This is a genomic window from Vibrio agarivorans (assembly GCF_030409635.1).
Lineage (GTDB): Bacteria > Pseudomonadota > Gammaproteobacteria > Enterobacterales > Vibrionaceae > Vibrio > Vibrio agarivorans.
Genome location: NZ_JAUFQF010000004.1, coordinates 2,762,634 through 2,820,304, shown reverse-complemented (window position 1 = coordinate 2,820,304; position 57,671 = coordinate 2,762,634). Strand labels below are relative to the sequence as shown.

The 57,671-nt window shown below is 45.2% G+C and carries 52 protein-coding genes and 1 other annotated feature (2 of these 53 cut by a window edge); of the genes, 20 read left to right on the top strand and 32 right to left on the bottom strand.

Annotation, left to right across the window (positions count from 1 at the left end):
• From QWZ05_RS21455 to QWZ05_RS21445, 3 genes are all read right to left on the bottom strand, one after another.
• Positions 1-777: the 5' portion of an O-acetylhomoserine aminocarboxypropyltransferase/cysteine synthase family protein gene (locus QWZ05_RS21455; RefSeq protein WP_264875282.1), read on the bottom strand. It extends 492 nt beyond the left edge of the window; only the first 777 of its 1,269 coding nucleotides appear in the window; it begins with the start codon at positions 775-777; the stop codon falls past the left edge of the window.
• A gap of 198 nt (positions 778-975) precedes the next feature.
• The gene (locus QWZ05_RS21450; protein ID WP_264875283.1) at positions 976-3,219 is read right to left on the bottom strand and encodes a bifunctional metallophosphatase/5'-nucleotidase; all 2,244 of its coding nucleotides are present in this window, start codon (positions 3,217-3,219) and stop codon (positions 976-978) included.
• Positions 3,220-3,623: 404 nt separating this feature from the next.
• Positions 3,624-4,790 (bottom strand): YibE/F family protein, encoded by a 1,167-nt coding sequence (locus tag QWZ05_RS21445; RefSeq protein ID WP_264875284.1) that lies wholly within the window; start codon positions 4,788-4,790, stop codon positions 3,624-3,626.
• A 315-nt stretch (positions 4,791-5,105) separates the two neighbouring features.
• Between QWZ05_RS21445 and QWZ05_RS21440 the strand changes: the two genes are divergently transcribed.
• Complete coding sequence (locus tag QWZ05_RS21440) at positions 5,106-5,624, top strand: putative ATP-dependent zinc protease (RefSeq protein ID WP_264875285.1); 519 nt, start codon at positions 5,106-5,108, stop codon at positions 5,622-5,624.
• Between the two features lie 91 nt (positions 5,625-5,715).
• On the opposite strand, the gene cydC is transcribed toward QWZ05_RS21440, so the two are convergent.
• The 3 genes from cydC to trxB all read right to left on the bottom strand — a co-directional run bounded on the left by cydC (position 5,716) and on the right by trxB (position 10,287).
• Positions 5,716-7,440, bottom strand: a complete 1,725-nt coding sequence (cydC, locus tag QWZ05_RS21435) for a heme ABC transporter ATP-binding protein/permease CydC (RefSeq protein ID WP_264875286.1) — start codon at positions 7,438-7,440, stop codon at positions 5,716-5,718.
• Positions 7,433-9,217, bottom strand: a complete 1,785-nt coding sequence (gene cydD, locus QWZ05_RS21430) for a heme ABC transporter permease/ATP-binding protein CydD (protein WP_290300605.1) — start codon at positions 9,215-9,217, stop codon at positions 7,433-7,435. Before cydD ends, cydC begins: the two co-directional genes overlap by 8 nt.
• 113 nt (positions 9,218-9,330) lie before the next feature.
• On the bottom strand, positions 9,331-10,287 hold the full coding sequence (gene trxB / locus QWZ05_RS21425) for a thioredoxin-disulfide reductase (RefSeq protein WP_290300604.1): 957 nt from the start codon (positions 10,285-10,287) through the stop codon (positions 9,331-9,333).
• 360 nt (positions 10,288-10,647) lie between these two features.
• On the opposite strand from trxB, the gene QWZ05_RS21420 reads away from it, so the two are divergent.
• The 3 genes from QWZ05_RS21420 (at position 10,648) to QWZ05_RS21410 (ending at position 14,157) form a co-directional block, all read left to right on the top strand.
• Positions 10,648-11,289, top strand: coding sequence for a 2OG-Fe dioxygenase family protein (locus QWZ05_RS21420; RefSeq protein ID WP_264875290.1), 642 nt, complete (start codon positions 10,648-10,650; stop codon positions 11,287-11,289).
• Positions 11,289-12,530 carry a cysteine desulfurase-like protein gene (locus QWZ05_RS21415; RefSeq protein WP_290300603.1) on the top strand — a complete coding sequence of 414 codons (1,242 nt, stop codon included), beginning with the start codon at positions 11,289-11,291 and terminating at the stop codon, positions 12,528-12,530. Before QWZ05_RS21420 ends, QWZ05_RS21415 begins: the two co-directional genes overlap by 1 nt.
• 250 nt (positions 12,531-12,780) lie before the next feature.
• Complete coding sequence (locus QWZ05_RS21410) at positions 12,781-14,157, top strand: alpha-amylase family protein (RefSeq protein WP_290300602.1); 1,377 nt, start codon at positions 12,781-12,783, stop codon at positions 14,155-14,157.
• 183 nt (positions 14,158-14,340) lie between these two features.
• Here the strand turns inward: QWZ05_RS21410 and QWZ05_RS21405 are convergent, their stop codons facing one another.
• The 3 genes from QWZ05_RS21405 to QWZ05_RS21395 are packed head-to-tail and all read right to left on the bottom strand — an operon-like array spanning position 14,341 to position 19,534.
• Positions 14,341-17,397, bottom strand: a complete 3,057-nt coding sequence (locus QWZ05_RS21405) for an efflux RND transporter permease subunit (RefSeq protein ID WP_290300599.1) — start codon at positions 17,395-17,397, stop codon at positions 14,341-14,343.
• Entirely contained in the window at positions 17,394-18,443 is a 1,050-nt protein-coding gene (locus QWZ05_RS21400; protein WP_264875294.1) for an efflux RND transporter periplasmic adaptor subunit, read from the bottom strand. Before QWZ05_RS21400 ends, QWZ05_RS21405 begins: the two co-directional genes overlap by 4 nt.
• The gene (locus QWZ05_RS21395) at positions 18,443-19,534 is read right to left on the bottom strand and encodes an efflux RND transporter periplasmic adaptor subunit (protein WP_290300597.1); all 1,092 of its coding nucleotides are present in this window, start codon (positions 19,532-19,534) and stop codon (positions 18,443-18,445) included. The genes QWZ05_RS21400 and QWZ05_RS21395 overlap by 1 nt, the downstream gene beginning before the upstream one ends.
• A 169-nt stretch (positions 19,535-19,703) precedes the next feature.
• Between QWZ05_RS21395 and QWZ05_RS21390 the strand changes: the two genes are divergently transcribed.
• A complete protein-coding gene (locus tag QWZ05_RS21390; protein WP_290300595.1) occupies positions 19,704-20,453 on the top strand; it encodes a TetR/AcrR family transcriptional regulator in 750 nt (249 codons plus the stop codon).
• A gap of 107 nt (positions 20,454-20,560) precedes the next feature.
• Here the strand turns inward: QWZ05_RS21390 and QWZ05_RS21385 are convergent, their stop codons facing one another.
• A complete protein-coding gene (locus QWZ05_RS21385) occupies positions 20,561-21,160 on the bottom strand; it encodes an AraC family transcriptional regulator (RefSeq protein ID WP_290300594.1) in 600 nt (199 codons plus the stop codon).
• A gap of 217 nt (positions 21,161-21,377) precedes the next feature.
• Here QWZ05_RS21385 and QWZ05_RS21380 point away from each other — a divergent pair, with 217 nt between their 5' ends.
• A complete protein-coding gene (locus QWZ05_RS21380) occupies positions 21,378-22,499 on the top strand; it encodes a 1-acyl-sn-glycerol-3-phosphate acyltransferase (RefSeq protein ID WP_264875300.1) in 1,122 nt (373 codons plus the stop codon).
• A 78-nt stretch (positions 22,500-22,577) separates the two neighbouring features.
• On the opposite strand, the gene QWZ05_RS21375 is transcribed toward QWZ05_RS21380, so the two are convergent.
• Both QWZ05_RS21375 and QWZ05_RS21370 read right to left on the bottom strand, forming a co-directional pair.
• Entirely contained in the window at positions 22,578-23,201 is a 624-nt protein-coding gene (locus QWZ05_RS21375; RefSeq protein WP_390216335.1) for a hypothetical protein, read from the bottom strand.
• Between the two features lie 43 nt (positions 23,202-23,244).
• Positions 23,245-23,544: a YfcZ/YiiS family protein gene (locus QWZ05_RS21370; protein WP_264875301.1), complete on the bottom strand. Its 300-nt coding sequence runs from the start codon at positions 23,542-23,544 to the stop codon at positions 23,245-23,247.
• Positions 23,545-23,946: 402 nt separating this feature from the next.
• Between QWZ05_RS21370 and QWZ05_RS21365 the strand changes: the two genes are divergently transcribed.
• Together QWZ05_RS21365 and QWZ05_RS21360 are read left to right on the top strand one after the other, a co-directional pair.
• A complete protein-coding gene (locus tag QWZ05_RS21365) occupies positions 23,947-24,417 on the top strand; it encodes a TetR family transcriptional regulator (RefSeq protein WP_264875302.1) in 471 nt (156 codons plus the stop codon).
• Positions 24,418-24,565: 148 nt separating this feature from the next.
• Entirely contained in the window at positions 24,566-25,546 is a 981-nt protein-coding gene (locus tag QWZ05_RS21360; protein WP_264875303.1) for a CobW family GTP-binding protein, read from the top strand.
• Positions 25,547-25,640: 94 nt separating this feature from the next.
• Here the strand turns inward: QWZ05_RS21360 and ylqF are convergent, their stop codons facing one another.
• From ylqF to QWZ05_RS21335, 5 genes are all read right to left on the bottom strand, one after another.
• Positions 25,641-26,585, bottom strand: a complete 945-nt coding sequence (gene ylqF, locus QWZ05_RS21355; RefSeq protein WP_290300591.1) for a ribosome biogenesis GTPase YlqF — start codon at positions 26,583-26,585, stop codon at positions 25,641-25,643.
• Positions 26,586-26,907: 322 nt separating this feature from the next.
• Positions 26,908-27,420, bottom strand: coding sequence for an RNA polymerase sigma factor (locus QWZ05_RS21350; RefSeq protein ID WP_290300589.1), 513 nt, complete (start codon positions 27,418-27,420; stop codon positions 26,908-26,910).
• 96 nt (positions 27,421-27,516) lie between these two features.
• The gene (locus tag QWZ05_RS21345) at positions 27,517-27,765 is read right to left on the bottom strand and encodes a thioredoxin family protein (RefSeq protein ID WP_264875306.1); all 249 of its coding nucleotides are present in this window, start codon (positions 27,763-27,765) and stop codon (positions 27,517-27,519) included.
• Positions 27,766-27,796: 31 nt separating this feature from the next.
• Positions 27,797-28,783, bottom strand: coding sequence for a permease (locus tag QWZ05_RS21340; protein ID WP_290300586.1), 987 nt, complete (start codon positions 28,781-28,783; stop codon positions 27,797-27,799).
• 498 nt (positions 28,784-29,281) lie between these two features.
• Entirely contained in the window at positions 29,282-29,704 is a 423-nt protein-coding gene (locus tag QWZ05_RS21335; RefSeq protein WP_290300584.1) for a DUF3010 family protein, read from the bottom strand.
• A 795-nt stretch (positions 29,705-30,499) separates the two neighbouring features.
• On the opposite strand from QWZ05_RS21335, the gene cspE reads away from it, so the two are divergent.
• From cspE to QWZ05_RS21320, 3 genes are all read left to right on the top strand, one after another.
• Complete coding sequence (cspE, locus tag QWZ05_RS21330; RefSeq protein WP_252013970.1) at positions 30,500-30,712, top strand: transcription antiterminator/RNA stability regulator CspE; 213 nt, start codon at positions 30,500-30,502, stop codon at positions 30,710-30,712.
• Between the two features lie 379 nt (positions 30,713-31,091).
• Positions 31,092-31,238 (top strand): hypothetical protein, encoded by a 147-nt coding sequence (locus QWZ05_RS21325; protein ID WP_264875311.1) that lies wholly within the window; start codon positions 31,092-31,094, stop codon positions 31,236-31,238.
• 1 nt (position 31,239) lies between these two features.
• On the top strand, positions 31,240-31,440 hold the full coding sequence (locus QWZ05_RS21320) for a hypothetical protein (protein ID WP_264875313.1): 201 nt from the start codon (positions 31,240-31,242) through the stop codon (positions 31,438-31,440).
• Positions 31,441-31,875: 435 nt separating this feature from the next.
• On the opposite strand, the gene QWZ05_RS21315 is transcribed toward QWZ05_RS21320, so the two are convergent.
• The gene (locus QWZ05_RS21315) at positions 31,876-32,079 is read right to left on the bottom strand and encodes a pyrophosphatase (RefSeq protein WP_264875314.1); all 204 of its coding nucleotides are present in this window, start codon (positions 32,077-32,079) and stop codon (positions 31,876-31,878) included.
• A gap of 336 nt (positions 32,080-32,415) precedes the next feature.
• Here QWZ05_RS21315 and QWZ05_RS21310 point away from each other — a divergent pair, with 336 nt between their 5' ends.
• The 4 genes from QWZ05_RS21310 (at position 32,416) to QWZ05_RS21295 (ending at position 35,399) form a co-directional block, all read left to right on the top strand.
• Positions 32,416-33,075 (top strand): glutathione S-transferase, encoded by a 660-nt coding sequence (locus QWZ05_RS21310; protein WP_264875315.1) that lies wholly within the window; start codon positions 32,416-32,418, stop codon positions 33,073-33,075.
• A gap of 224 nt (positions 33,076-33,299) precedes the next feature.
• Positions 33,300-34,190 carry an AraC family transcriptional regulator gene (locus QWZ05_RS21305; protein ID WP_290300577.1) on the top strand — a complete coding sequence of 297 codons (891 nt, stop codon included), beginning with the start codon at positions 33,300-33,302 and terminating at the stop codon, positions 34,188-34,190.
• A gap of 105 nt (positions 34,191-34,295) precedes the next feature.
• On the top strand, positions 34,296-34,997 hold the full coding sequence (locus QWZ05_RS21300; RefSeq protein WP_290300575.1) for a fibrobacter succinogenes major paralogous domain-containing protein: 702 nt from the start codon (positions 34,296-34,298) through the stop codon (positions 34,995-34,997).
• Positions 34,998-35,177: 180 nt separating this feature from the next.
• Entirely contained in the window at positions 35,178-35,399 is a 222-nt protein-coding gene (locus QWZ05_RS21295) for a hypothetical protein (protein ID WP_264875320.1), read from the top strand.
• Between the two features lie 139 nt (positions 35,400-35,538).
• Here the strand turns inward: QWZ05_RS21295 and QWZ05_RS21290 are convergent, their stop codons facing one another.
• The 9 genes from QWZ05_RS21290 to trpL2 all read right to left on the bottom strand — a co-directional run bounded on the left by QWZ05_RS21290 (position 35,539) and on the right by trpL2 (position 44,646).
• A complete protein-coding gene (locus tag QWZ05_RS21290) occupies positions 35,539-36,174 on the bottom strand; it encodes a 3'-5' exonuclease (protein WP_264875322.1) in 636 nt (211 codons plus the stop codon).
• A 151-nt stretch (positions 36,175-36,325) separates the two neighbouring features.
• On the bottom strand, positions 36,326-37,480 hold the full coding sequence (locus QWZ05_RS21285) for a BamA/TamA family outer membrane protein (RefSeq protein ID WP_290300571.1): 1,155 nt from the start codon (positions 37,478-37,480) through the stop codon (positions 36,326-36,328).
• Positions 37,481-37,676: 196 nt separating this feature from the next.
• On the bottom strand, positions 37,677-38,483 hold the full coding sequence (trpA, locus tag QWZ05_RS21280) for a tryptophan synthase subunit alpha (RefSeq protein WP_290300569.1): 807 nt from the start codon (positions 38,481-38,483) through the stop codon (positions 37,677-37,679).
• Positions 38,483-39,673, bottom strand: coding sequence for a tryptophan synthase subunit beta (gene trpB, locus QWZ05_RS21275; RefSeq protein ID WP_264875325.1), 1,191 nt, complete (start codon positions 39,671-39,673; stop codon positions 38,483-38,485). The genes trpA and trpB overlap by 1 nt, the downstream gene beginning before the upstream one ends.
• A 40-nt stretch (positions 39,674-39,713) precedes the next feature.
• On the bottom strand, positions 39,714-41,141 hold the full coding sequence (gene trpCF / locus QWZ05_RS21270) for a bifunctional indole-3-glycerol-phosphate synthase TrpC/phosphoribosylanthranilate isomerase TrpF (protein WP_264875326.1): 1,428 nt from the start codon (positions 41,139-41,141) through the stop codon (positions 39,714-39,716).
• A gap of 1 nt (position 41,142) precedes the next feature.
• Positions 41,143-42,153, bottom strand: a complete 1,011-nt coding sequence (gene trpD, locus QWZ05_RS21265; RefSeq protein WP_290300568.1) for an anthranilate phosphoribosyltransferase — start codon at positions 42,151-42,153, stop codon at positions 41,143-41,145.
• A 25-nt stretch (positions 42,154-42,178) separates the two neighbouring features.
• On the bottom strand, positions 42,179-42,760 hold the full coding sequence (locus QWZ05_RS21260; RefSeq protein WP_264875328.1) for an aminodeoxychorismate/anthranilate synthase component II: 582 nt from the start codon (positions 42,758-42,760) through the stop codon (positions 42,179-42,181).
• Positions 42,761-42,765: 5 nt separating this feature from the next.
• Positions 42,766-44,343: an anthranilate synthase component 1 gene (locus QWZ05_RS21255; RefSeq protein WP_290300564.1), complete on the bottom strand. Its 1,578-nt coding sequence runs from the start codon at positions 44,341-44,343 to the stop codon at positions 42,766-42,768.
• Between the two features lie 128 nt (positions 44,344-44,471).
• Positions 44,472-44,574 (bottom strand) — a sequence feature (Trp leader region).
• Positions 44,521-44,646 carry a tryptophan operon leader peptide gene (gene trpL2, locus QWZ05_RS21250; protein ID WP_264875330.1) on the bottom strand — a complete coding sequence of 42 codons (126 nt, stop codon included), beginning with the start codon at positions 44,644-44,646 and terminating at the stop codon, positions 44,521-44,523. It overlaps the preceding feature by 54 nt.
• Positions 44,647-44,731: 85 nt before the next feature.
• Between trpL2 and rnm the strand changes: the two genes are divergently transcribed.
• The 3 genes from rnm (at position 44,732) to rluB (ending at position 47,374) form a co-directional block, all read left to right on the top strand.
• A complete protein-coding gene (gene rnm / locus QWZ05_RS21245; RefSeq protein ID WP_290300563.1) occupies positions 44,732-45,607 on the top strand; it encodes an RNase RNM in 876 nt (291 codons plus the stop codon).
• The gene (locus QWZ05_RS21240; protein ID WP_264875332.1) at positions 45,604-46,224 is read left to right on the top strand and encodes an L-threonylcarbamoyladenylate synthase; all 621 of its coding nucleotides are present in this window, start codon (positions 45,604-45,606) and stop codon (positions 46,222-46,224) included. The genes rnm and QWZ05_RS21240 overlap by 4 nt, the downstream gene beginning before the upstream one ends.
• A gap of 160 nt (positions 46,225-46,384) precedes the next feature.
• The gene (gene rluB, locus QWZ05_RS21235) at positions 46,385-47,374 is read left to right on the top strand and encodes a 23S rRNA pseudouridine(2605) synthase RluB (protein ID WP_290300562.1); all 990 of its coding nucleotides are present in this window, start codon (positions 46,385-46,387) and stop codon (positions 47,372-47,374) included.
• A 136-nt stretch (positions 47,375-47,510) separates the two neighbouring features.
• Here the strand turns inward: rluB and QWZ05_RS21230 are convergent, their stop codons facing one another.
• From QWZ05_RS21230 to QWZ05_RS21210, 5 genes are all read right to left on the bottom strand, one after another.
• Complete coding sequence (locus tag QWZ05_RS21230) at positions 47,511-49,727, bottom strand: hypothetical protein (RefSeq protein ID WP_290300560.1); 2,217 nt, start codon at positions 49,725-49,727, stop codon at positions 47,511-47,513.
• A gap of 368 nt (positions 49,728-50,095) precedes the next feature.
• A complete protein-coding gene (locus QWZ05_RS21225) occupies positions 50,096-50,287 on the bottom strand; it encodes a hypothetical protein (RefSeq protein ID WP_264875335.1) in 192 nt (63 codons plus the stop codon).
• A gap of 161 nt (positions 50,288-50,448) precedes the next feature.
• Positions 50,449-51,399, bottom strand: a complete 951-nt coding sequence (locus tag QWZ05_RS21220; RefSeq protein WP_290300558.1) for a J domain-containing protein — start codon at positions 51,397-51,399, stop codon at positions 50,449-50,451.
• A gap of 2 nt (positions 51,400-51,401) precedes the next feature.
• Positions 51,402-52,088: a DUF2786 domain-containing protein gene (locus QWZ05_RS21215; protein WP_264875337.1), complete on the bottom strand. Its 687-nt coding sequence runs from the start codon at positions 52,086-52,088 to the stop codon at positions 51,402-51,404.
• Between the two features lie 142 nt (positions 52,089-52,230).
• Positions 52,231-52,911: a DUF3334 family protein gene (locus QWZ05_RS21210; protein ID WP_290300556.1), complete on the bottom strand. Its 681-nt coding sequence runs from the start codon at positions 52,909-52,911 to the stop codon at positions 52,231-52,233.
• A gap of 203 nt (positions 52,912-53,114) precedes the next feature.
• Here QWZ05_RS21210 and ydiJ point away from each other — a divergent pair, with 203 nt between their 5' ends.
• Positions 53,115-56,165, top strand: a complete 3,051-nt coding sequence (ydiJ, locus tag QWZ05_RS21205; protein WP_290300554.1) for a D-2-hydroxyglutarate dehydrogenase YdiJ — start codon at positions 53,115-53,117, stop codon at positions 56,163-56,165.
• 202 nt (positions 56,166-56,367) lie between these two features.
• Positions 56,368-57,671: the 5' portion of a S1 family peptidase gene (locus QWZ05_RS21200; protein ID WP_290300552.1), read on the top strand. 307 nt of this gene lie beyond the right edge of the window; the window shows 1,304 of its 1,611 coding nt (coding positions 1-1,304); the start codon lies at positions 56,368-56,370; its stop codon lies off the right edge, out of view.

Below are 57,671 nucleotides of genomic sequence, written 5' to 3'. Positions count from 1 at the left end.
TCGACCAATAAAGGCTGCTTCGCCAAACGCTTCGGCATATATCACCCCATGATAGGAAGGCTCTGGAATGTTGAATACCGGGAAGCGCTCTTTATGGTCGGCCCAAGGGAACTTACCAGAATCAATGATGATCCCCCCAAGTGTCGTACCGTGGCCACCGACATACTTTGTCAGTGAGTGAACCACAATATCCGCGCCAAATTCGATAGGCTTACACAGTGCGGGCGTGGCGACCGTGTTATCGACAATCACCGGAACACCGAGCGCATGGGCTTGCTTGGCAATTTTCTCTATATCAACAATGTTACCCGCAGGGTTGCCGATACTCTCGCAATAAACTGCCTTGGTATTATCATCAATAAGCTCTGCTAGGCTCTCTGGTTTGTCATCTTTCGCAAAGCGCACTTCAATGCCTTGGTTAGGCAGCATGTGGGCAAATAGTGTATAGGTTCCACCATAGAGTTGAGGTGTCGATACGATATTGTCGCCTGCTTGCGCAAGGGTCAAAATCGCATAGTTTATCGCTGCGCTACCTGCACTCACTACAAGACCCGCGATCCCTCCTTCCAGCGCCGCCATCCGCTTCTCTAACACATCATTGGTTGGATTCATGATGCGAGTATAGATGTTTCCCGGTACTTCCAAATTGAACAAATCAGCGCCATGCTGAGCATTATCAAATTCGTACGCAACCGTTTGATAGATTGGGGTAGCGACCGATTTTGTTGTTGGGTCTGTTTCGTACCCGAAATGGATGGAGAGGGTTTCGTCTTTCATTGGTCTTCCTTGAGCAAACTATAGGTCAGAAAGCCATAATGCCTTTTTGTAGATGTAAGTGCTTTGGTTTATGTCACAGAGAATGGGTAAGGATCACTGTTGTTTGTGACGAATAGCTGTAGATGTAATGTTTGAAGGAAATAAAAAAGCCTCTCGTGTTGAGAGGCTTGGTAAAAGTACTACTTAGCTATTCAGTTATTACGGCTGGTTAGCGTAAATACAACCTTGGTATAGCTCATCATCTTCAGCCGAACCAAACAGTGGGTTCGTGAAGTAAGTTGAACTATCGTTAATGTTCACCGATTTGTGAATTGATGCACGAGCACCAGCTTCAGCACGTAGGACACAGATTTGTTTGTTCTGAAGCTCACCCCATAGTGTTTGGCCTTCACCTTCACGAGTATCAATCATTGAACCTTGTTCAGTAATTGTGCCGTCCGCTGCAACGATACCGTATTGCTTGATATACCAGTTTTGGTAGTCAAACTCTTTGCGGTCTAATGTACCGTTTATTTCAACATATTCTGTTAGCATGTCACGAACTGCATAAACAGGTTCGTTAGTTGATTGCCATAGGTTGTCGTCTTCGGTGATCCAACCTTTAGCTAACATAGTTGTACCGTAACGGTAGTCGTTCACTGCAAGAGTGTAAGTCGCGTCATTATCAAAATCAGTGCCTGCGATTTCAGTGATTTCAATACGTTCACCGTCAGTAATCTTGTTACCTTCGCTGTCTTCAACGCGGCCTTGTTTGCTTAGATCAACTACGTACTTGATTGAGCCACCAAAGATATCATAGTTGAACGCTGGCATGTCAGGGTTGAACGATACAGTGATGTCACCTTCAACGTACTGATTAAAGTAGCTGTATGACCATTCCATGTAATCTTTTAGCTGAGAGCCTTTAATTGATACAGCAACAAGCTCGTTGTCGTACATGTAAAGGTTTGCACTGTCTTTCTTCTTGTACTCTTGACCGTCAAAGAGGTTCGAGGCATCAGAGAAGATTGCCGCGGCAGAGACATCAACTTGAATACCTTCTGGACCTTTATCTTCGATATTCATGATTTGAATGTCGTTGATGAGGGCTGATAGTGGAGCGTCAGCTAGTTTCGCGTTGTGAATAGTCGTGTAAAGACGAAGGCCATCATTGTTTAACACTTGCTCTTCGCCAGTAGCTTCGTCGGCACCGCCGTTTGCAGAGTTCGTAAAGTTACCTTCAACTTTACCAATCAATTCATTTGCGTCAGCTACAGATTTGTCATGAACCCACTGCATTTCGTTTTGTAGTGCAGCATCTTCTTCAACTTCATCTACTTTAATATTTGCGAGTGTAGTGTCGACAATCTGCCATTGACCGTCTTCATCACGCTCTAGCTCGATTTCCGCTTTAGCAAGAGCCCAGCCCCAGTTGCCTGGTTCGATGACTTTTACTTTGGTTTTACGATTTTCTGAGTTGTAAACTTCAGAAATGTCCTTGTCTTCAATCTCTGCTTCACCATCTACAGAAATTTCTAACATAGGTTGCGTGTAATCCGAGTCTTTATCTACTTGTTCGATAAAGCGCGCGTGTTCATGTCCCATGAAGATGACGTCAAATTTGTCAGCTAATTTAGAGGCAATCTTGTGAACACCATCGCCATTCTCTTTACGACCATAGTGAAGAGCACCAATTACAACATCTGGATTGTGTTTTTCAATGACTTCGTCAACCGCGTTGCTTACCGAAGTGAACTCGTCTTTAAAGTCGAGGTCTCGGAAGTTTTCCGGCGATGCTGCTTGCCATACTTTAACCCAAGATGGTGTTAGACCAACGATTGCGACTTTTGCACCGTTGAAGTCGTAGACTTGGTAAGGTGGAAGGAAAGGAACTTCCTTTCCTTTTGTGTTACAAGCTGCAGAATTCTGATCCCAGATGATATTCGACGATATGATTGAGCCATCAAAGCCTTCAAGGCTGCGGAATAGAAAATCACGCTCAAAATCGAATTCATGGTTACCTGGAACCCAAAGGTCGTAGTTCATGAAGTTCATGGTTTCTACAACAGGGTGAGTAGGCTCTTGGTTGAATAATTCAGCAGAGTTACCTTGAACGGTATCACCAAGGTCGATCATCAACATGTTTTCTGACTTTGCGCGCTCTTCGTTTAGTAGAGTCGCAATCTTCGTGAAACCTGCATTTTTATCAACACCATCTAGAGCGTAGTCGTAAGCAAAAATACGACCGTGCATATCACCAGTTGCACCAATGGTGATTGTTTGCTCTTGAAGGTAGTGTTTTTTGTTATCCATAACGATAACTTCATCTACCTTTGAATAAGTCTTACACGCTTCAATTGGAAGCCCACCTGATGGTGGTGGAGTATCATCATTGCTGCTATTACAACCAGCAACTACCAAGGCGGCAGCTACAAGCGAAAGTGGTTTAGAAAATTTATACATTGTATTTAGCGTCTGCTTTAGTAAAAGTCGGCGCTGACTATACTGATACAAAGCTAGTGTAAAACCTCTATTTAACAAACTTTGTAACTGGGTGTTTATTTTGTAATTACAGACACATTTAACGATTGCGTAATCGATTGCTTGTGATTTTTTTGTTCTTTAAATTACATATAGATAACGTGCTAATCGTTTGCCTAAACGGTTGCATTGCGACTTTATGTGATCTAACTCACTTATCATTGCAATTGCTTATGCATTGCAACTGTCTTGTTGTGATGTGTATTTATTTACATATAAGTCCTTGTTTTATTGGGTGGGAGAGAATTTTGGAGTCTTGGAAAGGTTCAAAATAACAAAAACCCGCCAATTGGCGGGTTTTTGAAGGAATAGTAGGTTTGTATGTATCAGCGTCGGTAAATATAGCTGGCGATAGCGACTGAAAAAGGTATCGTAAGTATCAGACCAATACTACCAGCTAACCCGTGGATCATGGCTAGAGAAATGGCAGGAATATTCATAAACTGCATGGCTGGCATCTGGAAGCCCCAGACCATCATGATGGTGGTCAATCCGCTACCTACAAATGCAAGTACCAAGGTATTGGTCATAGTACCTAGAATATCTCGACCAATTCTAATGGTTGCCAGCAATCGTTCACGTTCACTTTGGGCGGGGTTAGCCTCTCTAAGTTCATGGTATGAAGACACCATTGAAATTGCGACATCCATGACTGCTCCCAAGGCTGAAATCATAATAGCGACAAACAGGAGCCAACGTATTTGAATTTGTCCTGTCCCCCCAAGATAAAGCAGATCTTCACCTTTTTCTAAGTACAGCCCATTGAGTTGAGCCATTTCTCCGAAAAACTGAGCGGCTATACCGGCAGCAACAACACCGGATAATGTACCTAGCATGGCTGACAGTGACTTTTTATTCCAACCAGCGACAAGAAGAAAGTTGACGATGATCTTTAACGACATCAAAACCAGTGTGACGACGACGGGATTTAGGCCAGCGAAAATAGCAGGAATCAATACGCCAATAAGTAGTGCACCCGTAAAGTAAAGAGAGACGACAGAATTAAAGCCTTGAAAGCCGGCCAAGAGTAAAATCAACCCAACGATGATACCCAGCATCCAATAAACAGCTCCGGATCGGTCATGGTTAAATGGCCAATAAATTGTTCCAGATGCTCTTTCACGGATCAGCATAATGAATGAGTCACCTTCCTCAAGGTAGACGTTATGTAGTCGGCTTATGCTATTCTCGACTTCAACTTGGTGCCCTTGTTGATCGCCTTCTGTAATGGTTGCTACCACTCTCTGTCTACCGGTAACGACACTTGGAACCATTGGGTCAGGGCGAACCTCTTCCGCTAAAATTTTAATAGCTTCTGCTTTAACGAAGGTCTGTTGGTTATATACACCAGGGCGGAAGCTCTCGCTGACAACAGGTGACAAGTAGAGAATAAGAGTTGCGATGACAATGATAAAAGTGGGGAACAGGTAGCGTTTCAAGTGCATTTTAATATAAGACGGTAGCAGATAAACAGGGGGGGATATATTAGTCATACAAAAATTTAGTGCAAGTAGTGACCAGCAATAAAGCCTTTTTCAGTGAGATAGAAAACGGTTTTTGTAATGCAATAGAGAGCGTTTGGTTATGGATGACTGTAGCTACAAAATAGTACAAATATGTAAGTAAATATAAAGCAAGGGTAGTCGGTGTTTGGGTGTAACTAGTTGCTATATTTAAACTATTTACGAAAGCCTTTCACCAACAAACACCGTCAACATATGCGAATACAACTAGTAACAAATTCTCCCATTGACCCATTTTTTGTCTTACAGGTATCGTAGATAGACACGAGCCATGGAGGGATAAAAATGAAAAAATGGACCTTAGCTGTCATGCCGTTACTATTTTCATCAATGAGTTTTGCGACACAAGCAGAGAGCTGCGCTGTCGATGAGATGGTCGTAATTGGTGAAAAAGAGTTTATCTACATCGATGATTTAGAGACACACTACCGGGCAAGAATCGATACAGGGGCAACGCGAACTTCTTTGCATGCCATGAATATTGAAATCGTCGATGGCGTGGAAGATCTTGAAGCCAATATTGGTAAGCGAGTCCGTTTTATTTCGGCTAACGAGCACGGCGATAAGCACCAGCACCAAGCGGATATTGTGGCGGTGCGTACAATAAAAAACTCGTTAGGTACTGAGGTACGCTACAGCATTGACATGACCTTAAGTCGGGAAGGTGAGTCAAAAACCGTTCAGGTGAACTTGCGTGACCGTGGTCGAATGGACGATAAACTGCTGATTGGCCGTGACTGGTTACGCTGTCGATACTTAGTGGATGTGAATCAAAACCCAACTAAATCGTATGCCAGTGAATAGCGCGTCTTACGTTCTATATAACGAATAAAAGAAAGGCGATGAAACGAAAGGTTTCATCGCCTTTTTTCATGCTTGGTCGCCACCTATTCGACTAACTTAGAGATTGGCTTAGCTGATAATAGCGGCCTTTGGTCGCCAACAACGCTTCGTGCGCACCGTGCTCAATTATCTCACCTTGTTCCATCAGAATAATTTTATCCATCTTGTCTAAATGGCTTAAACGGTGAGTGACAAACAATACGGTTTTATCTGCAAATTGCTTTTGCATCAGTGCCATAATTTGCTGTTCAGTCTGTTTATCAAGACCTTCTGTCGGTTCATCAAGGAGCACGATAGGGGATGACTTTCTCAGTACTGCGCGTGCAATGCTGATTCGGCGTTTCTCACCACCGGAAAGTTGTCTACCGCCATCTCCTAGCCAGTCATCTAAGCCTTTATCATCCAATAGCTTATCTAATCCAACTTGCGCTAAGGCATGGCACAACGCAGTGTCGTTCGCGTCAGGGTTCGCCATCAGCAAATTATCACGTAAAGTGCCGTTGAGAATATCGACACGCTGGCTTACCACAGTCATGGCTTCGCGCAGTTGAGCTTCATTCCAATCACGTAGAGTACGTTTGCCAATAGATACCGAGCCTGATTGTGGGTCAAAACTGCGAGTAAGCATCTGCAATAGGGTTGATTTACCAGAGCCGGTTTTACCGACAACCGCAATTTTTTCACCTTGTTTGATTGAGCAAGAGACATTGCTTAGTGCAAGCGTGGTTTGGTCATAACTGAACGCGACATTATCGAGTTCGATGTCGAGTGGCTCATTGGTGTCATTAGCTTGTTCGCTGAACTGGATACTTGGTGGAGCAAGAATGACATCATTCAAGCGACGAGCCGAAGTCAACGTTTGACCTAGATACTGGAAGGCACCGGCGATTGGCATCAACAGTTCGAAACTCGCCAGCGTAGCAAAGGCCATCATGGCGACCATGGGATCCGGTGCGTTGCCACCAATACCATCGGCGGAGATCCAGAGGATCAGTGCAAGTGCCCAGCCGTTGCACAGTAACATTAACGCTTGCGCTAATCCGGTCAAGTGAGCGTTGTAGCGTTGGTTAGCAAGAAAGCGCCATTGAGCCTCTTCAATGGCGGTGCGATAACGTTTTTCCGCGCCAAAGAGCGTGAGTTCGCTATAGCCCTGCAACCAATCGAGAGTAGTGATACGCAGATTGGCTTTTTCTTGTGTTAATGATGCGCCGTTATGCTTGCCGAGGCGATAGAAAAGCATCGGCCACAGGATGAGCATTGTCAGCAAAATTGTACCCAAGGTTAAACCAACGGTGACATCAAACCAGCATAAGAAGGCGGTGAGAAGGCCAATGCCGAAAATGCCAACAACCATCGGACTGATAAGTCGCAAATAGACATGATCCATCGCGTCTACATCGGAAACCAAGCGGTTCAATACATCGGCATCACGAAAATCACTCGCTTTACCGGGAAATAGGGGAGCAAGTTTTTCAAAGAAGAACAGACGTAAGTCAGTAAGGAGCTTGAATGTGGCATCGTGGCTAACCACACGCTCGCCCCATCGACCAGCGGTTCTTCCCATTGCAAAGCCACGAACGAATGCCCCAGGGAGCATATAGTTAAAGGTTTCACGGGCGATGGTTAAGCCGGCAACGGCCGCCGCTGATAAGAACCAACCAGATAGAGTAAGCAGGCCGATAGAAGCGGCAGTGGTAAGCAGCGCTAGAATCATGCCCAGCGTTAAGCCGAACCAGTGCTTGCGGTACAGAGCGAGATAAGGTTTAAGTTCACGCATCGAGATTCTCCTTATTCGCTTGGGTGAGAGCTTGGTTTGCGTCTAAGAGATGCTTAAATAGTCCGGTTTGCTGCGCTAATTCCTCAAAGCTGCCTTGTTGAGTAATCTGTCCGTTTTCCATGACAAATATTTGCTCTACAGAGGTGAGTTCTGAAAGCTGGTGGGTAATCATTAACGTAGTCGCGTCAGAGGTAGCCGATTCCAAACCTTGCCAGAGCAGTTTTTCACTGCGTGCATCGAGGCTTGCCGTTGGTTCATCAAGCAACCAAAATTGGCCATTTTGAATAATGGCGCGGGCAACCGCGAGTCTTTGTGCTTGGCCTACTGATAGCCCTGAAGAGCGGTCAGAGATTGGATGGTCTAAGCCTAGTTTATCGATAAACTCATCGGCGTGTGCCTGCTTGATGGCTTGCTCAACGCGCTCTTGAGTCGTGTGCTCATTGCCCAAAGTCAGGTTTTGCATAATAGAGCCATGCAGAAGCATTGGGTTTTGACCGACCCAACTGGTGTTGTCTCGCCATTGATTAATGTGCAGATCACGTAGCTCGATACCGTTAATCTTGAGTGAGCCTTGATAAGGCAGAAAGCCGAGAATAGCGTTCACCAAACTGGTTTTTCCTGCGCCGCTCGGGCCGACGATAGCAGTACGCTGCTGAGCATGGAGAACAAAGGAAACGTGACTGACTAATGCTTTGCCTTCAGGGCTAAACACCGAAACATCCTCAGCTTCGATCGTCACTGGCCCACTTGGTAGCTCGCTTGTTCCCTGCGGCATGGCTTCTACATCGGTGTCTAAGAATTCAACAATACTCTCGGCAGCACCAACGGCTTGCTGCTTCGCGTGATAGAACGTCCCTAAATCACGCAGAGGTTGATAAAATTCAGGTGCCAGAATCAGAATAAACAGGCCTGCGAACAGAGTCACGCCGGCTCCGTAGTGACCAAAATTAAGCTCACCAATGAAACTAAACCCAAAGTAAACTGCGGTAATCGCAATCGAGATTGAAGTGAAAAACTCCAAAACCGCGGAAGACAAGAAGGCGATCCTCAAAACATCCATGGTGCGTTTGCGGAACACTTCAGAAGCCCCGCGCATCACATCAGCTTCGTGAGCAGTACGGTTAAACAGACGAATCGTGCTCATCGCTTGTAAACGGTCATAGAAGTGGCCAGATAGTCGCTGTAACGCTTTAAAATTCTTACGGTTGGCATCCGCCGCTTTACGGCCAACTAATGCCATGAAGATAGGAACAAGTGGGGCGGTGATGACAAAGATCAGACCCGCAGCCCAGTTAACGGGAAATACCACAACCAAAATGATCAATGGAACGAATACAGACAGCGACATTTGTGGTAAATAGCGAGCAAAGAAGTCTTGCATGTCATCAACCTGCTCAAGGAGCAAGGTTGCCCAAGCGCCCGCCGGTTTACCTTTGATATACGCTGGCCCTAACGATTCCAATTTGTCCAAAATTTGCTGGCGAATCACAACGCGGATTTGTTCGCCACAACGAAAGCCCGCGACTTCTCTTGCCCAAGAACATCCTGCTCTCAAGAGGGTGGTTACAACAATGCCAATGAAATGAGGAATTAATTGTGACTTATCAACGTGCTCGATAATAAGGCTATGAAGAATGGTGGCTATAAGAGCGGCTTGAGCCAGCAAAATGAAACTTGATAATACACCAAGCCCAATAGCTGTCAGTAACCAGCGATTTGCCAGTTTACTTTGCTGCTTGAGCCATTTGTTCAAGTTCCGTTGTTTGGTTGTATCCATTATATGAAGGCTTGTTATTGGTTTTGGATGTAGGCAAGGAGTATACAAAAGAAAGCCCGGCGAGAATACCGCCGGGCTTTGTGGATATGCTAATTTTTCAAATGCAGTTAGAACTAATCGTTCAAGCTGTCCAGGTAGCGCTCGGCATCAAGTGCCGCCATACAACCGGTACCTGCTGACGTGATCGCTTGACGGTAGTTATGATCCATAACATCGCCTGCGGCAAAAACGCCAGGTACGCTAGTTTGAGTAGCGTTGCCTTCAAGGCCTGATTGCACAGTGATGTAATCACCATTCATATCGAGCTGACCTTTAAAGATCGCAGTGTTAGGCTGGTGGCCAATCGCAATAAACGCACCCATTACTTCAAGATCTTGTGTTGCGTCAGATTGCGTATCTTTGATGCGTACACCCGTTACGCCCATGTCATCACCCAGCACTTCTTCTAGTACGCGATCGGTGTGAAGCACGATATTGCCAGATTCAACTTTGTCCATCAGGCGCTTGATAAGGATTTTCTCAGCGCGGAATGTATCACGACGGTGGATTAAGTGAACTTCAGAAGCAATGTTCGATAGATACAGCGCTTCTTCAACTGCTGTATTACCGCCACCCACAACCGCGACGTTTTGGTTACGGTAGAAGAAACCATCACAGGTAGCACAAGCCGATACACCGCGACCTTTAAAGGCCTCTTCTGACTCTAGGCCAAGGTATTTAGCAGAGGCACCTGTCGAGATGATTAATGCATCACAGGTGTATTGACCAGAATCGCCTTTAAGTTTGAAAGGACGCTCACTGAGATCCACTTCGTTGATGTGGTCGAACACGATCTCAGTTTCAAAACGTTCAGCGTGTTCTTTCATGCGTTCCATTAGACCTGGGCCTGTAAGGTCAGTAGCATCGCCCGGCCAGTTTTCCACTTCTGTCGTGGTCGTTAGCTGTCCGCCTTGCTGCATGCCGGTAACAACAACCGGGTTCAAGTTGGCACGTGCAGCATAGATTGCTGAGGTGTATCCAGCTGGACCTGAACCAAGAATTAATAATTTACAATGCTTTACGTCGCTCATTCGGGCTCCATTTCCTCTAACGGGAGAATTCAAATGCCCTGATTGTATGGGAGAAACGCTAGATTGAAAAGGGTTGAGCAGGCGTTTTAAGGCCGCTGTTTATGATTAAAACGCATCATACTAATCGATTTTTTATAAGTCGCTCGCTGGAATAAAATAGCAAGCGATCGTAGGAACTATGCAGAATTTTTAACTTCAGAACGGATTAGTTGTTTGATTTAAAAATGTGGACACTGGTGGTCAAAAGTTCTGTTTTAACGATGCTGGCTAACTAATAGTGTCATGGTTTGTTGTTTATCTGGTGTGTTTGGCTAATATTACGATGTAAATTAAATGTTAAATCAAACTAAGGAGATCGAGATGTTTCCCTCACATGCCAATACTCTGCATCTTACGTCATTAAGCCATGATGCAGTGGCTCAACTGTCACCCTCATTCAATTTGTTGCCTCACACTGAGCATGCTGACGGCCAATATCGCTTGAGAAGATACTCGGTGATAACACTTCAGCATGGTGAGGTGATTGAAACAGGCAAACATAACTTTATGCAAACTGACCAGATTAACCATTTCCAAGGCAATGTGGTTCGTCAGTTTGAACCGTTACTTCCACAAACGTTATCCAGTCCTGGCTTCTTGGAGATGTGTGAACTGTTTGTTGAAACCAATTTATTGGTAGAAGGTCAAGAAATAGAAGTACATCAGATGCGCATTGCCGCCGTGTATGATGAGACCCAAGTTGCACCGGAAGGTGTCCACCAAGATGGCTTTGACTGTATTGCACTCATCGGTATTGACAGGCACAACATTGTCGGTGGTGAGGTGCTGCTCTATCAAGATAATCATGCTGCGCCGTTTTACCGCAAAGTGTTGGAAAATGGTGAGATTGCGATGCTGGATGATCACAAGCTTTGGCACAACGCAATGCCTATTCGCACCGTTGATCATAACCAAGAAGGGCACATGGATGTGTTTGTTCTCACTGCAAGGAAAAGCCAATAATGACCCACTCTTATCTAAGTTTTGATGTTGAGTTAGCGCGATCTCAATTCCCTGCATTGCATCAACGCGTAAATGAAAGACCGGTGGTCTTTTTTGATGGCCCCGGCGGGTCGCAGGTTCCTCAATCGGTATTAAACGCTATGAGTGACTATCTAGGGCAATACAACGCCAACTTAGGTGGTCACTTTTTTTCTAGTGAAAAAACGGTCGCCTTGGTGTCTCAAGCACGTGAATCTGCTCAAGCTCTTTTCAATGCGGCGCACAGTGACAGTATTGTGTTTGGGGCAAATATGACATCGCTAACTATGTCCCTCAGTCGCACGATCAGTCGTGATTGGCTACCGGATGATGAAATTGTCGTTACCGCACTCGATCATTACTCAAATGTGTCAAGTTGGGTAGAGGCAGCCAAAGATCGTCAGGCCAAAGTCTATCAAGCGAGAGTGTCGCCCCTCATGGGAGGGCTGGACACTGAACACCTAATCGGGCTGATTAGCAGTAAAACAAAATTAGTTGCGCTGACATTAGCCTCAAATACCACAGGCAGCCTGGTTGATGCGAAACCGATCATCGAGGCCGCGCATAAAGTTGGAGCAAAAGTGTATTTGGACGCAGTACATTTGTTACCACATCAACTCATTGATGTTCAGGCACTTGGCTGCGATTTTGCTGCTGGTTCTGCCTATAAGTTTTTTGGGCCTCACTTGGGCGTTGCTTATATTGCTCCACAACATGTGCAAACTTTAGAGCCTTATAAAGTGCTACCCGCGACAGATAAAGGGCCTGGGCGTTTTGAAACAGGTACGCTCAACTTTGAAGCACTGGCCGGGTTTTGCGCTGCCGTTGACTATCTCGAAACTTGGTCCTTGTGTGAAGGAGGTTTAAGAGAACGCCTAGAATCAAGCTATGGGCAGATAGCCCAACATGAAGCGAAGTTGAGTGAGTATTTTCTCGATAACATCGCTTCTCTCTCGAGTGTGACACTCTATGGCCATGATTCACCAAAGCACAATCTAAGAACCCCAACTTTTGCCATAAATATTAAAGACTATTCACCGCACGACGTAGCTCGAATGCTGGGTGAGCAAAATATTTGTGTATGGAGCGGGCACTTCTATGCGCCAGAGCTCATTCGGCAATTGGGGACACAAGAGCGGGGTGGCGTATTAAGGGTAGGGATGATGCATTACAATACTCTTGAAGAGATAGCACAGCTCAAGCGCTCGATAGAGAGTCTATGATACTCGACTTTCACCATCTTTTTACTGCCCGCTAAGGGGAGTAGACAAGATAAACATTTAGGCGTTTGAGTGATAATTGAGCAATATAAAGTATATGCTCAAAAGTGCTTAAGGCCCTTAAATTTACCTACTACGCCTCTGCTATCCCCCCTAGTTTTAGATGCTAAGGGGGAAAGTAATGCATCAGGCTTGTTCTATAATCCTTTTAGTTTCGTTACTTTATGATCCGTAATTAGGGATATAGAATCCGATGAATAGTAACTACCCAAAACACAGCAATGTTATCTTGCATGCATTCGATTGGCCTTACTCACTAGTGGCCCAACGCGCGGAAGAGATTCGCGCAGCAGGATATAAAACCGTTCTTGTCTCCCCGCCGATGAAATCTTACAAATCGGAACAGGGCACACAGTGGTGGCAGCGTTATCAGCCCCAAGATTACCGCGTTATCGATAACCAGCTTGGTAACACCGATGACTTTAAAGCGATGATTGAAGCACTAAATGAACACGGCGTATGGTTATACGTTGATGTGGTGTTCAATCACATGGCCAATGAATCATCGTTACGTACAGACTTAGTTTTTCCCAATGCACAAAACATGGCAGCGTATAAAGCTGATGCGACATACTTTGAGCAGCAAAAACTGTTTGGCGATTTATCACAACCCTTATTCGATGAAACCGATTTCTTAGAGGCGTTTCCGATTGAAGATTGGAAAGACCCTTGGCAGGTTCAAACAGGGCGTATCAGTGGCGGGCCTCAAGATCCTGGTTTACCTTCATTGAGTGATAACGCACATGTTGTTGAGCAGCAGCGAGCGTATCTTAAGGCGCTAAAATCTCTGGGCGTAAAAGGCTTTCGAATAGATGCTGCGAAGCACTTAACGTTAGAGCACCTAGCAAAAGTATGGACTGACGATATTGTTCAAGATGTTCATATCTTTGGTGAAATCATTACTGATGGTGGTGCGACCGAGGATGAATATGAGCTGTTTTTACAGCCTTACCTAGAGCACACGCGCCTTGCTGCGTATGATTTCCCGTTGTTTCAGACGCTATTTGATGCGCTCGACACTAAAGGTTCATTAAAGTCATTAATTGACCCGTATAGCTTTGGTCAAGCGTTATCAAGCCGACGTGCGATTACTTTTGCAGTCACACACGACATTCCAAATAATGATGTGTTCTCAAACCTTGTCATGCAAGAGCAAGATGAGTGGATGGCATACACCTATATTCTTGGTCGTGATGGTGGTGTGCCGTTGATCTACACTGATCTTGATACCAGTGGCATTAAAGATTCAAACAAACAACCCCGCTGGTTGAATGCTTGGCATGACACACGCATGCAGCGCCGTATCGATTTTCATAACCGTATGCACGGAGAGATAATGGAGCTAATTGAAGCCAGTGATGATCTGTTGGTTTTCTATCGCGGTGAAGTGGCAGAGCTAGCCAAAGGCGTTGTTGCGCTGAATAAGTCGAAGCGTGCTCAAACCGTTACGCTAGAGTTAGACGGTGAGTGGTATGATTTACTTTCGGGCAAGCTGTTCAGTGCCAAGGAAGGGAGTCTCACGCTATCGATTGACGCAAAAAACAGTTTAATGCTGGTTCACGCAAACTAACTTGCGAGTTTAAGTAAATTAACCGACCAGTGTTAAAAAAGGGCTAGTGCCACAGTGTGGTACTAGCCCTTTTGCTTAGCTGCATTTTTTCTGGGTACAGCTTTTCGTAGAGACAGAGAGTATTTTGCTCAAGTTCATTTAGGTACGATAGGCAGTGAGTTATCGCACCTATTTTCCCTATTGCTACTCTTCTATTGGTTTAATTTTGTAGAAAATAGCGAATAACACAGGCACGACGATCAGCGTTAATACGGTGGCAAAGCCAAGACCCGCCATAATCGTGATTGCCATAGAGCCAAAGAAAGCATCAAACACGAGAGGCACTAGGCCGAGGATCGTTGTTAATGCCGCCATGCTCACAGGGCGCACACGGCTGATTGCGCTGTCGTAGATTGCCCAATAAGGCGCTTTGCCACTATCAAGCTCTGTGTTTATCTGGTCGAGCAAGACAATGCCATTTTTTAAGATCATGCCGCTCAAGCTCAATAGGCCGAGTAGAGCAGTAAAGCTAAACGGCATATTGGTTGCTAGTAGGCCAATGGCTACACCAATAATGGACAGGGGTACAGTCAGCCAAATCACCAGAGGTTTCTTAATCGAGTTGAATAAGAAAATCGTGATGATGAACATGATCATGTAGCCCATTGGTAGAGACTTAAACATCGCCTCTTGCGCATCTACTGAAGACTCATATTCGCCGCCCCACTCAAGTGAGTAGCCTTCAGGCAAAGCTAAGGCTTCAACTTGTGGCTGAAGTCGAGTAAACAAGCTTGCAGCAGTTTCTTCACCAAGAACGTCATGGTCTGCTAATACCGTTAGCGTACGCTTACGGTCTTTGCGTTGAATCAGTGGATCTTGCCAATCAAGTGTTACCCCATCAATAACCTGTTCGATAGGTATATAGGTTTGCAGCGATGGACTCCAGATTTGCAGGCTGGTGAGTGACGAGAAATCGATACGTTCCTCTTCTGGCAAACGTGCGATAACTGGCAAAGAGTGTGTACCATCACGCACAACCCCAATCGTGTTACCACCAAATGCCATCTGCAGTGTGCTTGATAGATCTTGTTTAGAGATCCCTAAGCGACGCGCTTTAGATTCGTTGAATAACGGAACAAGCTCTTTTGTTCTCTCACGCCAGTCATGACGTACATTACGTGAACCAGGGTCAGCGTTGAAAATGTCTTCAATACGACCGGCAACATCACGCAAAACATCAGGATCGGGCCCAGTAATACGCGCCTCAATTTTAGAAGCTGGTGACGGGCCAAATTCCATCAACTTGACTTGGAAGGTGGGTTGAGAGAACTGGTTTGCAAGATCCTTATCAAAGCTGTTTAACATGTTAAACATATCTTCACGAGTATCAGCACGAACACTGAATTGCGCGTAAGCTTGATAGCTTTTTTCGGGCTGATAGGTCAGCATGAAACGCTGCAAACCTTGGCCGACGGTCGTTGCCACAAACTCAACACTGTCTTGTTCGAGGATAAACGCTTCAACTTGCTTCGCTTGTTGCTCAGTTTCACGGATATCAGTGCCTTCAGGCATCCACATATCGAGATAGAACATTGGTGTATTTGAGGCAGGGAAGAAAGACTGTTTAACGCTGCCAAAACCAACAATCGCACCGGCTAGCATCAGTACCATCGATAGGATAGTTAACCAGCGGAACTTGAGTGCTTTTTTCAGTAAAGAACCAAAAACCACAAACAGAGCGCCCTTGTATGGGTCATCATCAGTGTCGCTGGCTTTTGTCTCTTCTTTCAACAGTAAGTCAGCAAGGAATGGTGTCAGAGTCAGTGCTGTCACCCAGCTCAAGAACAGCGAATAGCAAAGCACCCAGAACAGTGAGCCCATAAACTCACCGGTGGCGTCTTGAGACAGTCCAATCGGTGCAAAAGCGGTAATGGCAATGACTGTTGCGCCCAACAGGGGCCATTGAGTTTGCTTGGCGATATCCGTTGCTGCTTGAACTTTAGTGCGGCCTTTTTTCAGGCCAATAAGGATACCTTCCACGACCACAATGGCGTTATCGACCAGCATACCCAGTGCGATAATCAGCGCACCAAGAGAGATTCGATGCAGCTCAATGTTGTTGTAGCTCATCAACATAAACGTGCCGAATACAGTCAGTAGCAGAACCGAGCCAATGATGATACCGCTGCGCAAGCCCATCGCGAACAATAGAACAATGATGACAATGCCCACTGCTTGAGCAAGACTCACCACAAATCCTTGAACAGATTTATCCACTTCTGCGGCTTGGTTATAAAGGTAGTTAAGCTCAATACCAGCAGGTTTAATGCTGTCCAATAGTGCAAGTTCTTGCTCTAATGCTTCACCGACTTTTACCACGTTCACACCGTTACTAAACGAGATCCCGACATTAATTGCAGGCTTACCATTAAAAGAGATGATATTTGAAGGGAGCTCTTGGATACCGCGACTAATATCCGCCACATCCTTTAGGCGGATCAACTGACCCGTATCACGGCCATGGATAATTAAGTTTTCTAGTTCTTCGACTGAACTCATACTGCCGCTTGGGCGAATGATCAATGATTGGCCATTGATCATTACTTTGCCTGCAGACTGCACGCTACTTTGTTGATTCAGCAGGCCAACAACCGTATTCATGTCAAGATTAACAGCAGCAAGGCGCTCTAATGACATTTCAACAAAAAGCTGCTCTTGCTGGTCACCGGCGATAGCAACCTTGCCAACACCATCGACAAGCTCTAGCTCACGACGTAGATAGTCTACATAGCGTTTTAGTTCAACGTAGTCATAGCCGTCACCAGTGACCATGAGCATCATGCCGAAGACATCACCAAAGTCATCGATGATCTGTACCGAAGCGACACCGTTTGGAAGTGTTGGTTGCAAATCATTGATTTTACGACGCATCTCATCCCAAATTTGAGGAAGTTCATCTGGGCCATAGCTCATGTCCATGCTGACCATGATTTGTGACATCCCATTAGATGAAGTCGATGTGATTTTGTCGACGTAAGGAAGGCGTCGAATCTCTTTTTCGAGCGGGTAGGTGAGTTCTTCTTCAACCTCTTGCGCTGTTGCGCCCGGGTAGGTTGAGATCACCATGGCATCTTTAATCGTAAACGCAGGATCTTCTAGACGACCAAGATCGTTAAATGACATGACACCGCCAATCGCAAGAATGACGAGAAAGACCCAGCTAATTACGCGGTTCTTGATTGAGTATTCAGCAATGTTCACTGCTGCGCTCCTTGAATGATCATACCCTCACGCAGCTTGCGCAAGTTAGAGTTAGCGATGACATCGCCTTGTTGAAGTCCATTGGTGATGACGGCACCGTTAAAGTCGACGCGATCAACTTGTACCGGTGTGCGAAAGACAGCATTGTCTTCTACTTTCCAAACAAAGAAGTTATGTTGGTCAACATCAATGGCGGTCATCGGTACAGAGAATCCCGGTGTATAGCTCAGGTTTGCTTGTGTCATATCGACAGTGACAGCGACGCTTGTTCCTGGCGCAATTTGGCGATCTGTTTGTGGCATCGACAGCCACATTTGATAGCTTTGGCTTGACTGGTGTAACTCACTCGTATGCTCTAGGTAGCTCAAATGGTAAGTCTCACTGTCTCCTGAGAATACGGCAGTCGGCTGGTATTCCGTGGTTTTGGCTCCTTTCTCGACACGAGCGAGGATTGAGTCAGAGACAGAAATTTCGACATAAATCTGAGAAGGATCATAAATAGTGACAACCGGCTCACCGACGGAAACTTGTTCAAAGTCTTGCTTTAACACTTCCGAAACTAGCCCGGCGTAAGGTGCTTTTAATTCGGTGTAATCTAACTGCCTTAGAGCTAACTTGTAGTTCGCGTGACTAAGTTTGTGACTGGCAGAGAGCTCATCAAGCTCGGCTTGTGAGATCATATTGTTTTCTTTAAGCTCTTTTCCTCGGCTTAACTGACTGGCAGCAAGGTGCAGTCTCGCTTTTGCATCAGCAAGTTGCTGCGCGGCCGTGTCGTTGTCTAGTGTTACAATGACTTGACCTTCTTCCACGCGCTCGCCTTCCGATACAGTCACGTGTTGAAGCTCACCACTGCGTAAAAAAGAGAGTGGTGTCAGTTCAGCAGGCACAACTTGGCCATTAAACACTCGTTCTTGGCCTTCGATTGGGGTTTGCATTGTTAATGTACGAATCGGTTGTTGAGGTTTATCTCGATGTTCGACGACTGGAGAGCAACCCAACGTGGCAACACAAGTCAGTGCTATGGTTGATAGTGTAAAACGACGCATTAAATGCCCCCTTCTTTTGTCCAAGGACGAACAACCTGTCCCTCAACGAGTTTGTTACCACCGGCTTGAACAATAAAGTCGCCGCGTTTTAATCCAGCAGTCACATTTCCTGCGGCATCTAGAGTGACTTCCGTGTTATGGATCATCTGAGTCTTAGGGTCGAAGCGCCATACATGACCGGTATGAGTTTCTTTTGTAATCCAAGCTGTTTCGGCAATTCGATAGTGTCGAACAGGCTCTGGACTTGGAATATTGACTTCGCCAGTCATATCGGTGAGTAGGTTCATTGAAGGTGGGGTCTTGATCGTCACTTTGGCGGTATAGCTATTGGTATCCGTGTTAGGGCGAGTAGAGATCTCTTTGAAAGACGCCAAAATACGCGTGTCACGATGTGTATCCATAGTGACAGAGAGAGGCGCTTGCTTCAGGTGTGACAGTCCGTACTGCTCTACATATCTAACGGGTAGAGAAAAGCTGACATCCATCGAATTGGTATCGATGAGAGAGACAATCGACTGATTCGCCCCAACAACTTGATGAGCTTTCGCATGAGAGAGCGAAATTAAGCCATTGAATGGTGCCACAATGCGAGTGTGGTGAAGCTCAATCTCTGCTTGATTCAACGCAACCCGTGCCGCTTTGAAATTGGTTTCAGCTTGCTCGAACGCATCAGTACTGATCAGTTTACGTTTTACCAGTGTTTGTGAGCGCTCAAAGTGGGTTTTCGCAAGCTCGAACTCTGCCTGTCTTGCATCACGTGCATATTGATAGTCGGCATTATCCAATCGTGCAATCACTTGGCCTTTGCTCACATAGTCACCCATCTTCACATAGATAACATCGATCTTGCCGCCGACTTGAAAAGATAACGAAGCGCGGTGAGTGGCTTCAATCTTGGCAATAAAGCGGTCTTCTGGATTTGCAGAAAGATCAGGAACCTCAATCAGCTTTACAGGTGTTATCTGGCTCTGAGCTTCACTCGAAACCGCATCGTTGCAACCTGTGATCAATCCAGATATCGCGGCAATGGCAAGTACCGCTGGTAAGGACAGCGATTTCCATCGAACAGACATAGGGGTTAGTTGACTCATACTCTTTCTCTTATTATACGATTGGATAATATATTGCTATACAGGTGTGCAGTATATTGGTTTAATCTTATCGATCAATGTTTATTTTCCATGTGTGCAATAAAAAATATGAAAGTTGAGCGTGTTTTTGAGTACAATCCTTAACGAGATATCAAACTAGGTGACGCAAATGAGTTGTACAGCTGATAGAAAGCAGGGGAGACGAAGCGCAGAGGATGCGGAGAAAACCAAATGCAGAATCATGTGTGTGGCCTCACAGCTTTTTTGTGAGCAGGGCTTTGATCGCGTTTCGATACGCAATATCAGTGAGAAAGCCGGTGTTTCTCACAGCCTAATTCGTCACCATTTTGGTAGTAAAGAAAAGATTTGGCAGAGCATCAGTGATGGTTTGCATTGCTTTATGGAAGAGTATCGAAGCCGTCTGATGGAAGAGATGGGTAACAACATGCCCGCTAATGAATACCTCTACCATTTTGCGACAAAAATGCTTGCTCTGATGTTGGTGAACCCAGCTCCTATCCAGTTAATTGCAGATGCGGTGCGCCAAGAAACAGGAGAGTTGGTGGACTATTTCATTAACTCTACCGATAGCATGCAGAGCTTTTTTTTAGACCTCGCGAGCAAACATAATGCTCAGTTCCCAGAAAGTACTGTTGATATCTATGAGTTCAAGTGGCAGATGATGCTTTACTCTCACGGGGCAGCGTCGTTGAAACCTTTCATGCAAGAAATTTGGCCAGAGGAAACAATGACCTCTGATGGCCGCTTGCTTGCACACTGGACCATGTTTGAGGGATATGCTGCTTCGCACTTAGCGATTTCGCCTGAGCAGAGATTGAAGCCAAGTCACCTTGAAGAGTTAGTAATAATGGATATGGTGAAAGCTTGGAATGACGCTCTTGATGAGAGCAATAGTTAATAGCAACGGACAAGAGAAGGCGCCTACTGTAAACGCTCAATACCTTCTCTGTTTTTTCTTAGTCTTTGTGTCTTGGTAGGCTTTATCTTGGTTCAGTTCGGTTTCGCTTACGGCTGAATGAGAGCCTGATAAAGCGCTTGATATTGACCTAATTGTCCATCGAATAGGGCGCTGGCAATCAGCTCATCTTTCTTTCCAGACAGTTTCATTTTTCTCGCTTCACGAACCAATAAGCCGATATGGACTTCCTTAGGTACGCTTGCAACCGCCGGTTTCCATTGTGAGATGCTTTCCGAGAGTGGCGAAAGGTGAAGGGCCGTCATAAGAGCGCAGCACTCTAATTTCACCACTTGATTTAAGGCTTGTTGATATTCATCTGATAGTGACGAGCTACTGAGTTTTTCCAGTGTTGCCATTAATAGAGGGCTAAGTTCAACATAGCCTGCTTGTTTAGAGAATGCGCCTTTAAGGCGAGCTGACAGGCTGATTTCTTTAACGCTGCTGTTGGGTAGATAGGTTGTTGACACGAGACAATCGAACGGCAGCCAAAATGCTTGCCCTTGCTCTACCGCATACTCATGCTTTCCAAGACGTACCAGTGCTAAACCAGACTCTACGATAATGAGTCGATGTTTTAACGAGTGTTTGCGACCAGTAACCTGCAGGTAGGGTGAAGTAGCGTGTGTGTGTTCGATTGCAAAATTCATAAACAAAACCGTGTAACTTGTATGGGCGCTAGTTTAAAGCAATAGAATGATTTGTATAGCCAAAACCAGGGTAGAAAAGTGGTTTGAATGTGCTAGTTTTGCAATGAACAAATTGACTGGTTCGTGGTCTGACCATAACGATATTGACCTGATAGGTGCTGCCTTGCTACTAGAGTCAGCGTAGAATAGCCGAGCATTAACAATAACGTAGTAAATTATGAGCAACACAACTGACCCTTTTATTGATATTCGTCCATATAACGATGACGAAATCCCCGCTGCTATTGAGCGGCTGATCAACGACGAAGAATTCATCCATGCTATCGTCGATCACCGTTTTGCTGATAAGCCAACTTGGCTACGCACTGTTTTGATGCCTATCGTCAAGGCCTATCTCAAAATCAAGTGGGCGAAACTGACCAGTGTTGAAGCTATCCAGATGGAAGTGAAGAAATACATGGATAAGGCGCTAGAAAAGACGACCAACGGCGTCACCTACTCCGGTCTTGAGCAATTGGATACGGAAACATCATACCTGTTTGTGTCTAATCACCGTGACATCGCGATGGACCCAGCGCTCGTTAATTATGGCTTGCACCAATCAGGTCATCGCACAATGCGTATCGCCATTGGTGACAATCTGCTGAAAAAACCTTGTGCTACTGAGCTTATGCGTTTGAACAAGAGCTTTATCGTTAAGCGCTCAGCCAAAGCACCAAGAGAGATGATGAAAGCATTGGGAACACTGTCAGCTTACATTAAACACTCTCTTGATACAGGCAACTCAATCTGGATTGCACAGCGCGAAGGTCGTGCCAAAGATGGCAATGATTATACTGAGCCAGCAATTTTGAAAATGTTCCATGTCGAGGGGCGCAAGAGCAAGATTGCCTTTAACGACTACGTGAAATCACTAAAGATTGTGCCCGTTTCTATCTCTTATGAGAATGACCCTTGTGATGTGGCTAAGGCATTAGAGCTTCACGCCAAGGCAACACATGGAGAGTATGAAAAGGGTGAGTTTGAAGACATCGAGAGCATCATTCAGGGTATTATCGGTGATAAAGGCCGTGTTCATGTTGCTTTTGGTAATGTCATTGAGGGTGATTACGAAACACCAGAGATGCTAGCGGAAGAGATTGATAATCAAATTCATGATCTCTACAAACTGTTCCCAATCAATTTATTAGCCGCAGGTGATGAGTCGGTTGATGAGACGGTGAAAGCCAAGCTCGCTGGCAAACTCAGTCAACTGACAGCAGAGGCTCAACCTTATCTTGTGGCGAGCTATGCGAATCCGGTTAACAACAAACCAGAAAGTAATCAGTCAGCGGCATAGTCGTAGAATCAGTTTGACTTAGTGTAGCTTAACAAAGCTGTAGCCCTCGGGTTGCAGCTTTTTCTTTTAGCCTGCTGCTCAACGAGCAACCGCGCCGCCAAGGTTTAATTCGCTTGGCCACTTCGTGATTTGATTTCCACCGAGAAAAATATTGCCATTGACGGTCATCATGTCAGGAAAAGTAGTGATTTGTGAGCCTCCAATATACAGGTCACCTTCTACCACCAGTCCTTCTGGCAGTGTTTTCATAGGTGTTCGAATGACACTGAGATCCCCTTTAACTCTAAGGTTAGGGGGGAGCATTTCGACTTGTGTATCGGTGAGGTTGATATACCCTCCAACGCGTACTCCGTTTGGCCACTGTGTAAGCGGCGCACCTAAGAAGTTAGCAAAGCCTCTTATGTAGGCGCCCGGTGCAATATAGCTCACTGAGCTGTTCGACGCGTCTAGACTGCCTTCTACTTTGAGTCCTCTCGGCAATCTTTCAATTGGAGAGCGAGCAACCAATAAGTTGCCTTTTACCTCGAGTCCGTCTTGCAGACGAGTGTAGGGCTTATTGCGAAGATCAAGATTGCCATAATTGTCGATGTGGTTGAGCATCTGATAGTAGCTCAAGGCTTGACTAAAACTAGCCGGAGCATAGCTTAGCGTTGCGGCAAGTGCTGCAGAGAGAAGAGAGGTTTTATAGTATTGGCGAGTCATGAAAGAGAAAGGGCTCAGAGTTGGCATCTGAGCCCAATATCGACTAGCGGCTTAGAGAGCGAGACTTCAATTCGAAGATCAGCTTTTCAGCACTGACTTCAAATTGGAAGCGTGCAGTTAGCTCTGTGCTATCGTCAGCAATATCTGAGCTTTCAAACTTAACTGCTGTGCAGACTTCTTTTGCTAGTGCAACGTATTTCGCCAGCTCTGCTTCTAGTGCTGCTTTAGTTGGAGCAAAGATGGATACTTCAGATACATCATCACCTTCTTTAATGATGAAACCCATTTCGCCAGCGCAACCACAAGCTTCACAGACTTGGTTCTCTACTTCATTCGTGTTCATAACGACTTCTCCTGAACATTAGATTTTGTTGTTTGACACTATATTACTCACCTAAGGCGTCTAAGGCTAGACAATTGAACCTTTCTTGCAAAAGTTCTTGCAAAAATTACTAATTTTGTTGAGTGGACAACAATACAAGGCGTGAATTTTATGTGTAAAACTTTGGTATGACATTTACAGATTACTGTGAAGGCTGTCAAATTAATGGCAGTTTGTTGTACGATAACGAAGAGAAGGTGGTCACTTAATATTGTGTTAATTATTGATATGTTTCATTATTCACGCCGATTGAAATCGATTAATTGATTACTTTTCTTTGATAACTCAACTAGATATGCAGATACCCACGCAGATGGGTCGGTTGAGAGAATCTATGGGGCTCACAATAAAAGAGGCAAACTAATGCCAAAGCGTAGTAAAGAAGATACTGAAATCACGATCCAAACTATCATGGATGCTGTCGTGGAGCAGTTATTGACCTTAGGTTACGACAAGATGTCGTACACCACATTGAGTAAGCAGACCGGTATCTCAAGAACGGGTATTTCTCATCATTTTCCAAAGAAGACAGACTTCGCCGCTGCGATGGATGGTCGTATCTTTAAAATATTCGTTACTCATCTAGATACAGAAAACGGTATTGACGGTTTTAGCCAAAGCTGGAACACCGCGCTAGAAACCAGTGAAGAGTTTGTGGCAATTTTACGCCTGCTTTTCCACCATATTGTCACCGCTGAAAGTGCATCTGATTTTGCAAAAGCAGGTGTTGAGCGCTTATACCGCATGGCCGAAGTGGAATTTGGTGATAAGAGCGCAGAGACAATTGAATGGCTTATGGGTAAATCTCTTATCAAGATGAGTCGCCTAGCTTAGCTTTGATGAGTTCAGTTGGACTTTAGTCTGCACCTTTACAAGAGCGAATTGAACACAGGGTTTAATTCGCTTTTTTTCGTTTTCAAGCCTTGTTTTTGCTTGTTTGAACTCTTTAGAATGACGGTTCATTTGAAAATGGAACAATCCGATGTCGTCAAGAGTACCAACCAATATCATCACGGGCTTTCTCGGTGTAGGGAAAACCACTGCCATCTTGAACTTGCTAAAAAATAAACCACAAAATGAGTCGTGGGCAGTATTGGTTAATGAGTTCGGTGAGATTGGCATCGACGGAGCCATGTTGACAGAGCAGGGCGCTTTAATTAAAGAAGTACCCGGTGGCTGTTTATGTTGCACTGCAGGTGTGCCAATGTCGGTAGGCATTAACGCACTGCTAAGACAAAAGCCAGACCGTTTAATCATTGAACCAACGGGCCTTGGGCACCCTAAGCAAATCGTTGCAACATTGATTTCGGACCAGTACCGCAACTACATCGACCTGAAAGCTACGGTCGCACTGCTTGACCCTCGAAATCTTCTCGATGAGAAATACACCACAAATCAGAATTTCAACGACCAACTGGCAAGTGCAGATGTGGTGATCGGCAATAAAGTCGACGTGTGTGACAGCGCCGCATTAACCGCTTTTGATGACTGGGCTTCTAAACAACTACCAGCCAAGCAAGCCGTTGTCTTAACCAACCAAGGTGAGATGGGCTTAGAGCTACTGTCATTAAACAGCCAGTTCGCACAAAGCCCCACCAAGGTTGAAGCCCATCACCACGAACATGCCCAGATGGAGCCGCAGTTCGAGCTTGCTCCAGGTCAAGCCTATGTGCGTAAAGAGAACAAAGGGCAAGGACATTTCAGTTGTGGTTGGCTGTTTGGTGCAGAAACGGTATTTTCTTTTGATGAGCTGTTTTCTATGCTGACAGATTTAACGGCAGAGCGCGTCAAAGCCGTAATGAATACTGACCAAGGCTGTTTCGCGTTTAATAAGGCGAGCGGAGTATTGTCGGTCAATCAGCTTACACTTAGTGGGTTTGAATCGAGAATTGAAGTGATTGATACCCAATTGCTACCTTGGGATCAGCTAGAGGCAATCCTGTTGCAGTTGGGTTCTCTATAGAGCTAGAGCGCAACGACAATTGCAGACCTGAAATAAATAACGCAGACCAAGTCTGCGTTATTTATTCGTCATATGAGAAGAAGAGTGATAGAAACTAGCGTTTGTTCTTTAAGTAACGTTTGCGGCGCTCTTCTTTCTTTTTCGCTTTTTCTTCTGCTTTTCGAGCGGCTTCAATTTCGACTTCAACCAACTCTTTGGTGATCATTTCAGGAAGCTCCAGCGTCAATTGACCAAGCGTGCCATTGCGAAGCTCGTGCAGCAAAATCTCAGAAGCTTTGTGCAGATTCACACGACCACCAGATTGAAGTGCCCCACGGCGGCGGCCGATTTCTTCCATGATTTCAAGATCAGATTCAGGCATCTCTTCTATTTCATAACGCTCTATTAAGCGCTCAGGGTAGGCCTGTGCAAGATACTCAACGGTGTAGAATGCAACGTCTTCATATTCCATTGCGGTATCTTTTACTGCGCCAGTTGCCGCAAGGCGGAAACCACTGTGAGGGTTTTCAACTTTTGGCCACAAAATTCCTGGTGTATCAGAAAGTACGATGCCATTTTGTAGGTTAATACGCTGTTGGCGACGCGTCACAGCCGGTTGGTTACCTGTTACAGCGATAGTGCGGCCAGCCAAGGTGTTGATGATGGTCGATTTGCCAACATTCGGAATACCCATAATCATGGTACGAATGTTCTTACCAATCTCTTCACGGTGTGGCGCTAGCTTACGACATAGCTCCATGATCTTGTGTACTTCTTGTGGGTTAGAAGTGGTGATTGCCATTGCTTTTACACCTTGCTCTTTCTCAAAGTGCGCAATCCACAAGTCAGTTAACTCCGGGTCAGCAAGATCTCGTTTATTCAGTACCTTCACAACCGGCTTATCGCCACGGATCTGTGAAATCATCGGGTTTTCACTGCTGAACGGAATACGAGCATCCAGAACTTCAATAATCACATCAACTTGAGGGATCGCCTCTTCGATCTCCTTTCGTGCTTTGTGCATGTGTCCTGGAAACCATTGAATTGTGTTATTAACCATATGAAATATTTACCTATTGTTTTTATGGTTAGGCTGGTGGGGGGAACTGGTGGGGAATCAAAAATAAGATTGGAATGTGGAGAACAAAACGTCACACAAACCACCACGAGCGCCATCAGCAGAATTACTTTGATTTTACCACTTATTGCTCGATACGAAAACTTTGTGCCTTAGCGATATGTGAATGTCAAAAAGTAAAACACATACGTCATCGTCTGATTCTTAAAGACTATAGGTTTCAACGGTGTGATATGTTTTTTATTATTGGAACTAGGGGCTTTCGCGAGTCAACCTTCATGACTTTCGACACGAATTGATAGCCTTACTCAGGTTGAAAAGACTGAAAGCCGCATACGCCTGATTGATCTTGAGTGACTTTACACTCTGCAATCAAAATCATTTTGAGTTCGATGCGGGCTCGACGTAAACGCGCCTTAACGGCTGGTAAACTGAGATTATGCACTGCAGCATAATCATTTTGTGTCATGCCGTTGAGGTCGCATTGCTCTATCACGTCACGCTCATGGTCAGAGAGTTTCATCAATACTTTAGGCAGGCAGCGCTGGAGTTGTACCATTGGGGGAGAAACCTCTGCTGGCATAACAAATTCGTTGACTTCGACCGATTGAATCTTGCGCCTGAGATGGTCGATAAATTGATTTCTGGTCATTCGAAATAGCCACGACTTTCCATCTTGCAAGGTACAAAAGCGTTGGCTATTTGCCAACGCTTTGAGAAACACTTCCTGCATAATGTCTTCCGCTTCGTGCGGATTTTGGGTTTGCTTTAATAGCCAGCCATACAAGCTGGGTTCGGCATCATGCCATGCACTCATCAGACATTTCATTATTGGATCTCGATATTGGATCTCAATGAGCGTCGCGCATGCTGAATACACCATATCTCACAGCGCGACGTACTTTTCTTCTCTTTACGCTACAACATCTTGTTTGAGAAGTTCGCGAACTAGATCAACAGATGGCACCGAGCCCGTATGTTTAATTTCACCATCAATCATCACACCAGGGGTGCTCATGATACCGGCTTCCATAATCGCTTCTAAGCTGGTGACTTTCTCAATAGTAACTTGCTGATCTAACTCTTGTGCGACTTGAGCGACAAGCTCTGCTGTCAATGTGCAGTTGTTACAACCTGAACCATAAATTTGAATTGTTTTCATTGTAGCCCCCTATGAGCTTTGCTCGTTTTGATTAATAGAAGAAGTTAAAAAACCAACCCGTGATGGAAATCGCCACCAACAAATAACCGGCTATCACGCAGAGCATTTTATATTGCATCACCTGTCTGAGCATGATGAACTCAGGCAAGCTCACTGCGACTGCCCCCATACAGAATGCGAGCGTGGTGCCAAGCGGCATGCCTTTTTCAATCAGAGACCCCATGACGGGGACGATGCCGGATGCGTTGGTGTAGATCGGTATGGCGCTCAATGTCGCCAGTGGCACTGTCCACCACTGACCTTGCGCAAGGTTTTGCTCAAACCAATCAGCGGGAACAAAGCCGTGAATAAATGCGCCGATGCCCACCCCAACGATGACCCAAAGCCAAATGCGTTTGAAGATGGTGCTGGTCTCGTTTACTGCAAATTCGTGGCGTTGTTTCATCGTCATTATTTCAGACTCAAGCGCCGCCGTTTGTCTTTCATCGAATTGATTGGCTTGTTGATACGCTTTAGCGAGGAAAGGTTGCAACCAACGGTGAGCTTTAAACAGATCGAGAATAAGACCCGCAAACATCCCCAGCAACATGCCGATAGTGACGTACATAATGGTGAACCTCAGCCCCAACACGCTGCCAAGCATGATGACTACGACTTCATTGATGAGCGGTGAAGTGATCAAAAACGCGATAGTCACGCCAATAGGAATGCGTGCCGAGACAAAGCCCATGAACAGCGGAATAGAGCTGCATGAACAAAATGGCGTGATTGCCCCAAACAGAGATCCAAGAAGATAACCTACGCCACGGTGTTTGCCTTGTAGGTATTGGCGAACTTTGTCGACGCTCAAACTGGCCCTTAGCGCAGAGATGAGGTAAATCAACACAAGCAACAAGACCAAGATCTTACTGGTGTCTTCAATAAAGAAATGAACCCCATTCGCAAGCGAAGTGTTGTTGGCCAAACCGAAAACGGAATAGGTCAGCAAGTCGGCAAGATAGGTAAAAACGTTTAGCATACTGGCACTCTCTTGGTGGTATATCTCTAACACGTTTCAGGGGTGAAAAGGATGCACACCTTTTCAATTTGATTTGTTTTTGATTAGAAAGTGTCACTTTAAAGTGGAGTGTTTTTTGAGGATAGAATTACGATCTGGGACTTTAACAACCAGGACTCTACCTCTTTGGGATCACAACTGATAAAGACAACAATTGGGAAGAGCAAACTGAGGTATCAGGCATACCTACGATGCATCCTCTAGGCGGCCTTATTGTACTGTTTGACAATACAAGATTCGGTATTGCGAACCCAAAGTAGATAGCCTGGGCACTTCGCTGCTCTGAAATGCTCCAAATTTTGCAAGAGTCGGAGTGAGTTAGATAGGGAGCTCTGATTTGTAGCTGACTTTTTCAAGCAAAAAATCATAACTATATGACCTGATTTGCTTGTCCACTAAAAAGTAAATAGCGCGAAAAAAAACATTAGACGCGCTATCGGCTTATATTGCAGCGTTGTACTACTTCATGATGCAGGCGTAGGCCACCATAAATGCTGGCTCTTGATACTGTTTTAGACCCGTTTCTTTAAAAGGCAACCTGAGTGGATTGCGCTTTAGACCCTCTTTGATTTCTGATGCAGAGATAACATCCACCTTAAGTCCATCAATAAGCTGAATAGCCGCTTCCAGTTTGAAACCCACTGCACCACCAGCAAACTTACCTTTGGTTTGGCGCTGACGGATAACGACACGCTCAACCTGATAATCTTGCATCAGCTTTGCAAATGAGAATTGAAAGTTCTTCATCTTGTCGGTGTTATTAGCATCGGCGATGGAAATTTTTGCTACACGACAGTCAGGAATATTAAATACGCCATCAGATAGGGTTAGAAGACTGATAATCGCATCATTACCACTAAGTTCAACGCCACAAATTTTCATTTTATTACCTTGTTATAGATGAGGAGCCGAGTATAGGAGTTGTCGACGCATAGTACTACCCTAAGGTGATCATATACGCCCTAATAAGTGGAAAAACCTGAGGTAAACACGCCTGTTTTGTACCGTCAAGACTAGACGCTATGATTAAGCAATCTATACCGCCTGTTATGACTTTATCAGTGTTAATACAGAGGTGCAAACTAACAAAAATTTGCCCCAGTTTGCTAGCTATAACTGGCCTAACAAATCACAGTGACGTTATTTGAACTACTTTTTCTTAACTGTGTAGTGATTTAATGATGCTAGATACCCAATTAGGTGGCAAAGTCTCCGCCATAAATGAGATGTTCAATGATAAAACGACAACGACGTACATTTTCTTCTGAGTTCAAAGTAGAAACTGCTAGCTTCTGCAAGAAGCCGAACTGATAAGCAAACAATTAGGCTCGAATCGCTAATAAGAAGGCTTCCGCTCTAATCTGGTATAGTTGACACTTATGACTATGAGTGCCTATTGGGTTTTTAATTTTCCGATGTAGGACATTGTAAGAGGTTCATTTTACGGTCTAATTTTAAAGAATTAAAAATAAACAAAGAAATGTATATCTATTTGGTTGAGACAGTGTATAGTGTATGTCAGCTCAAACAGTGAGCTATTGGTAACTTATTTAGTTCAAGCTTTTCTCAGTTCTCTATCGATTTGATTTATCATCTCCATCCAGCCCTGCGATACCTTTTTCTTCATTCCTTATTTAGTAGCTCTCTTTCTAACACAATCAAACTATTGAGATATACATGTCAAATAAAACAACTGGTTCAGTAAAATGGTTCAACGAAACAAAAGGCTTTGGCTTTATCGCACCAGATAATGGCAGCGCTGATGTTTTTGTTCATTTTAGATCAATTACCAGCGACGGCTTTAAAACATTAACGGAAGGTCAAAAAGTTTCCTTTAACGTTGAGCAAGGCTCAAAAGGCCCACAGGCAGCAGACGTTACTGCACTGTAAGAATTCTGACGAGTTCTTTCCGACAGTCTAGTTACGGAAAGAACTCTCTATTTTACTAATTATTAAGGAGTTAAATGGTTCGAAAATCCTATCGTAAAAAATATTGGTACTATGTTTTACGTGAGAAAAATCAACTTAAGAGCAAAAGTTAGTTGTATCACATTAAATATCACCTTTATCAAAACAACATATCTTGGTCTGCGATTATAAGTCAGCTTACTAGTGACGTTCTAACACGTCATGTCCTGCACAAAGGAAATGTCAATTGCTTAGACTTACATTTCTCTTTTAGTGAGACGGAACAATCAGGAAAAATACTAAACTCCCAAAATGTGGTCTTAGGGGATTTTTATATTTCCTAAATTAAGGAGATTAGTCATTGAAAAAAACAACAATTAAAAAGCTAAAAAATGAAGCTGTCGTTCATAATGAAAATGGTGTTCGAAAGGATACTATTCATGAAGTAAGAAAAAAGATTGAGAATATTTTAATAGAACGTGAACGAAAAAAGGTATGGGATCAATAAAATGAGAAAGCCTGCAAGGAAATCAAGTAACAAAAACCGCAAGAGCAGCTTTGAAGAGAAGTTTTCCCATATGGTCGCTGAATATCAAAAAGCTAAAGAAGTGTTGGATTCTTTGGCTGAAGGTACTGCTGAATATAATAAGCAGAAGAAAGTCTGCGATAAGCTTTTTGCGAGTGCTGAACGGTTTATAAATAAGAATTAAATTTATCCCTCTAGTTGCTCTAGAGAGTGACTATGCAAGTAGATGTGAATACATGCGACTTAGGCACATATTCTATGCGATGTATACAATCAGAAACGGACTGCGCTTGCAGTCCGTTTTGGTTTCTGAGTTTATAGAGTAACGTTGTTTAATCAGGTTAATTGTAGTGGATAAGTGAAATTGGCCAATACATTAGAGGTTTTGCTATACCCCAAGTAATCCGTGGTTTGCTAATTTAGAAAACTCTGTAACTCATAATTGTCCAGAAACGTTTTTAAAATTGATCAAACTCTATGTGATCAAACTCTAATGTTCTCCGATAACAATGGCTTGATATAGAGCGAGTCTAGAGTCAGGTAGAGTTTAAAAGTAGGTAGTGGTTAGGGGAAAATTGTTGATCTTAATTACACATCCCTGTGTAACGTGTTCTTAATGTCACCTGGCTTTAAAGCGCTTCATAAATTGGCTAAAGCGTGGAATCAGGCTTTGCACAGTCGGCGCATCGGGAATCTCATTTACAAAAATCATAAAGCGTTGTGCTTTACTTTTATCACCTTGAGCAGTCCCTGCTAGTATTGCTTGAGCTAAAATTACATTCTCAGCGGTAACGTCCTTATTCGAAAATTCGTGAATCAACATAGAAAATCCTAATAAGTATAAATACGGATGTAATAATACAATATATTGATTTTTATATCGATAGCTTATGGCATTCATCAATGTCAGATTTGTGTTAAAGCAAGACAGTGATGCGCACCATCAACACTTGACAGTGAGCTTAGTTTCTGTTCGTACTTAGGCTAACTCTAGATTTGTTAACACCTAGTTTTCCGAAAGTTATGTCTGTCCAGAGGTGTCTTGCGAGTCTTTAAACACAGTTTGTGATCACCAAGCGATTCTGTCGAAACACAATCACCAAACGATAGCCGAGCACAGTAACTATAATTAAGCTCTAAACCTCGTTCACGAAGCATAATGAAAAATCAAAATAATCGCGTTCTGTACTCCTTGCATAATTGTCCTTACGCAATAAGAGCTCGCCTTGCTTTAGTTAAAGCACAGCAAAGCGTCACTATCCGGGCTGTTAAGCTCGATAACAAACCGGAAGAAATGCTAAATACTTCTCAAAAAGGCAGTGTTCCGGTGTTGGTGATGCCGGATGCTACAGTAATTGAAGAGAGCTTAGAGGTTATGGTTTGGGCGCTATCTCGAAATGATCCAGAGGGGTTACTGAGTTGCGATAACAATAGAGTTTTGCCGGAGATGCTCGACTTTATAGCGTCTTTTGAAAATGACTTTATTCCTGCTCTAAACCAGTTTAGCTGCGCAAAGCGCTATCATGAGCAAGAGATGTTTGCCTTGCGTAAGCTGTGTGAAATTGAGTTAGCAAAACTTGAGGGAGGGTTATCAAAACACACATTTTTGTTTGGTGAACGAGAGAGCTTGGTAGATATCGCCATAGTGCCCTTCATTCGTAAGTTCGCACGTATCGACAAGCCTTGGTTTCGTGATAGTCCATATCCCCACCTGAGGCTTTGGCTTAATCGATACTTGCAAAGTCATGTCTTTACTAAAACCATGAAACATTACCCTCTTTGGCTGCCTGATAAAGTTGATGTCACGTTTGATGTTTAACTTGCCTTGCTGATGCGGTTAAACCGCAACTACTGTTATTCATGCTCACCTTATTTTCGCCTTTCAAGCTAGATTAGCTCATTCGCAAACACGTTCAACAATTGCGTATTTGGCATTTGGGGAGTATGGTTTAATTAATGAGCAAAACTCTCAATTGTGCATATGAATGACCTAATTATTTGGGTTAATCGTGCCTATTTGTATCTCTTTGGTTTATGGTAACTATGTCAAAACAGAAAGTTAAGCAATTAGTTGAACAGCGCCTCACACAAGATGGGATGGTTGAAACCGGGATCAAAGGAGTGCGACTCTTTAGGGTCACACAGGCGATTCCGTGTGCACCAGCGGTGTATGAGCCGACGGTGGTTGTTATCTTGAACGGTCAAAAAGAGGCGATTTTAGAGGGCGATAAATATGTGTATGACAACAGCCAATATCTATGTTGCACCGTCTCTCTTCCGGTAGAAGCAGGCACGCCGCAGGCTTCGGATGAAGAACCATTGCTCGGTGTCTACATTTCCCTTGATACCAAAGTGATGACAGAGCTAGCTATTGAGATGGAGAACGCTATAGGAGCTATCAAGATGCCTAAAAGCAGTTCACAGCCTCAAGGGCTTTCATTGGCAAACTGGGATGACAGTTTCTCTGAAGCTCTATTGCGTCTGGTTCAGCTCGAGGACTCGATGGATATTGCCATTTTAGGCGAACAGAGGTTGCGTGAGGTCTATTACGCGGTGCTTAAAGGTGATGCGGGAATTTCGGCAAGACGCGCGTTTGGCGTCGGTAATGAGATTGCTCGCTCAATTAACTATTTATCATTGAATCTAGCAAATAATGTCACCATCGATGAGCTGGCTTCTCGGGTGGGGATGAGCCGAGCGGTGTTTCATCGTAAGTTCAAACAAGCCACTAGAATGTCGCCGATTCAGTTTATGAAAGCGATGCGCCTGAATAACGCCGCGATGAAAATAGCGGCTGGTATGAATGTGAGTGAAGCGGCGATGGCAGTGGGTTATGTCAGTTCGTCACAATTTAGCCGAGAGTTCAAGCGAATGTATGGTCAATCTCCGAAACAGTGGAGCCACTCGAAAGAGTTGCTCGACAAAGTTATTTAGTTATTAATTGAGACAAATAGGCAAGTTTTAGCGAGCATATTACCTGTATTTCGGGTTTGTTGAGAGTTAAAGTAGGCTGTATACAACGAATTTAGGCAAACCAGTATGAACATCCGAATCTTTTCACTAGGGGTTAGTATGGTAATGGCAGCGACAGTATCAGCGAGCGACGTTAACAAAGAGCTCTATCAACTCACAGACACTGTGCAAGATGTGGAAGGAAATACCTATCGCACAGTGCAAATAGGTGATCAGGTTTGGTTGGCTGAAGGACTAAGAAGCACTCAGTTTCAGGATGGTTCGAGTGTGCGCTCAGGTGTGATTCCAAAAGATGATGAACAAAACCTACTAAAGTATGGGCGGCTTTACAATTGGCATGATGTGTCCGACGAAAGAAACTTATGCCCAGTCGGTTGGCGTGTTGCTACCGATGATGACTGGAAACAACTGGAACGTACATTAGGTATGCCGGAGGATGAGCTTGATAAGCGCGGCTGGCGAGGTGGGGAGCAAAGCATTGGATTACAGTTGAAAGAGTTGCAAGCTGAGGGACCCTTTGCGAAGATTGATCCGTCTCTCGTGAATAAGCATCGGTTCTTTGCGCGACCTGCAGGGGTGAAATGGAATGGCTTTTACATTACTCAGGGGGCGTACACTGAGTTCTGGACCGCAACCAGTGATTCAGACAACGATGCGATGATTCGCACGCTCGCATACTCATGGTGGAACGCACACAAAAGCGAGATTAGACGTGCAACCAGCTCGAAAGAGTATATGTTCTCAGTCCGTTGCGTGAAAATTGTTTAATGACGAACCCACTTCGTTTTTTGGCCAGCTGTTTCAGCTGGTTTTTTATGTGTTCTATTCTCATGGATTAGACAAAGCTTGATTTAGCCATTGATCAATTTGCGTCAAAGCTCACATCCGAATTTCACCTTGCCGCCTAGACTTGACAGTGATTTAAGAAAAATCAGCAAGGAGAGTGTGATGAGCATGACAAAGGATAGCCTGCGTGGTGCGGTGATGAATGATTTAATGAAAAAAGTCGATAGTCATGATGGGCAGAAGGAGATGCTAGGAACTGTCACGTTCATTGTTCTGAATGGCAACCCAATGTGTATCGAGGGTGTCACGGAAGATTCTGCTGAGCAAATCGGTGTAAAGTATGGCTTATCAGGCTCGTGGGTGCCGATGAAAGGGGAGTTATAGTGACTCTAATTGTTGGGCTTTTACGTGGCTGATGGCACGAGCGAGAAACGAATCTCTCGCTCCTCAAGGGAGTGCCGCCTGAAAACCATGTACTGCTATATTTGTTGCTACATAAGCATAAGCGCCGAGCGTATGAGGACTAGCCGATCTTACTGAGCATCTTAGCCACGCTGCCTTTCGGTGTTTTGCCGATTTTTTGCATCAATGAAAACTCTGGGCTTTCAATGCCAAATTCTTGTTTGAGAATATCGAGGTGAACTAGCCACAATGACGCAGTCACTTGTGCATCGGCTAGCGCTCGGTGAAATACGCCATCATTGTCAATATTATGTAAGCGAACCAAATCACCAAGCTTATGTGATGCGGCTTGTTGAGTCAGGCGGCGAGAGTTCAATAGTGAACAGGCAAATTCACCGTCATACTGACGCCCAATTAAAGCCAGTTCAGCGTCCAAAAAGCGCTTATCAAAGCTGGCATTGTGAGCCACAAGGTTGCTGCCTTGGATAAAGTCGGCAAAGTGATTCATGACCACCTCACAACTGTCTGCGGTCGCAAGCATTCTATTACTGATCCCAGTGTAGCCTTCGATAAAACCACTCACTCTAAAGCCAGGGTTCATCAATTTTTGAAAGCTATCGACGACCTTACCATCAACAAGTTTAACCGCACCAATTTCAATGGCGCGATCACCTTGATTCGGGGATAGCCCTGTGGTTTCGAAGTCGAGAACAATAACTGAATTTGCTGCTTTTTGAGAGGGCACAATAGATTCCATAGCGTGATTGATTGAACAAACCGTTGAAAGTGGTTCGCTTTGGGGTGAGGATTGTAACTGATACCAATCAAAGCTTCTATTCTGAGCTTAAAATATTGTATCGGGCCTTATTAGGCCCTTATTCGTTGATGAATGATAGAGCGACTTTCGGTTAAAAAACCTCATTCACATGGAAGTAGAAAGCCGTTTCATCATTGCCGATCCCAATGTCGGCTCTGACATTCACTTTATCTTTGATTTTAAATCGCAATCCCGTACCGACACTGGTCAATAGTTCATCATTCAGTTGGTTTATCTCAGGAGCTACTGAGCCAACGCCACCCCAAAATACAGCGCCAAGACGCCAGAAAATAGGCAATCGATATTCGACTTGCCCCATTGCCATGTGGTTATCTCGGTAACGTCCTTCAACATGACCTCGAAGCCCATTTGCGCCGCCGATATCCGGCAATCGATTCCACGGTACATCGCCACTGGTAAAGTCTCCTTGTATTTGCCACGCGATAAGACCCGGAAGTGTATTCAAGGTAATATAATTGGCGAGCTCAAAATCATATTTTCCAAACCAATCATCAGTCAGGGAAGAGTGATAATAGCCAGCGGTAACATCAAATAACACGCCTTCAGAAGCGTTCAATACATTGTCACGGGAATCAAAAACGGCACTCACTTTTGCACCATAGCTGGTGTTTTTCTGTAAATCTGATGCGCGCTCTAAAGAGCTCTGGTTATCTTCTAGCTCGAAATCACTTGCTTTGGCATAGGTGATATTTGCACCTAAGCCGAGATAGAAATCGTTGCCGACTTTGGTGAGTAGGGTCGGCTCAAGTAATGCGACTTGTTCTGAATAATTGATTCTATTTTGATCAACACTCCCCGCCTCATGGCCAACACCGTAGTAGACCCCAGCATCGTCAAATAACTCGAAATCAAGATAGAAGCGATTCTGATCGCCGGCAAAGAAGTGTCGATTCTCTAATGTGATCCCTTTTGACCCATTGGTTGAGATATACGGGTTGATCACCATTGATGAAGGTTGAGTGGTGCCTTGGTGAGTATCGCCATATAAGCCTACGTAGAGTACCCCAACACCAAACCCTTGCTCAGGAGTATAGAAAAGAGCGGGGATGTAACTCGAATCAATGCCTTTGCTCGGGTCATACTCTTCTTCTGCACCGAATATAGCGAGGATGTCATCGAGCTTCTCTGTCGTCTCTGAAGGCGTTGTTTCAAAAAGAGGTTGGACGGCAAAAGCAGGGCTCGTCAAGCAGCAGGTTAAAGCCACTGAACGCAACAAGTTATTCATTAATATTCTCTACAAGCACAGTTTGTGCCGAGTATACAGACTAATTATGAATGTAGTGAACACTTCGTGAGTGAGTTTAGTGGTTTGCAGAGATATTTATCCCAGCGATGATAAACGGGCTTTCTGGGCGTTTGTCCTGTTAGAGGAAATGAAAAAGGGCGCATCGCGCCCTTTACAATTATATGCTCACAAAGAACTATTTTTGTGTCGCAGCTTTCATTGAAGAAACAAACTCACCGAGCGCATCCAGCATAGCTTGAGGCTGTTCGAGATTGGTTTCAATGATCTTAACAACTGCAGAGCCCGAGATAGCGCCCGCAGCACCAGCTTCTAACGCTTGTTTTACTTGCTCTGGCTGTGAGATACCAAAGCCAAGTAACGCGGGTGGTGCGTCGAATTGGTTCAGACGACCCAACATGTCACCCACTGGCATATTCGCTTTTGTTTCTGCACCTGTTACCCCTGCACGAGACAGCAGGTATGTGTAACCGCCACCCAATTCAGAGACCTGTTTTAGCGTTTCATCACTTGCTGTCGGCGGTGCGATGAAAATAGGATGTACACCATGCTTCTTCGCCGCTTCGATAAATTCACCCGCTTCGTTGGTCGGTACGTCAGCAATCAATACTGAATCGATACCTGCTTTCGCGCAGCGCTCATAGAAATTATTGATACCGCGCGTGTAAACGAGGTTGGCATACATCAGAAGGCCAATAGGCAGTTCTGGGTATTTCGCACGAATCTTACCGATCTGCTCAAAACAGATGTCTGGTGTAGCACCAGAATCTAGAGCTCGAATGTTAGCTCCTTGAATGGTTGGGCCATCAGCTAGCGGGTCAGAGAAAGGGATACCGAGTTCAAGTGCATCGGCACCAGACTCAACTAGGGTTTCCATGATCTTGTAGGACTGCTCAGGATTTGGGTCACAAACCGTTACGAACGGTACAAATGCGCCTTGGTTTTTCTCGCTTAGGCGCTCAAACATCGCGTTATAACGATCCATTAGATCACTCCTTTTTCTTGTAGGATATCGTGAACAGTGAAGATATCTTTGTCACCACGGCCTGATAGGTTTACCACCAACAGTTGTTCTTTCTCTGGGTTCTCGCGAGCCATTTTCAATGCGTGTGCTAGCGCGTGTGCTGACTCAAGCGCTGGGATGATGCCTTCGTGACGTGCAAGCTCTTGGAATGCATCTAGTGCTTCATCATCAGTCACATTGTCATACTCTGCACGCCCAATAGCGTTAAGGTGTGCGTGTTGTGGGCCAACCGATGGGAAGTCTAGGCCAGCAGAGACAGAGTATGACTCTTCGATTTGGCCGTGTGTGTCTTGCATCAGCGGCGCTTTCATTCCAAAGAAAATACCGGTTGTGCCGTGCTTAAGAGGTGCACCATGCTGGTCGGTATCGATACCTTTACCTGCTGGCTCAACACCAATAAGACGAACCGTTTCTTCTTCAATGAAGTCGGCAAACATACCAATCGCGTTTGAACCACCACCAACACAAGCGATAACCGCATCAGGCAGACGGCCTTCGCGAGCAAGCACTTGGTTTTTGGTCTCTTCACCAATCATGTGTTGGAATTCACGAACGATGGTCGGGAATGGGTGAGGGCCTGCTGCTGTACCAAGTAGGTAGTGGGCATCTTCATAGCTTGCTGACCAGTCACGCAGGGCTTCGTTACAAGCATCTTTTAGTGTTGATGAGCCAGAGTGTACAGGAATCACTTCTGCACCCATCAGCTTCATACGAAATACGTTAGGGCTTTGACGCTCAACGTCTTTCGCACCCATGTAAACGCGGCATTTTAGATCTAGTAGTGCACAAGCTAGGGCAGTTGCAACACCGTGCTGACCTGCACCTGTTTCAGCGATGATCTCTTTTTTACCCATACGCTTAGCCAAAAGTGCTTGGCCAAGTACTTGGTTGGTCTTGTGCGCGCCACCGTGAAGCAAATCTTCACGCTTTAGGTACAACTTAGTTTTAGTGCCTTTAGTTAGGTTACGAGTAAGCGTCAACGCTGTTGGACGACCAGCATACTCTTGAAGCAGAGTCATGAACTCACTACGAAACTCAGGGTCTTCTTGAGCATCAATAAAGGCTTGTTCTAGTTGTTCAAGCGCAGGTACTAAAATCTGCGGAACGTATTGGCCGCCGTATTCACCAAAGTAGGCATCGAGTTTAGCCATGTTTAAATTCCTTAATACTTTAATTTCTATGACGGTTGCATTAGTAATCGCGAATAGCCGCGAACGCTTGAAGCAACTTGTCTAAATCTTTTTTACCCGGTGCGCTTTCAACACCTGAGTTTAAATCTAACCCCAAACAGCCTAATTGAGCGGCTTGCTTGGCGTTGTCGGGGTTCAGCCCACCAGCCAGCATGACATCACAAGGTTGTGCGATCAAAGACCAATCGAAGGTTTGACCTGTACCACCACTTTGCGTTCCGACTTGTGCATCAAAAAGATGGCGGTCGACGAACTTATTAATCAAGGTAGGGGCAGCATCGGTAACACCGTAGGCTTTCCAGATCTCTACGTGGTCTTTAAGTTGAACGCGCAGATCTTTGATGAAGTCTTGATCTTCATCACCATGAAGTTGAACTGCTGCCAGTCCAAGAGCTTCAACCTTCTCGGTAACCTCAGTTGCAACATGGTTTTGGAACACACCCACATACTTGAGTGGTGCGCCACTCATCGTAAGACGAGCTGATTCAATATCAACTGCGCGCTTTGAATGCTCAACAAAAATTAGACCACCAAACACAGCACCAGCTTGGTAAGCTTTTGCGGCATCGTCAGGGTGGGTAAGGCCGCAGACTTTGTTTTCACCTAATGTGACTTTGCGCACTGCAAGCTCAAGGTTGTCTTCCGCCATCAGTGAGCTACCGATTAGGAAGCCATCGGCATGTGCTGCAAGGTCGCGTACTTGCTGATGTGTGTAGATCCCCGATTCAGAAATCACAATCGCTTCTGGCGCAAGTTCACGGATCAGTGGCGCAAGTTCTTTAGTGCGATTAAGGTCTGTCGATAGGTCACGTAAGTTACGGTTGTTGATGCCAATCACTTTCGCGCCGAGTTTTACTGCTCGATGCAGCTCTTCTTCATTACTGACTTCGGTTAATACGCCCATGTTAAGCTCATGAGCGACAGTCGCGAGAGATAGATACTCTTTATCGTTAAGAACCGAAAGCATAAGCAGGATCGCGTCGGCACTATAGTGACGGGCGAGATAAACCTGGTACGTGTCGACCATAAAGTCTTTACATAAAATAGGCTGTTTGGCTTGTTGTCTTACTTGCGGAAGAAACTCAAAATTACCTTGAAAGTACTTCTCATCAGTCAAAACCGAGATGGCATTGGCGTGGTTGTTATAAACCGAAGCAATGTAATCGAGGTCAAAATCATCGCGGATCAAGCCTTTTGAAGGAGAGGCTTTTTTGCATTCCATAATGAACGCAGACTTATCGCTAGTGAGCGCTTGATAGAAGCTGCGATCAGATGGCGTTAGCGATGACTGAAAAGAGTCTAGAGGCTGCGTGACTTTGCGATCAGCAACCCATTGGTATTTATCTTTGACGATTTTTGCTAGCACTTCTGCCATTTCCGCTTCTTTAACAGAAACGTGTGCAGAGAGCTTTTCTGTCGTATTGGTCATGTTAGGCGTTTCCAAAATCTTGTGCAGCAAGGCGTTGAACTAAGTCATAAGCCTTACCGGAGTTCATAGCATCAATGGCTTGCTGTGTGTTCGCTTTTAGGTCTTCGTGACCGAACAGGCGCATCAGCAAAGCAACGTTGACCGCGACAGCGCCCACTTGAGCGTCGGTGCCTTTGCCCGTGAGAATGTTGGTAATGATTTCACGGTTTTCTGCTGGGTCACCGCCTTTGATTGCTTCAAGAGGGTGCTCATTAAGCCCGAAATCTTCAGGGGTCAGCGTATATTCCACGATTTGACCGTCTTTAATTTCAGCCACTGTCGTTTTGCCGTGAATAGCAACCTCATCTAAACCGCTACCGTGAACCACCGCCGCACGCTTCATGTTCATGTTTAACATCGTTTCAGCGATAGGGCGTACGAGCTCTTCACTGTAAACTCCCATCAGCTCGATATTCGGGCGAGCAGGGTTAATCAACGGTCCCAAAATATTGAAGATGGTGCGTGTTTTCAAGGTTGTGCGAACCGGCATCGCGTGTTTGATACCGCCGTGATACTGCGGTGCAAACAAGAAGGCGACGCCAAGCGAGTCGACCGCTTGTTTCGTGTTCTCTGGGCTCATCGCAAGGTCTATACCGAAAGAGTCAAGAAGGTCAGATGAACCTGACTTGCTTGAGACGCTTCGGTTACCGTGCTTCGCCACTTTCAAGCCACAGGCGGCAGCAACAAATGCCGCCGTGGTAGAGATGTTAATGGTGTTATAGCCATCACCACCCGTACCTACGATGTCGGCAAAGTCATAGTCGATATCTGGGAATTCAACCGCGTTAGCCAGCAAGGCTTTGGCTGCACCTGCAATTTCACGCGGTGTTTCACCCTTGATCTTCAACGCAGTCAGGGCTGACGCTAGCTGAATATCGTTAAGCTCACCGCGAATGATTGCACCGAATAGCGTTTGGCTTTCTTCCTGCGTAAGAGATTGTTGCTCATAAAGCTTGTTAAAGAGAGTTTCCATTTTAATTCCTTATATCCTTACGCGGTTATTTCTCTAATGCCCATTCGATGGCATTCGCTAACAAGGTCGCACCTTGCGTGGTCATGATGGATTCTGGATGAAATTGGAACCCACAAACTTTGTCTTGTTCTTGAACAACCGACATCACCAATCCATCGACTTCTGCGGTGACAGTCAGAGTCTTCGGTACAGACGTTGCCACAAGCGAGTGATAACGTGCAATCGCTAACGGCGAAGGCAGCCCCGCATAGGTGGCGTGCTCGTCATGTTCCATCATAGACACTTTACCGTGAATGATCTCCCCTGCGCCAGCAACAGTGCCGCCGTAAGCCTCAACAATGGCTTGATGCCCAAGGCAAATACCAATCATGGGTACTTTACCTTTAAAACGTTGAATCACTTCAGGCATGACGCCTGCTTCTGAAGGTGCGCCTGGCCCAGGAGACAATAAGATAACCGGATTTTCAAGCTGCGCGACCGCATTTTCAATCGCATCTGCCGCGATACTATTACGGTAAATGGTCACGTCATGACCGAGCGAGCGGAATTGATCAACAAGGTTGTAAGTAAAGGAATCAAAGTTATCGATAAAGACAATATTCGCCATTTGAGTTACTCCTCGCTTGCTGCAGGTTGGTGTGCGGTTTGGATCGCTGAAATAACAGCTTGAGCTTTGCCGCGTGTTTCATCTGCCTCTGATTGAGGGTCGGAATCGAATACCACACCCGCGCCGGCTTGCACCTGAGCAATGCCGTTTTCAACGTAAGCTGAACGAATAACGATACAGGTGTCGAGCGTACCTTCACCCGTTAGATAACCAACCGCACCGCCGTAGCTGCCACGACGTGTTTTTTCTACGTCACGAATGAGCTGCATAGCACGAATCTTTGGTGCGCCGCTGAGCGTACCCATGTTCATACAAGCTTGGTAAGCATGCAGCGCATCGAGATCTTGGCGAAGTTGACCCACAACACGAGAGACAAGGTGCATCACATGGCTGTACCGATCGACTTTAAGCAGATCTGCCACATGTCTAGTGCCTGCTTGAGAGATACGCGCCACATCGTTACGAGCGAGATCAACCAGCATCATGTGCTCGGCATTCTCTTTCATATCAGTGCGCAGTTCGAGTTCGATACGGCTGTCTAAATCGAAGTCAATGTCGCCATTTGGACGTTTACCGCGGCGGCGTGTACCTGCAATTGGGTAGATCTCAACTTGGTTGGTATCTGTCTCATACTTCAGAGCACTTTCTGGTGACGCACCAAATAGAGTGAAAAGCTCATCTTGCATGTAGAACATGTAAGGGCTTGGGTTACTCTGTTTCAACTGCTTATAAGCCGCAAGTGGAGAAGGGCATGGTAAGGTGAAACGGCGTGATGGGACAATCTGGAAAATATCGCCTCTCACCACGTACTCTTTTAAGTCACGAACTGTTTGGCAGAAGTCTTCATCAGAGACGCTGACATCAGTGGTCATGTTTTCAACGTGCGTCGCTGCAGGCAAGACTTTTGGATCGGCACACAGCTCTGCAATTTCTTTGATGCGCTGTTCAAGCTCTGATTTTGTTTCAGTATTGGCAAACAAGCTGGCTTGCAGGTGGCAAGACTCCGTTTGGTGATCAACCACCAAAAGCGTCTCTGCAACATAGAACACATAATCTGGACATTGATTGGTTGCGCTTGCCTCACCAAGAGGCTCAAAGTTTGCAACCAAGTCGTAGGCGAATAGGCCACCTAAGAAAACTGCGTGTTTATCGTGTTGGTCGATATTGAAGCTATGCTGCACTAAACGTAATGCATCAAAAGAAGAGGCTTCACGCAATCGAGAGTCTTCGTCCAGTGTGTCACAAGGGGTGGCAAACGTTAGAGTCAGTTCATCACCGTTGAACTCACTTGCGATATCATCACGAATATTCGCGTTCAAATGCGCAAGTAGGTGACGACCATTGTTAGTAAGCGCGGTCATGGTTACATCATGGCCGAAGCACACGATACGCACTGCCGAATCAACAATCAGCAGGCTTTTTAAATCTTGTTTTGAATCGATCTCGGCAGATTCAAGCAATAGGCTATCTGTTTTTTTCTCGCACAGAGTGTGAAACAGACGCGTAGGATCTTGGAAATAAGGAACAGAAGTATTGAGTACTTCGAGTTCACCAAGCTTTTTAATTTCAATGGTCTTGTTCACAAGACCTCCTTGTAATTCGGTATCTTATCTTCCTGTCGTACATACTCGCATAAAGCCATCATCGACCCAATCGGGATTTTTGCTGATTTGATGAATGTTTAAGCATTTAAATGTGAGTTATACAACAAAACAAAAAGCCCGCTAGAATTAGCGGGCTTAGACATGAGGATTCTTTATTTAAATCGCACGGTCGAGCCCACTCGAAAGAGTCCAAGAACGCCACCAAGAGCAAGCTACACATGCCACTTGACTAGCGGATGCAATCATTTTCTTGCTTTGCTTTTGGTTAATTTCTTGTAACATGAGTAGCCCCTAACAATGTGACTCTGTAATTGCGTACTAGTTAACTAGTGCAAGAGCAAAAAGTCAATTACTTTTTTATATAATTATGCGAATAGATCTACACAGTCACACTACTGCATCCGATGGTCGGTTAACGCCCGTAGAGCTTATCGACCGAGCGTTAAATTTTCATGTCGAAGCCTTGGCGATTACTGATCATGATACAACCGATGCATTAGAAGAAGCACAGCGCTATATCGATGACAATGCACTGCCTATCCAATTGATCAATGGCATTGAAATTTCAACGGTATGGCAGAACAAAGATATTCATATCGTTGGTTTGAATATCGACCCAAGCTCGCCTGAGCTTATCGCACTGATTGAACAGCAGAAACAGCATCGAGTTGGTCGCGCTGAGTTGATTGCTCACCGACTTGAAAAAGCGACTCGCGAGGGCGTGTTAGAGGAAGTTCAAGCCATTGCCGGTGATGCGCCAATTACTAGAGCCCACTTTGCTAAATGGTTGGTTGAGCAGGGGTTTGCTAAAAACATGCAGCAGGTGTTTAAGAAGTTTTTGACTCGTAACAACCCAGGCTATGTTCCGCCAGCATGGTGCTCGATGAAGGAAGCGATTGATGCCATTCATCAAGCGGGTGGGCAAGCAGTATTAGCGCATCCTGGCAGATACCAGCTCACGGCAAAATGGATAAAACGTCTTATCAGTGCGTTTGTTGAAGTGGGTGGTGATGCAATGGAAGTTGCCCAACCACAGCAAGCACAACAAGAAAGACGCAACTTGGCTGATTATGCTATACAATACAAACTATTAGCCTCTCAAGGCAGTGATTTCCATTATCCCTCTCCATGGATGGAGTTGGGTAGAAACTTATGGCTTCCATCCGGTGTTGAGCCGGTTTGGAAAGATTGGCAGTTTTTACCAATGGAAGAAAAAACAAATAACAACGAGGAACAGTTATGAGCCAGTTTTTTTATGTTCATCCAGAGAACCCTCAAACGCGCTTGATTAACCAAGCGGTTGCGATTATCCGCAATGGGGGCGTTGTGGTTTATCCAACGGATTCGGGTTATGCACTAGGTTGTCAACTTGAAAACAAGCAAGCGCTAGAGCGTATTTGTCAAATTCGTCGTATTGACGATAAGCATAACTTTACGCTGTTGTGCCGTGATTTATCGGAAATCTCACTTTATGCACGCGTTGACAATACGGCCTTTCGTTTACTGAAAAACAATACACCAGGGCCTTACACCTTTATTTTCAAAGGGACGAAAGAAGTGCCACGTCGTCTAATGAATGCGAAACGTAAGACGATTGGTATTCGTGTTCCTGACAATCAAATAGCGTTGGATCTACTCGAAGCCATGGGTGAGCCATTGATGTCAACGTCATTGATTCTGCCGGGTAGTGATGTCACTGAGTCTGACCCAGAAGATATTCGTGATAAGTTAGAGCACGCGGTGGATGTCATTCTTAACGGTGGTTACCTAGGAGAGCAGCCAACAACGGTAATCGATTTTAGTGATGAAGACCCCGTTGTTGCTCGTGTTGGAACAGGTGATCCAGCGCCATTCGAGTAGCGTGCTGCGGGACTCAATTTAGCTTTACGAACATAGACGAAAAAAGATGATTTTTTTGTCTATATTTGCGATACTTCGCCACCGCATTTTGTGTGCGTGGTTATACTTAATAGCACCCATCCCACTGACGTCTGTGAAGACGACATACTTAGGTAGATAAATGAACGAAAAGTTACAGAAGATTTTAGCTCGTGCAGGCCACGGTTCTCGTCGTGAACTGGAAGCGCTGATTAAATCTGGTCGAGTTAGCGTAAATGGTATTGTCGCTAAATTGGGCGAGCGTCTTGAAGACGAGAGCGCCGTTATCCGTATTGATGGACATATCGTATCCGCTAAAGTTCAAGAAGAAGTCGTTTGTCGCGTTCTTGCTTACTACAAACCAGAAGGTGAGCTTTGTACTCGTCACGATCCAGAAGGTCGTCGCACAGTATTTGACCGTCTGCCTAAGATCCGCGGTTCTCGCTGGATTTCTGTTGGTCGTCTTGATGCAAACACGTCAGGTCTGTTGTTGTTTACTACTGATGGTGAGCTTGCAAACCGTCTGATGCACCCAAGTCGTCAAGTTGAGCGTGAGTACCTTGTTCGCGTATTCGGCGAAGTTGATGAACATAAGGTGAAAAACCTTGTACGAGGTGTTGAGCTTGAAGATGGCTTGGCGCGCTTTGAAGACGTGGTGTACACCGGTGGTGAAGGCATGAACCATACCTTCTACGTTGTGATTAACGAAGGTCGTAACCGTGAAGTTCGTCGCCTATGGGAATCTCAAGACTGTACCGTGTCACGTCTGAAGCGTGTTCGTTACGGTGATATCTTCCTAGATAAGAAATTGCCTCGTGGCGGATGGATGGAACTGTCTCTGAAAGAAGTAAACTACCTACGTGATATGGTAGAACTGCGTGCAGAGAAAGAAACCATGCTTGATCTGAACAAAGATAATACATCACGTAAGCGTGAGCGCGCGAAGAGCCAGAAGATTCGTCGTGCAGTAAAACGTCACGAAGAGCGCGTAAGCACGCCTGCTGGTCGTGGTCGTAGCAACGGTCGTCGTAAGCCTAGCACTCGCACTGCAACAGGTGGAGGTCAGGGTCAAAATCGCTCTGAGCAAGGTCGCTCTACTGGTCGTTCAGGTCGTAATAACCGTCGCGGCTAACACGCAGTAATACCCATGATTTTAAAACTCGCGCATGTCGCGAGTTTTTTTATGCCTGAATTTCCTGCTTGCATCAATAAAGTCCAACTTGCGTGACTTAGGGAGATCTCGGCTTACCACTACTGAGTTAGTCTTTTTAATACAGTAAGAACAGGCCTTCATAGCCTTGCAGCGTGACTTCATTTACATAGTCACTCATTGCCCCTGTGGCATCGACCACTCGCATTGCGGTGTCAAGTTGAATAGTGATGGGTGCCGCTGAATAGTATTCAGAATTTTTACCAAAAAAGTCGGTACGATAAAGTACTCGGCCCTTGGTGTATTCACGTGCTAGCACCATCTCTTCTGGCCCACCATTAACGACAGCACGCTCAGATTGGTATAAGAAATAAGTGTGAGTAGGCGTGACCGATATAGCTCCGTTTGGCAGGTCATGGTGGGTTAAGTTCTGCATACTCGCATCGCCAACAATAGTGTAATCAGCGGGTGCAGGTGTCGATGTCGACATCATCATTGGTATCGGTGTATAACCCTGAGGCACAAAGTTGGCAGGCTCGCCAAGATCGATATTGAGTAGATGAGTCGGTTGATAGGCGATGTTCTTTGCCACACCGACTTTCCAGTAGTTCGATTCGGTGGTGTTGTCACTGCCATACTGATAACCATTATTCCACTGATTAAAATAGCTTCGTTGTGGGTGATGGTTAAGGTAGTAGGCAGCAAGAGACGAGTATTGGTCTGCTTGCCAGTTCTCTTTACTGGTTCCGAAATATTGGACCCGACCATAACGTGTGCTTGCCTGAAAGATCACGCGCTTTCCCTTTGCAGCTAAGGCTGAGTTATCCCAGAACTTAGCTAAGCCCGCATAGCCGCTGAATCCGGTTGAGGGGAAGAGGTAGTGCTCTCTTAAGTAAAGAGACGCAGCGTCAGAGAGATGGTTTTGTCCGTTTCTACCTTGTAAGTTTGCAGTGCCAACATTCACACTGATGAGGGCGTCTGGGGCTAACTCAGATAAAGATTTCAGAAAGCCTGCGAACTGTTGCTGGTATATTTGGTCGGCTTCTGAGCTACCGACAATCGAATCAAGCTCTTGAACGTGTCCACCGGAAAATACATAGAACTGATTGCTGCCGAGAAGCTTGTTGGTATCGTCATTATAAGCGCCATTTAGCCCTACCTGTTGCCATTCACTTTGGTAGTAACTATGCATTGCTTGCAAATAGTCAGGGTTTGCAAGGTGAGTCAGTGCCCACGATGAATTTTGATTCCACATCTTACCAAAGGGGACTACACGAGACTCCCAGCGAAAGCGTGCGGTGGCGTTTCTGTTTGAGCGGTTTTTGTATTCATTCCATGAGAGGTAATTGTCATTGTTGAGGTCAGCGCTTTTGTCAAAGCCACGAACTTTGCGCCAACGCTGGATCGTTTTTCCATCAGACGTGACCGCTGGCGCTTGCTCAGGTTTAACGGTCGGAAAGCTGTTTTTAAGTTTTACTTCGTTGAGGATAGGGCGAGGATCAGAGCTGTTTGTGTTGTGCCAGCGAATTCGCAGTACATACGACAGCCCGCCATCGCGTACATAGGTTGAGCCGAAGTATTGGCCGCCACCGTAGCTGCTGCCACTACCGTCGTGTGTCGTCGCCCGAACCCAATCAAGCGGTAGTTGCCACGTCACCGTACCACTTTGTGTAAGCCCGACGGTTTTGTCTTTTTTAATCTCCAGTGTTGACCATCGAGTGACGCGACCCTGACTGTCGGTTGCTGACGGGTATTCGATGCTGATACTGCCATCAAGAGCGGTCGACGCAAGCTTGAAGGTGATTCTGTCAAACTGCTCTGTATGGTAAACAAATAGCGCACCGCCTTGCTGATGATGTTCAAACACGTCAGCATTCCATGGAGGCTGTTGATATAGTAGAAAGCCAGCATGATCTTCTGAAACGGTATAACCCACAATGGTTGGCTTGCGATTAAGGAGGGTGTTTTCTCCGTGGGTACTATTCACCTCTGCGAGAATCGTATCTTCTGAAAAGTGTAAAAAGTAGTCCTCATAATCGACCCCTTTGAGTAGCGCGTCATTTCGTAAGCTATCTTCAAGCCACCCACCATTAACATCTAACTTTTGGTTGTACATGTAACCAACAGCTTGTACTTGCTCGTTAAAGTGACGTTCTGCGAAAGAACCAAAAACAATATCGCTATTTTCTGTTTCCCAGTCGATCACTTCAGCAGCACTCATCGAATTGCCGTCTAAATCCTGCGACTCTTCGTGTAAGCCAGGAAGAATAATAGCTGTTCCTGCTTGTAGTGACAGTGAAACGGTGAGTGTGGAAATGAAAAGAAAACGACTCATGATGATCCCTAATCAGTCTCTAATTTTCAGGTTGATTGTCGAATTGAGAGTCAAAATGACATTTAATGTGAGAGCTGAGTATTGGCGAAAGGTTGGTTTAGCTCAAGAGGGGCTTGATGCAAAAGTACTAGAAAAGCATGATTTGTAATGTTTGAGACAAAGGAAGTGCGGCAATTGATCTCATTGTTGAGATCCTGGAGCGATGTTCGGCAGACTCTGATTTAGGTTATCTTTTTATTTTGAGAATCAATTTGAGAAAAGATGATTACTGAAGAGACACGCACGTTCAAGAGCGCATGGACTAGAAGATGCGCTCAGAGTTTGGTTTTCGAATTGGGTTCGGAATGGAAAAGGATTAGGGGGAAAACTTACCCTAATGCACTGCGTTGCTCTAGGCGAGAACGTAGCGTCAGCTCGTCTCGATTAAATAATCGAACATCAATTTTTGCTAAGGACAGGCATTCATCACAAGAGTAGTGGTGCTTGCCATCAATATACTCTAGCTTACCAACATGCCTCAATTCTTTACACCAGTCACACTGGCCATAGTGGCTTTTCATACGATCTCCCGTTACTCACTTTAGTGCGAGCGCTCAATCTGTACGCTCTTTATCATTTATTTTGTCTTACTTATTATGCCACTTACACGCGACTATTGAGCGACATATATGTGAACTATATGTTAAATTTGCGGCTTATGCCCGTATTGATGGGAAATTAATCAAAGCGTTATAGTTTGATTTTTGATAAGAATTGAAAATGCTCTGTTCAGTGTTTTCATTTTGTCACTATCACCATCACCATGACGGTCGGGGTGAAAGCGGTGAGACAATTTTTTGTATTGGCGTTTGATCTCATTCTGATCAGGAATTTGGTCTGGCAGATAGCCGAAAACGCGGCAAGCTTGCATTAACGCTTTTTCATTTGCCGAGAGTGTATTCTTTGTGGCGTGAGATGACTTTGTTGAGCGGTTTTGTTGCGAACTCATTTGTGGCGATTTAGACAATAGTCGCTGTGCTTTTATAAGTTGCTGCTTTTGTCTGTCTATGGTGAGCTGGTGCTCGGCGACTTGACGGTTGAGCCCATCAAGATCTACTAAGGAGAGTGTTTTTTTAGAACGAAAAGCGCTTAATGCGCTACCAACTGCGCCGAAAAACAAGACTAAGATGATTGAGAGGCTAACCGGAGAGAAATGGTGGTCATCTAACTCCGAAGTGTCTTTTTCAATCGAAATTGGTAGGGTTTCTAATGGCTGAGTATCGAGCTGGGCTTTCTTGGCGAGGTTGAATTTTTGCTCAAGCAGTTCGCTTGCTCGCTGATGAGCGAATGTAGATTGCTGCTGAATAGCAGAGTAAGCGGCGATAGTTAAGTCGAGCAGTTCGGGATCATTAGCAGAATAGTGTTCTAACATATCAGCCAATGCCAGTTGACTCTCGAGATGGCCATGAAAAGCGTTTACCATAAGAAGTTGCTGATACCATGCGATGTCACGAATTAGGCTTGGGTTTTGTAGGTAATGCTCGACCAGAGTTTGTTGCGCCTGTACATCACCGAGATCGGCTTCTCGCTCAAGTTGAGATATGGCCGCTATGTCAGTGTTATCGCTATCGGTTGAGGCTAGCGAGTGAAAACTGACACAGAGACCCATCAAAAATACAGCGAGTAGATGCAAAGTTATTTTTCCAACATCTTCGGCGCTTGAGCACCATTGATAGGGCGATTGACCGAAACGGTACGTCCTTTTTTCAGCCCTTTTTCATAGTCATCAGTGAGGTTCTTCATCGCCTCTCTTAACTGCTGCTTGAAGGTTTCGCGGTCTATGTTCTTAAACTCTTTATCAATGTAGTCGTTGATTTTATTGGCTGAGTCTTCATCAGGGGTAATCACCGGCAGTTTTTCCAATGCCCCTTCAACCCAGCCTGAAACGAAGCTGTTTACACGGCGTGTTACTTCTGGAGAGGACGTGCCACTTCCTGCAAAGCTATTGCGAAACTGTCCGGTTTGCTCATTCAATTCACGGTAAATGATATCAAATGCGAAGGCGGCGAAAATGGCGCGATCGGCTTCACCAATAAACTCGACTTTCTTTAAGCCTTTATGGTTAAGCAGTACCGCTTCAACCCCAAACTTGGTGTTGATGCCTCGGATAACGCGTAGCAGTGTTGAACTCACATTCGCTGGCAGCAGGTGAGAAGAGAGAGTTTTGCCGAGTTTAATGAACTCAATATCATCCTTGTCTAAGCCATATTTTAACATCAAGCGGTGGGCCATCTTGATAGCATTCGCGGCTTCGTTGACGTTTGCGGAATTCCCAAGCTCTAGACACTTAGCAATTTTCTTTAAGGCTTTTTGTTTACTCATGAAGACTTTACAACAGACAAAAATAAAAGAGCGGTATTTTACCTTTTTTTGGCAACAAACGGAAATGAGGATAAGAAAAAAGCCCAAGTAAAATGGTTTTTACTTGGGCTCAATAACCTTGAATGAGTGTTACTGGGGAAGGTTAAATTCCTAGCTTATCCAACAGGTCAGTAGGGTCATCACTCGGTTTCTTCTGTTCTTTTTTCGGCTGACTCATTGCTTGTTGAGTGGCTTCTAAAATCGCATCAGGACACTCGTCTTCGGCCACTTCAAACTCTTCAAGTTGAATGAACTCTGTCTTATCCATGGCTAACTCAAGATAGAAAATATTGTTTTTCTCGGTTGAGAAGGTCACGCGACGCGCTTGTGGGCGGTCAAGGTTGGTATCGACAGACAAAATGACTTGTTTGTTTAACGCCAACATTTTTGGTTGGTTTTGCGTAATGTTCGTTTGCAGCTCTTTACGGATCTTATTGGTAAAATCACCAACAAGCTGGTTCATCAACTCACCAAGAACATCTCCGACTTCATCAGAGGTGTGGAGTACGGCGAGTTCTTCTTCTGGCATGCCCATGTTGCGCATGTAGTTGGTGTACAACTCTAAGGCTGCTTTAGACGTAAAGTTGATGACAACTAAGCCTGAGAAACCGCCGTCAAAAAGGACAAAACAGCCAAAATCAGGTTTTAGCGCAGTTTTGTTGATTTTCTGCACCATGGCAGAATAAGACACATTTGATCCTGTTGCAGAAGTCAGTACGCCGGAAACCGATTGGCACAGTTTTAACAGAATATCTTCCGTGGTTACAATTTTGTTTTTTTTCATGTTGTTGCTCTATTTGACGGCATTCATTGCCGTTTTTGTCTATTTTCTGCTGGTTCAGCGTACAAATCCTTAGTGGCACGCATTTTGGCATTGTAATAGTGTTTTGAACACCTTTTTAAATGTTGTAAAGTGACCTCAATCAACATTTTAATTTAACGGATACTTGGTTACACGCCATTCTCGTACCAAGGAGCAGGAAGCTTATGTTACCCAGACTTCATTCGACGACCGATGTCGATCCCGTCGTATCATCCTATCTATCGGCACTAGCGGCGAAAGGCTTTAGCGGAGATATTGAAACTCAATACTCAAGCCGTCTCGCGGTTGCCACTGACAACAGTGTCTATCAACAACTTCCGCAAGCCGTTGTGCACCCTAAAACCACTCAAGACGTGGTTTTACTGGGTAAAATCGGCAGTTTGCCTGAATTTGAACGTGTGACATTTTCACCGCGTGGTGGTGGAACAGGCACCAATGGCCAGTCTTTGACGAAAGGTATCGTGGTGGATCTTTCGCGCCATATGAACAAAATATTGGAAGTGAACGCGGAAGAAGGCTGGGTGAGAGTCCAGACTGGTGTGATTAAAGATCAGTTGAACGACGCGGTTCGTCCATACGGCTACTTTTTCTCACCTGATCTCTCGACCAGTAACCGTGCCACAGTAGGGGGTATGATCAATACCGACGCTTCAGGTCAGGGCTCGCTGAAATACGGCAAAACATCGGATCACGTACTTTCACTGCAAGCGGTGTTTGCTGATGGTTCAATGTTGGAGTCTGATTCGTTTGAGATAGACAGTGGTGATCAATCATGCGCAGCCAATGCTGCTTCGGTCACTGAGTCTGTATGTCGTGAATTTCGTCCACAGATTGAAGCCAAATTCCCACCGCTCAACCGCTTTTTAACGGGGTATGACCTCAAGAATGCGATTACTGAGCACGATGAGTTTAATTTGACTCGTGTGTTATGTGGCGCAGAGGGATCTTTGGCCTTTATCACAGAAGCGAAACTGAATCTGACACCGATCCCAGACGCACGTACCTTGGTTAACGTTAAATATGACACATTTGATTCAGCACTGCGTAACGCACCGCTTATGGTTGAAGCGCAGGCGTTATCGGTTGAAACGGTTGACTCGAGAGTTCTTAATTTAGCGAAACAAGATATTGTGTGGCATACCGTCAGTGATTTGCTGACCGATGTTCCTGGCAAAGAGATGCTGGGTATCAATATGGTTGAGTTTGCCGGTTCAAACCCTGAACAAGTGGCGTCGCAAGTAGAGGTGCTGATCAATAAGTTGGACCAGCAAATTGATCAAGGGCAGTCCGGTATTATTGGCTACCAAGTGTGTAATGACCTAGTAGGTATCAATCGCATCTACAATATGCGGAAAAAGGCAGTAGGTTTGCTTGGTGCGGCAAAGGGTAAAGCTAAACCCGTCGCGTTTGCTGAAGATACGTGTGTACCACCAGAAAACTTGGCGGATTTTATTGGCGAGTTTCGTGAGTTGTTGGATAAACAAAACCTCAACTATGGCATGTTTGGCCACGTCGATGCGGGCGTTCTTCACGTAAGACCTGCACTAGACTTGTGCGACCCGATGCAAGAGCAGTTGATGCACGAGATTTCTGACCAAGTAGTGCAACTGGTGGCTAAATATGGCGGCCTGATGTGGGGAGAGCATGGTAAAGGTTTCCGCTCTGAGTATGGTCCTGAATTCTTTGGAGAGGAGCTGTTTACCCAGTTACGTCGTGTCAAAGCGGCATTCGATCCATTGAACAAGATGAACCCTGGCAAAATCTGTACGCCGCTGGATAGCCAAGCGGAGTTGGTCAAAGTCACTGACACCAAGCGTGGTTATTATGATCGCCAGATCGAGGTGAAAGTCCGAGACAGCTTCAAAGCTGCCATGGAGTGTAATGGTAACGGCCTTTGCTTCAATTACGACACCAGTTCGCCGATGTGTCCATCAATGAAGGTGACAGCAGATAGACGCCAATCGCCTAAAGGTCGTGCGGGTTTAGTTCGTGAGTGGCTGCGTCAACTCTCTGAACAAGGCGTAGACATTCTCGATGTCGAGCAAGAGAGCTTACACAAGTTTGCGACGATCAAAGAGATGATCGAACGTGTTCGCAATTCTCTCAATAAGCGTCATGAATACGACTTCTCTCACGAAGTCTACGATGCCATGAATGGGTGTTTGGCTTGTAAAGCTTGTGCGTCTCAATGTCCGATCAAAGTCGATGTGCCGAGCTTCCGCTCACGTTTCCTCAATGCTTATTACAGTCGCTATCAGCGTCCGATTAAAGATTACCTTGTTGCCAATATAGAGACCTTGCTACCTGTGATGGGGGCGGTGCCACAGGTGACGAATGCCGTGCTCAAACAAGGCTGGGTGCAGTCACTCACCGAAAAGACGGTGGGGTATATTGACGCGCCTCTACTTTCAGTGCCCACACTTAAGCAAAGAAACGAAGCTTATGAGCTATTTGATCTCCAGCGTTTAAATGCGGTGTCTCCGAGCGAGCGAGACAACTATGTATTGATTGTGCAAGACCCATTTACGAGCTATTACGATGCCGATGTAGTGGAAGACTTTTGTCTGCTGGTTAAAAAACTCGGTAAAACTCCGGTCATGTTACCGTTCAAGCCAAATGGTAAAGCCCAGCATATTAAAGGTTTTTTACGCCAGTTTGCCAAGGGCGCGAAAAACACCGCGGCATTTTTAGAAACGGTCGCGAGCTTAGGTATTCCGATGGTGGGAGTAGACCCTGCATTGGTGCTCTGTTACCGCGATGAATACAATGAAATATTGGGTGAAACGCGTGGTGACTTTGATGTTCTAACCGCTCACGAATGGTTTGTACCTCGTCTTGAACAGTTTGACTCTCGCCTTGAACAAGTTGAGCAAAGAGGCTCGATTGAAGAGCCTTGGTATCTGTTTGCACACTGTACAGAGAAAACCAAACTTCCGAATGCAGAGAAAGAGTGGGGTGCTATCTTTGCTCATTTTGGCGCAGTGTTGAATACAGTTCCTGTTGGTTGTTGTGGTATGGCTGGCACCTTTGGTCATGAATCGGACAAACTACAGATGTCGAAAGACATTTACGGTTTGAGCTGGAAAGGCAATCTAGACTCATTACCAAAAGAGCGTTGCTTGGTTACAGGGTATTCTTGTCGCAGCCAGGTGAAACGATTTGAGGGAACCAAAACGTTGCATCCTGTTCAGGCACTGCTAAAACATCTCGCCTGAATTTATTAATAAAATCATCACTATAGTAAGCCGCTTTCTCATTGAAAGCGGCTTTTCTATACTTAAGGTATGTCTAATTTGAGACAGCAAAACGATTAATTGCGATTGGATCGCATTTAGTTGTTGAAATACCTGTAACCATGTTCACTGTTTTTTCGTACTCAAGTAGTATTGCGGCAGCGAAATGTCTAAGGATTGGAACATGAAACAAGTCAATATCCGACTGCCAATGGCGGTTGGTCTCTCTCTTTTATCTCTATCGGTCAGTGCGGATACCCCGAGTGCGCGCATCATTGATGGTACGCCAGCAGAAGACAATAGCTGGCCATTTATCGGTGCGTTGGTGCAAACTGGTTTTGCTGCCTCTCAAGGGCAAATCTGTGGTGCAAGTTATCTTGGCGGGCGCTATGTATTAACTGCGGCGCATTGCGTTGAAGGCACCAGCGCGGATGATATCGAACTGGTGTTTGGCGTAAATGATCTTGATGATGAAGCACAAGGGACGCGAATAGGTGTTACCAATATCTATATCCATGAGGGCTTTGAATCCAGTCAGCTTCTCAATGATGTCGCAGTTTTAGAGCTGCCGCGAGAGCTGGCGACCTCAGAAGCAGTGCCTGTCAACTTATCTCAATCAGGACGTTTAGATGAGTTATATATGTCAGGCGATGTCACTTTAACCGTTGCGGGATGGGGGACCACCGTGCCGAATGGCGGAACAGTCCTTCCTGATAGTCTTCAGCAAGTCGATGTGAAGTTAGTCAGTTATCAAGAGTGTAATGATGTTTATGGGAGTGTCCCAAGTCAAAACTTTTGCGCAGGTACACCGACAGAAGGGCAAGACAGCTGCCGCGGTGACAGTGGTGGTCCCATCATCGTCAAAGAGACGGGTGAGCAACTTGGATGGGTAAGCTGGGGCGATCAATACTGTGGCCGCGAAGGCTCTTATGGTGTGTACGCTGACGCGGGATACTTTGAAGGGTGGCTCAGTCGATTTACTAGCGGGTTGAGCTACACCCAAAATGAGCACATTGGTTATCATGAGTTCGGCACACTGACGCATCAATTTAGTTTTAAAAATACCGGTACCAACCCAATTACGTTCTCAGCCGCTCAATTGAGCGAGCTTCAAGGAAGCACTACCTCAATCGTCAACAACACGTGTTCAACTCAGTCGCTATTGTCGAATGAAAGCTGCGTGGTAGAAGTTCAGCTTGCGATAGATGAATATCGAGAATATCAAGCAGAGCTCGCTTTAGATTACACGATAGGCAGTGAGTCATATTCGATTACAAACAATGTGACCTATGAGGGGATAGAGCAAGCGTCATCGGCGTTACGTGATGTGCTAACGTTCGATTTTGATGAGGTTTATGTCAATGACAACCCTTGGGTAGCGATAGACGGCGGCATTCAGTCTGCCACTATTGGAGATAACCAACGCTCAGTCGTTGTTATTGAAGGTATCCCACAGGGCTACTTGACCGTCGATGTGGAAGTGTCGAG

Bases quoted from the DNA above. Each gene is read 5' to 3' on its own strand.
- QWZ05_RS21450 (WP_264875283.1), bottom strand. From the start codon at position 3,219: ATGTATAAATTTTCTAAACCACTTTCGCTTGTAGCTGCCGCCTTGGTA.
- QWZ05_RS21445 (WP_264875284.1), bottom strand. From the start codon at position 4,790: ATGACTAATATATCCCCCCCTGTTTATCTGCTACCGTCTTATATTAAA.
- QWZ05_RS21440 (WP_264875285.1), top strand. From the start codon at position 5,106: ATGAAAAAATGGACCTTAGCTGTCATGCCGTTACTATTTTCATCAATG.
- cydC (WP_264875286.1), bottom strand. From the start codon at position 7,440: ATGCGTGAACTTAAACCTTATCTCGCTCTGTACCGCAAGCACTGGTTC.
- cydD (WP_290300605.1), bottom strand. From the start codon at position 9,217: ATGGATACAACCAAACAACGGAACTTGAACAAATGGCTCAAGCAGCAA.
- trxB (WP_290300604.1), bottom strand. From the start codon at position 10,287: ATGAGCGACGTAAAGCATTGTAAATTATTAATTCTTGGTTCAGGTCCA.
- QWZ05_RS21420 (WP_264875290.1), top strand. From the start codon at position 10,648: ATGTTTCCCTCACATGCCAATACTCTGCATCTTACGTCATTAAGCCAT.
- QWZ05_RS21415 (WP_290300603.1), top strand. From the start codon at position 11,289: ATGACCCACTCTTATCTAAGTTTTGATGTTGAGTTAGCGCGATCTCAA.
- QWZ05_RS21410 (WP_290300602.1), top strand. From the start codon at position 12,781: ATGAATAGTAACTACCCAAAACACAGCAATGTTATCTTGCATGCATTC.
- QWZ05_RS21400 (WP_264875294.1), bottom strand. From the start codon at position 18,443: ATGCGTCGTTTTACACTATCAACCATAGCACTGACTTGTGTTGCCACG.
- QWZ05_RS21395 (WP_290300597.1), bottom strand. From the start codon at position 19,534: ATGAGTCAACTAACCCCTATGTCTGTTCGATGGAAATCGCTGTCCTTA.
- QWZ05_RS21390 (WP_290300595.1), top strand. From the start codon at position 19,704: ATGAGTTGTACAGCTGATAGAAAGCAGGGGAGACGAAGCGCAGAGGAT.
- QWZ05_RS21385 (WP_290300594.1), bottom strand. From the start codon at position 21,160: ATGAATTTTGCAATCGAACACACACACGCTACTTCACCCTACCTGCAG.
- QWZ05_RS21380 (WP_264875300.1), top strand. From the start codon at position 21,378: ATGAGCAACACAACTGACCCTTTTATTGATATTCGTCCATATAACGAT.
- QWZ05_RS21375 (WP_390216335.1), bottom strand. From the start codon at position 23,201: ATGACTCGCCAATACTATAAAACCTCTCTTCTCTCTGCAGCACTTGCC.
- QWZ05_RS21370 (WP_264875301.1), bottom strand. From the start codon at position 23,544: ATGAACACGAATGAAGTAGAGAACCAAGTCTGTGAAGCTTGTGGTTGC.
- QWZ05_RS21365 (WP_264875302.1), top strand. From the start codon at position 23,947: ATGCCAAAGCGTAGTAAAGAAGATACTGAAATCACGATCCAAACTATC.
- QWZ05_RS21360 (WP_264875303.1), top strand. From the start codon at position 24,566: ATGTCGTCAAGAGTACCAACCAATATCATCACGGGCTTTCTCGGTGTA.
- ylqF (WP_290300591.1), bottom strand. From the start codon at position 26,585: ATGGTTAATAACACAATTCAATGGTTTCCAGGACACATGCACAAAGCA.
- QWZ05_RS21350 (WP_290300589.1), bottom strand. From the start codon at position 27,420: ATGAGTGCATGGCATGATGCCGAACCCAGCTTGTATGGCTGGCTATTA.
- QWZ05_RS21345 (WP_264875306.1), bottom strand. From the start codon at position 27,765: ATGAAAACAATTCAAATTTATGGTTCAGGTTGTAACAACTGCACATTG.
- QWZ05_RS21340 (WP_290300586.1), bottom strand. From the start codon at position 28,783: ATGCTAAACGTTTTTACCTATCTTGCCGACTTGCTGACCTATTCCGTT.
- QWZ05_RS21335 (WP_290300584.1), bottom strand. From the start codon at position 29,704: ATGAAAATTTGTGGCGTTGAACTTAGTGGTAATGATGCGATTATCAGT.
- cspE (WP_252013970.1), top strand. From the start codon at position 30,500: ATGTCAAATAAAACAACTGGTTCAGTAAAATGGTTCAACGAAACAAAA.
- QWZ05_RS21320 (WP_264875313.1), top strand. From the start codon at position 31,240: ATGAGAAAGCCTGCAAGGAAATCAAGTAACAAAAACCGCAAGAGCAGC.
- QWZ05_RS21315 (WP_264875314.1), bottom strand. From the start codon at position 32,079: ATGTTGATTCACGAATTTTCGAATAAGGACGTTACCGCTGAGAATGTA.
- QWZ05_RS21310 (WP_264875315.1), top strand. From the start codon at position 32,416: ATGAAAAATCAAAATAATCGCGTTCTGTACTCCTTGCATAATTGTCCT.
- QWZ05_RS21305 (WP_290300577.1), top strand. From the start codon at position 33,300: ATGTCAAAACAGAAAGTTAAGCAATTAGTTGAACAGCGCCTCACACAA.
- QWZ05_RS21300 (WP_290300575.1), top strand. From the start codon at position 34,296: ATGAACATCCGAATCTTTTCACTAGGGGTTAGTATGGTAATGGCAGCG.
- QWZ05_RS21295 (WP_264875320.1), top strand. From the start codon at position 35,178: ATGAGCATGACAAAGGATAGCCTGCGTGGTGCGGTGATGAATGATTTA.
- QWZ05_RS21290 (WP_264875322.1), bottom strand. From the start codon at position 36,174: ATGGAATCTATTGTGCCCTCTCAAAAAGCAGCAAATTCAGTTATTGTT.
- QWZ05_RS21285 (WP_290300571.1), bottom strand. From the start codon at position 37,480: ATGAATAACTTGTTGCGTTCAGTGGCTTTAACCTGCTGCTTGACGAGC.
- trpA (WP_290300569.1), bottom strand. From the start codon at position 38,483: ATGGATCGTTATAACGCGATGTTTGAGCGCCTAAGCGAGAAAAACCAA.
- trpB (WP_264875325.1), bottom strand. From the start codon at position 39,673: ATGGCTAAACTCGATGCCTACTTTGGTGAATACGGCGGCCAATACGTT.
- trpCF (WP_264875326.1), bottom strand. From the start codon at position 41,141: ATGACCAATACGACAGAAAAGCTCTCTGCACACGTTTCTGTTAAAGAA.
- trpD (WP_290300568.1), bottom strand. From the start codon at position 42,153: ATGGAAACTCTCTTTAACAAGCTTTATGAGCAACAATCTCTTACGCAG.
- QWZ05_RS21260 (WP_264875328.1), bottom strand. From the start codon at position 42,760: ATGGCGAATATTGTCTTTATCGATAACTTTGATTCCTTTACTTACAAC.
- trpL2 (WP_264875330.1), bottom strand. From the start codon at position 44,646: ATGTTACAAGAAATTAACCAAAAGCAAAGCAAGAAAATGATTGCATCC.
- rnm (WP_290300563.1), top strand. From the start codon at position 44,732: ATGCGAATAGATCTACACAGTCACACTACTGCATCCGATGGTCGGTTA.
- QWZ05_RS21240 (WP_264875332.1), top strand. From the start codon at position 45,604: ATGAGCCAGTTTTTTTATGTTCATCCAGAGAACCCTCAAACGCGCTTG.
- rluB (WP_290300562.1), top strand. From the start codon at position 46,385: ATGAACGAAAAGTTACAGAAGATTTTAGCTCGTGCAGGCCACGGTTCT.
- QWZ05_RS21230 (WP_290300560.1), bottom strand. From the start codon at position 49,727: ATGAGTCGTTTTCTTTTCATTTCCACACTCACCGTTTCACTGTCACTA.
- QWZ05_RS21225 (WP_264875335.1), bottom strand. From the start codon at position 50,287: ATGAAAAGCCACTATGGCCAGTGTGACTGGTGTAAAGAATTGAGGCAT.
- QWZ05_RS21215 (WP_264875337.1), bottom strand. From the start codon at position 52,088: ATGAGTAAACAAAAAGCCTTAAAGAAAATTGCTAAGTGTCTAGAGCTT.
- QWZ05_RS21210 (WP_290300556.1), bottom strand. From the start codon at position 52,911: ATGAAAAAAAACAAAATTGTAACCACGGAAGATATTCTGTTAAAACTG.
- ydiJ (WP_290300554.1), top strand. From the start codon at position 53,115: ATGTTACCCAGACTTCATTCGACGACCGATGTCGATCCCGTCGTATCA.